Here is a 54633-nt window from a genome sequence, read left to right as displayed (position 1 = left end):
CTTGCCGGCGACGCTCTGCTCGCCGGCATCGACAAGCGCGTGGAGAGCCGCATCATGCCGATCGGCAACTATATCGTCGCAACCGAGCCGCTGGCCGATGCCGCCGAGATCATCCCCAGCAACGCTGCCGTCTCGGACTCGCGCTTCGTCGTCAACTACTACAGGCTCTCGGCCGACGGGCGCCTGCTGTTCGGCGGCGGCGAGCGCTACACGCCGCGTCCACCCGCCGACATCCAGGCCTTCGTGCGCCCCCACATGGAGCAGACCTTCCCGCAGCTCAAGGGCCGCCGGATCGACTATGCCTGGGGCGGGCTGGTGTCGGTGACCACGTCGCGCTTTCCGCATGTCGGCCGCGACGGCGAGGTCTATTTCGCGCATGGCTATTCCGGCATGGGCGTCATCCTGTCGACGCTCGCCGGAAAGCTGCTGGTCGAGGCAATGTCCGGCGAGACCAGCCGCTTCGCGCTGTTCGAGGGGCTGAACCCGATGCCGTTCCCGGGCGGGTCCGCGCTGCGCGGACCGCTCTATGTGCTCGGCATGCTCTGGTACGCCATGCGCGACCGGCTGAAGCATTGATGACGGTGCGCCTGGGCATTTTTCGCCGAGGCGCACCCCCTCCGCCTATCGGACGGGAGACGGTCCAAATTCTTCCTTTCCCCAAGGGTATGGATTCTCATGCTCGCAGGAACGGTATTCCTGGACGTTTTTTCTATCATGCTGCGATCATACCCGGCGGATTGACTTCCTCGTCGGATACAGCTGCGCTACCCTGTCTGCTCCAACGAGGACTTGCTCAATGTCGCGGGTGCAGCTGAAAGCAGCGGACGGCACCGTCGTCGAACTGGATCCGGCCAAGGTCATCGAAATCCGTCAGCTCGACGGCAGGGCGCAGGTCGAGCACGTCGCGGGTTCCATCCGCACGCGCATCACCCTGGCGGAGAAGCCATGGCGTGTCGCCATGCTTCTCAACGCCGCGATGGGCGCAACATCCTCCACCTTCAGCAACTAGGGCAGATGCGCCGCCACGTATAGCGGTTGCGTCCGTGCGGAACAAAGAGCCGGAAGGCTTGCCTTTTTTGCCCGAACGCTCCGGTCACGGAAGGTGATCGCGAAGCGCGTCGGCGATCATGGCATCGATGCTCTGCGCCTTCACGCCGAGCATCGCCTCGGTATCCGCGGAATCGACGAGCAGCGGGCTTTCGAAAAGGTAGCTCATCTCAACCAGTTCATGCATGCCGAGCGCTTCCATTTCGGCATGCGAGTAGGTGCCGATCTCGGGAACGGGCTTGCCGAGCATCGCCGCCGCCTTCCGCATGAGTTCCCGTGGCGAAATATGCTGCGCGGGCACATGGAATGCACGGCCCCATTCACCAGGCCACGCGGCGGCGGCCACCAGGGTTCTCGCAACGTCCCTGGGAAAGGTCCAGGCGTGGCTGGCGTCGAGATCGCGCAGGAACGAAATCGGCCTGGACTCCAGCAGTGCCGGCAGCGCGAGAATCGAAAAATAGGTGACGGCGCCGTGCCCCAGATAATCGCTGGCACGCACCTCAAGAGCCGGCACCGCGGCACGCAGGGCCCGCTGCCACATGATGGTTCGCACCGCGCCCTTGCGCGAGGTCGGATCCAGGGGCTGGTCGGCGCGAAGCGGACCGCTGGCATTCGCGCCATAGCCGTAGACATTGCCGAGGACAACGAGTTTGGCGCCGACGATTTCGGCTGCGCGTGTCACGCCATCCATGATCGGGAAGAAATCGGTCGGCCACCGATCATAAGGCGCCATCGCGCACATGAAGATCGCATCCGCGCCCTGGCTGATCCTGGCCAGCGCCGCCGCGTCGGTCGCATCGGCCTGGACCGTGCGCACATGTTCCAGATCGAGCCGGCTCACGCTGCGGCTCGTCAGCACCACCTCATGCCCATCCAGCGCCGCCAGCCGCGCCGTCTCCCTGCCCACCGGTCCTGCGCCGACAACCACATAGCCGCTCATGTCTGTTCTTTCGATCGTTGCGATGCCTGCGCAGGTAATGGGCATTGCATTGAAAATCGCGCGGCAATCGCCAAATCTTCAGCACGTTCCGCCAAAGGTGAGACAGTTGATGCATCCCTCGTCTGCCCCGGCCGCGGCCGTCACGATCTCCGCCTTGCAGGTCGAGGCCGGCGGTTTTCACTTACGCCGGGCGGATCGGCACCGCGTCCTCATCCATGCAAGTGCCGCGACGCGTTCTTATTGCGGACAGGTCGGACGCTATTTCGTGCGGCGTGCCGGCGATATCGACCTGGTGCCGGCGGGCGAAGAGGGTGGGTTCGAGGCGGAGACCGGGTTCGACACGGTGGAGCTCAGCCTCTCTTCCGCGCTGCTCGACAGGGTTTCGGCAGAGCTTGAGCCTGGACGCTTCAGGCGTCTTGAAACGCGTCATCTTCTGCGCGACGCTCGCATCGAGCATCTGGCGCGCGCGCTGGAGAGCGATTTCCGGGCGGGTTCACCAGGCGGCTCGCTGTTTGCGGACTCGATCGGTGTTGCGATGGCGGTTCGCCTGCTGGGACTTGAGACGTCGGAACCCGATCGGCCCGGCCGGTTGTCTGAAGCCCAGTTGCAGCGTGTCTTCGACTTCATCGAAGCCGGGATCGAAACGCCGCTTTCCCTGGAGACCCTGAGCAGGGTGGCAGGGGTCAGCAATTCGCATCTGAGGACCTGGTTCAAGGCCGCGACAGGCCTGACGGTCCACCACTACGTGCTCAGCCGCCGGGTCGAACGGGCGCGACGGCTGCTGCTGGAAAGCGACTTCAGCATCAGCGAAGTCGCACACCGGACCGGCTTTGCCCATCAGTCGCACCTTGCCCATTGGATGCGCCGGCAAACCGGTGAGACACCGCGCGGCTTGAAGCGCAGGCGGTCCTGAGCATGCGATGCCGTTGACCTGGCACCCGGTCAGAGATGCCGGTGCGGCCCGACGGGTTAGCCAGATCCGTTTAGGGAAGCTGTGACAGCTGGCGCTTACCGGCCGCCGCGCTTGTGGTGCGCACTCTCCTGGTTTTCGCCGCGGATCATGCTGCGGTCGTCCTTGTCGGTCAGGTCGCGCTGCCGTGGAAGGCTCGCTCCGTCCTGCCGTGCCTGCCGCTCCTGTTTCGAGCGGCGCAGTTCTTCGGTGGCGTCGAAATCGTCGCCGGCATTGCTCGTGTCCACGCGCTTTTCGATGATGCGCAACTGTTGCTCATGCGTGTTCTTGCCAGCCATGGTCTCGCTCCTATCGGTTGGTGCGTCCGGTCTGACGCGGGTCTACGCCGCCCTGGCGCGTCACATCGTTTTCGACATCGCCCTCGAACGTGTTGTCGCCATCCAGCGCCTCGTCCCCGGCCTTGCTGGTGCCCTTCGAGGTTCCGATGCCCGGATTTTCACTCAGATCCTTGTCTGTGGGCCGGGAAGTCTTGCGGTGAAGATTGCTCATGGCCGCCTCCTGTCGTTGCGGTGCCTTCTTTCGCCAACCCGTCGCGCTGGCAAAAGTTCCGGAACATTTCCCAGTCGGGAATCAGTCCGAGAGAAGACACCGCAGCCGGCCACGGCTTCGATGACAGAACCCACGACAGCGCATTGGGCGCTTGTTGGGAGCGGCTAACTCCGGATCCCGGCCGGATTGTCGGCCCCGACCGCGTAGGTGCCGTCGCCGCGCACGACCTTGCCGTTTTCGAAGCGCAGCACCTCGCTCACGCTGGCGCCCTTCTGGTTGCGGTACTGGATGACCAGCGTGTCGATGCCGCCGAAGATGCGCTCGATGGTGAAATGAAGGTCGGGGATGCGGCGCAGGCCTTCTTCCCAATAGACGCGCAGCGCCGCCTTGCCGGCCAGCCTGCCGCCGGTTTCGGGCAGCAGGCTTGCCGCTATCGGTGAGGTGAAGACGACGTCGTCGGCGAAATGCTCCAGAACGCGATCGAGATCGTGCGAATTCCAGTCGGCGCACCAGCGTTCGGCAAACGCATTCCAGTCCATGTCCGCGCATCTCCATCGGTTCCGCGCGGGAAGTATCGCGATGGGAAAAAAGCGTTCAATGGCCTCATCCGTCTCACCCTTGGACCAGGCCGGTGCGTTGCGCGAAATGTTCGTAGGTGACCTGCCAGGGGTCACTGTCGGACGCGCGTTCCTCGCCGATCCAGTGGAAGCTGTCCGGCGTGATCTCGGTGAAGCGCCACCGCGTTTTCAGGCCGCGCGAATCTTCGCCGATCTGCACGATGTCATTGCCCTCGGCCCGTCCGATCTGGCGCGAATAATCCTGGTTCACAGGGTCGCTCCAGATGATGTGCCAGCCATCGATCGCGGTATCGAAGATGCGCAAGGTGGTGCCATACATGGTCGACGGGGCAGGGCGCCTGGGCCGGATCCAGAGATCCTGGATGGCGCGACCTTCGAGCACCCAGGCGAAATGGATTTCTCCGGTCGATCTCTCGGTCGTCCCGTCGTTGAGATGGCGGAGCGTGTCCATCTCCCAGCTTCCGATCAGCCATCCGTAGAGTGCCATGTCTTTTGCCCGATCGGCCGGCGGGCTTTCGCAGGTGAGGGCGGTGAGAAATGGGGTCATGGCCATGCCTTTCGTTTCCTCCGAGGGAACGAACGCAATTCCAGTGTGCAGCGGTCGCTTCGAATTGCGTGAGAATAAGGGGTTGGAGCGTTCCAAGTTTCCGGAACGCTCTAATGTCGCACAGCCTTGCTGACAGCGGTCTGTCGGGAGATTTGCACCATGGTCGGCGCGTTGCTCGACCGGCGGCTTTTTTCGCTTGATGCCCGCCCCGCCTAGGCGAGGGCATGGATGACGATATCGATCATGTCGCGACGAACCATGCCCCATGCCTCGAAGCTTTTCGTATCGATCGGCCGCGTGTCGATCTCGGTCACGGTGTGGTGGCGCCGATCGCTCTGGATCGATCTGAACAGCCGCTCGACATGGTCTTTTGGTCCTTCGAGGATCTGACAGACGCGGTCTTTGTCGATCGCGAGAACGCCGGTTATGCCCTGGGCCTGGTTGAAGCTCGCAGCCTTGGCGACGAGGTCGTCGATATTGGTGTCGGTGATGTCGGGTTGAAAGGTCGAGACGTAGGTCAGTCGTATGAGATTTTCGGTCAAACCGGTGTCCTCGTTGCACTTCCGATATAGGCCTGCTCCACTGCCGTGCAACCTTTTCAACCGTATCCAGGGAAAGCGAACCGGCCCGACATGATTGCCGGCACATCGGACCGGCCCGGATCGCCGATGGAGAGGTCCATCAGCACCACCTTAACAACGGCACCCGTCAAGGGTTCCCGGAATATGCAGAAACGGGAAACGTTCCAACGCTTTAGCGGAGGCAATCCCAGGAAAACGTTACACGCTTCTCCTGGGATTGCTCCATGGAGCGGCCGGCGCGCGCCAGAGGGACGGGGGATGCGCCGGCCTAAGCGCCGGAAAGTGGGGGCACTCCGGCACCTGAAACAGGATATCACCCCGGGGGCGGCCAAACATCATTGGTTTGGTGGAAGCAGGCGGCCGGCGCTTCGAGGATTGAATGCCATTGCGCCGGCCTAAGCGGCACCCGGCGCCGGGATGATGATGCACCTCGTCAATGCGCTGGAAAAACGGCAGATGAAGTGACGCGCTGCCACGCTTTACCGTGGCGCGGGGTTCGTGAGATAGGCCATGATCAGCCTTCGGCAGTGGCTGGCCATGCTTGCGCTGTCGGGCGTGACGGGATGGTGCTCGATGGCGCGGTGACTGACCGTCTCGAGGACGGTTTCGATCAGCGCCGCCGCATCGGCAAGGTTGAGGTCGGCTGCTATCTCGTGCCGATGCTGTTCCAGCACCATTGTGACGATGCCGGCAATCCTGGCGCTGATCCCCTTGTTTTTCTCCGCGCGGCCGACGCGCGGGGCAAGTTCGTTCAACGCCCTGTGCAGTTCGGGCCCATGCGGGTGTGAGACGAGTGCCGCACCGACCATGGCGTCCACCGCCCCGGCCAGCGTTTCGTGGCCCCGCCATCGTTGGCGGAAGGCGGCGGCCAGCGCTTCGCCGTAATGATCGATCAGCGCGGCCGCCAGCGCCTGCTTGTTCGGGAAGTACTGGTAGAGCGAACCGATGCTCACGCCGGCGCGCTCGGCCACCCGCGCCGTGGTCAGGCTTTCAAATCCGTGCTCGGCCAAAAGCTGAGCGCCGGCTCCGAGAATAGCCTCCACGGTGGCGCGGGCGCGAGCCTGGCGTGGAATTTTCCGTGGATTTACATCCATTTGGCCTGACGCAGCTTCGAGGACTGGAATGCGAATACAAAATGTGAGGGATTCGTCACATATTCATGCGGCCAACTCAAGCACCTGCACCGAAGACGAGAGGAAAGATGCTCTACGGAAGTACCCTCACGGTCCATGCTTTCGCGATGAGCGCATCGATTGCGCTGTTCGTGGCCAGTGAATTCCTGCTGATACCGGCCAGCCGGGCGCCGGTGCGGGCGGCGCTTTTCGCCAGCCGTTTGGCGGATATCCTCATCAAGCTCGGCCTGCTTGCCGGTCTTGTCCTCGTCTATGTCGGCGGCTGGCCGCTGCTGACGCCGTGGCTGGTGCTGTCGTTCCTTCTCATCGCCGCCGTGATCGGCATCGGCCGCAGCTTTGTCGAACCCTGGCAGGCCCGGGCCCGCTCCGCGCTGGCCGGCTCGCCCACCGAGCTCAGGCAATTTGCCCGCGACAGGCGCGCCCGCATCGGCCGCATCGCTATGATCGCGGTGTTTGCGCTGATTGCCGCGGTGATGGTGGTGAAGCCGGAATTGTAGGCTGCTTCAGATCCGGCCCTCGAGGTTCCCTCGGCACGGATGGTAAACGCTCGGAATAGTCGCGCAATGTCCCATTTGGGAGCGGAGATTTTCCCGCCGATGTGGAAAGGCTGGCGCTAACGCCTACTTGTTCGGATCCGGCAGACCGCGCCGGATCTCTTCGGAAAAGCCCGGCCCGACCCCGAAGACCTTCGCGCGCTCGCTGATGCGGGAGCGCTCGATCAGTTCCTCGAGCGGCAGCCGGGTGTCGACGCGTTTCTGGTCGTAGAGGTAGCCTGCCAGGTAGCCGTTGACGAGCAGGCGCCAGTCGGTGGGCACGCTCGCCCCGACCAGCCGCAGGATGCGCAGGATCGCCGTCGTGCAATTGGTGGTGATCGAATTGTAGAACTGCGGCTCGGCGGCCAGCGCATTGGCGTCGGCGACGTAGCCGGCCAGGAAGGCCCGCGCGTGGTTGGCCGGTACGTTCAGCCGGTAGAGGTGCACGTCCTCGCCGCGCACATTGGTGCGCAGGCCGATCAGGTCGCGCTCGTCGGCCGCGATGATGATCAGTGTGTCGGTCTTGAAGGCGTCGGCGACCGGCGAATATTCGCCGCCCAGCCGATAGCGCGCCTCGATCGACCAGGCGATCTGTTCGCCGCCCTCGAAACCGAAGCTGACGATGGTGTGCGCCATTTCGGGGCCGGCCCAGTAGGACATGAACAGGTCGACGGTCTTTAGCTTCGACAGGTCGTAGCTGCGCTTCTCCCAGCTTTCGTCGAATTCGGTTTTGCTGCGCCAGGTGAAGTTGCGCATATTGCTCAGCGTCAGCCGATCGCCTTCGATGACGCCGGTCACCTGCCGGGCGTCTTCGGGCACGAAGTCGCCGTCGCGCGGCGGCGCGATGCTCGCCCACCAGACCAGCACACCGGCAAATACAACGGCAAAGACGCCCGTGGCGCGCCACCGCAGGCGCGTGAACAGGGCGATCAGCATCGCCAGGCCGAACAGGGCAAAAAGTGCCGCAACCGCGATGCGTCCGGTCTCCGGCAGCGGCAGCCGGTAAAAGAAAGCGAGAGCGGTCCAGAGGCTCGCCAGGGCGATGGCCAGCAACAGGACGGCGATCAGGATAAAAAAGCCGGCACGACGCATCGGAACTCCGGGAATCATCTCCGACTGGGTAGCCGGACGGTCGCAGGTTGACGAGCAGGGCCGAGAAATCAAGTTATCGAGCGAACCTTCGAGCCAAGGGTTCCTTTGCAGGCGCTTGTCGAGGACTTATCTGGACAGCCGTTTGGCATGGTGGGACAGTGCTGGCTCCAACGGCGGGGCACAAAAAAATGGGCTTTTTCTCGACGTTTTTTCGAGCTCTGAAGGTCGTAACCACAGGGACGATCGTCCGACAGCTCGACACGCCGATCATAAATGGGCGCTGTGTACTATCTTGCGGCTGAAGCGCGATGGCCAGGGTAAACACCACGTCGTGCTCGCAGGCATCGCGTCGGGAAACTACCACTACTTCCCGATGGAGCTGACGGAATTTTCAGATTTCGCGAGCGCTGTTGCTGGTCTGGAGGCTTCGATCGCTGAGGCTTGCCCGCCAGCCGCCGGTGAACTGCGGACGTGAAGCGCTTTTCGCTGACTCGGTATGATTGTCGAACAATCAACGATTTTCGAAAATCTCATTGACAAGCTCATCGCCTTCAGGAAATTTAACTCCCAAGTAAAGAAATCGCGGAAAACCGCGAAACATCAAATGGGAGGTAGCGATGCCGCTAGAGGTATCGAAGGCCGGAGGCTTGCCCGGCGTGCTTTCAGGGCGAGGCAGCTCGCCGTCGATCCATCTCCCTAGACCCACCCAGAACCCCGCCTAGGCGGGCAGGCACAGCTGCCCGATGCAGCATCTTCATGGGAGGGGCGAGTGATTGGCAGGGATCAAAGCGAGGCAGCGTGCATGAGCACGTCGTCCATCGCCTCCGTGGCGGCCTCTTCACGTCTGACCGTCATCGCGCTCGTGGCCTTTGCCGCAATCACGCCGATGGCGCTGCTGGTGGCGCCGGCGCTGGCCGCGCAACTTGGCGCGGAACTGGGCGTCGGCCCGTCGCAGATCGGCACCTATTTCTTCGTCGAGAACGGCGCCTTCAGCGCTGCATCCCTGCTGGGCCTGTTCTGGCTCGGCCGCGTCAACGTCCATGTCGTCGGCATCATCGCCTTGGCCGTGTTCGTCATCGGCAACCTGGCGACCGCGCTGCTGCTCTCTGACTATGCGACGCTTCTGCTCCTGCGCGCCTTCACCGGCTTCGGCGGCGGGACCCTGATGGTCCTGTCGATGGTCAGCGCGCAGGACGCCGACAATCCCGAGCGGGTATTCGGCTACTGGGTCGTCGGGCAACTCGTCGCCGGCGCGATAGGCCTCGCTGTGCTGCCGCATCTGTTTGCCGGCTTCGGGCTGAAATCCTTCTACTTCGTGCTGGCCATCCTCACGCTGTTGCTCGCCCCGCTCTACAAGGGCTTCCGCGCGCCGGCAGCGTCGAAACCAGCGGGCCCGCGGTCCGCACCCAGCAGCCGGTTTGTCCTGCTCGCCATCTTGGCTGTAACCGCCATCCTTGCCTTCTACATCGCCATCGGCGGCGTCTGGACCTTCGCCAGCATGGCGGCGGAACAGGCGGATCTGCAGCCTGCCGGCATCGGCAACATCCTGGCAACCGCCACGCTGTTCGGCATCGCCGGGGCTTTGATCGCCTCGTTCCTGGGCGGTCGTGTCGCTCGCCGGCTTATGCTGCTGCTCGGCTACGCCATCCTCGTCCTGTCGGTCGTCGCGCTGGCGCTGCTCAAGGACGGCCTCGGCTACATCGCGGCCATCTGCGCCTTCAAATTCGCCTGGACCTTCGTGTTGCCCTTCATCATCGCCGAGGTGGCCAGCCGCGATCCGTCCGGTCGGCTCGTCGCATCGACCACGATGATCATCGGCACGGGGCTGTCGCTGGGGCCGCTGTTTGCCGGAACCATGCTCGATGCGGCCTGGAGCCTGCAATCCGTATTCGTCGCGGCCGCCGCCTGCGGGCTCTTGTCCTTCGCCTGCCTGCTTTTGTCTCCGCGAGCAAATCCATGACCAAGCCGAGGAACGAGCAATGAAGAAGACGGGTTTCTTCACCGACGAACGAACCTTCTGGCACACGGGCGGCATCCAGTCGCTCGTGCTGCCGGTGGGCGGCTGGGTGCAGCCGCCGTCTGCGGCTGGTTTCGCGGAATCGCCTGATTCTAAGCGGCGCTTCCTGTCCCTGCTCCAAGTCTCCGGCCTTGCCGCCAAACTGGATGTGCGCTCCGCCGAACCGGTCGGCCGCGAGGATCTGCTGCGCATCCATCCCGCCAGCTATCTGGATGAATTCAAGCGGGTCAGCGATACCTCCGGCGGCGACCTTGGCGTGAGCGCGCCCTTCGGCGTCGGCAGCTATGAAATCGCGGCGCTGTCTGCGGGCCTGGCAAGCGCGGCAATCGATGCCGTGTTGTCCGGCACGCTGCAGAACGCCTATGCGCTGTCGCGTCCGCCAGGACATCACTGCCTGCCCGAAACGCCGATGGGCTTCTGCCTGCTGGCCAACATCCCGATCGCCGTCGAAGCGGCGCGGCAAAAACACAAGGTCGAGCGCGTCGCGGTCGTGGACTGGGACGTCCATCACGGCAACGGCACGCAGACCATCTATTATGAAGATGCCAATACGCTGACCATTTCGCTGCATCAGGAAGGCTGCTTCCCGCCGGGATACAGCGGCGGAGAGGATCGCGGCGCCGGCAAGGGAGCGGGCGCCAACATCAACATCCCGCTGCTGCCGGGCGGTGGCCACGCGGTCTATATGCGCGCCTTCGAGCGCATCGTCATTCCGGCGCTGGAAGCCTTTCAGCCCGAGCTGATCGTGGTCGCGAGCGGCCTCGACGCCTCTGCCGTCGACCCGCTGGCGCGCATGAACCTGCACAGCAACAGTTACCGCGCCATGACGCAGAGCATCCGCGACGCCGCCGATCGTCTCTGCCGGGGCCGATTGGTCGTGGTCCATGAGGGCGGCTATTCGGAGACCTATGTTCCGTTCTGCGGCCACGCTTTGGTGGAGGCCTTGTCAGGCGAAACCAGCGACGTCGTCGATCCGCTGCTGGAGATGGCCGAGCTGTGGCAACCCAGCGAACGCTTCGATGCGTTGCAGTTCCAGCTGCTCGACGAACTGGCGCAGGCATTCCGGCTGTAGGCCGGCTCGCCTTCGGGCTGTGTGGTCTGCCTGCGGTAGCCTTGCTCCTGGGCGGTCTGACCCGGATCGTGTCGCGGCGAAAAATCGCTTCCGCGACGCCACTCCCGGGGAACGTGTGGCCTGCTCAGCCGTTCGAACGCGAAATGGGAGATCGCGCGATGGCAAAGGTCCGGCGTCTGGAGAAGGAAACCGCGATCGACGAGACGGACGCGGCCGGGACGCCGGCACTGCGGAAAAAGGCGGCGCCTCGCGCCGAGACCGCAACGACGGGTGCCTGCCTGTGCGGCGCGGTGAGATTCACGCTCCAGGGCGAGCCGACCCGCATCGGGCTCTGCCATTGCCACGACTGCCGCCGGGCCAGCGGCAGCGCCTTTGCCATGTTCCTGGTATGGGAGCGCTCGGCCTTTGCATGCACGGGCCCGACCAAGACCTACGAAGGCAGGAGCTTCTGCCAGACCTGCGGGTCGCGCGTGTTTTCGCTGCGCGCCGAAGAGGCGGAGATCATGGGCGGTGCGCTCGACCAGGCACCCACCGGCTTCGCCCCGGCCTACGAGATCTGGACGAAGCGCCGGGAGCCCTGGCTTCGGCCTCTGCGTTCGGCCGAGCAGTTCGACGAGGATCGCGAATGACCGTCCGCAGGTTGGTTCCCATCCACCGGCTATGCGATCTAACTCATTGACGCCATTGCCTAATACGGTAAAAGCCATGCCGTAAGGAACATGCACGGGTCACACGGATGGCAAAGGAACCACTGATCAAGAAACCGCAATATCGGCCCAACGAGGTCGCTTATGACGCTGACTGCCAGCAAGCCCTGGCCGATCACGTCGACAGGTTGCTCGACGATTCCGAGGCAGCGGGCTGGGACCGCGCCAAGGCAGCCTCGGCGCTCATGTATCTGAGCGCGAAGCGGCTCAAGGCCGGCTCCCCTTCATAACTTCGCACGCCCCGATGGTTTGATGACGGGCATCATCTTGACGCCCGCAATCGCCATTCACATATCGATCGCAGGTCGCCGCCGCTGTCGGTCCGTGACCTGCCCCGAAACCTTTTTGTCGTTCGATTTGGAGGATCTGATGAACGATCGGATGTTCGACAGCCCTGTATTCGTCAAGGACGGAAACAGCCTCATCCAGGAGATAGCGTGCCTCGAAGACGCTCTCGAATTTCTCTATGAATGGCCCAAAACCCGCCGCACCCCGATCTACCAGACCGCGGTCCGCGCCTGCCAGCAGGCCTTCCAGAGCGATTATCCGCTCTCCTATGCGAAATCGGCTTTCGAAGGTTTCGCGCGCTCCGCGAGAATCCTCGAAGTCGTGGAAACGCCCTTGCCTTGGATGACCAGCGCAAAGTCCGGCCAAGGCGGCGGAATGGTTGCCTGAGCTGCCCTCGCTGGAACGTCGCGTTTCCAGAAAGGGCGGCAGCGTCAAGCGGGTTGGTGATGGCGGTTCGCATGGTCTTGACGTCCAGAACCCGCTTTCACATATTTTTGCGCAAGCCGCTGCCCTTGCTGGGGCGGCCGACACTCAAACAGTTGAAATCGTTCGGAACATTGGAGATTTCGATGAGCGAGAGACCGTTGCAAAGCTTGGCCGGATTTCGTCGGATCGGCAAACCGGCATAGTGGAAAACAGTGGGAGGTTTCGATGCTTTCGCAGCCTTTCAAAGAGCCGGTCCGGGTATGGGTAGGCCTTGGATTTCCCCGGCAACTGAATTCCGTCGTCGACGCCTATCAGTTCGCGATGGAATATTGCGGAAACAGTCCCGAACAGCGCGCGGCAATCCGTGCCTGCAAAGCAGCGCTGACCGGCGACGTCGATCCGGAGACGGCCCGTGGTGTCTTCGTGGCCTTCGCCACCAAGAAAGGCCTTATCGCCGAAGACTGGTTGCCGCCGCCGATCAGGGGCGGCAGGAGCAGCCACGTCTGATCTCGAAGGGCGGTCGTATCATGCGGCCGCCCTCGCCAGCCGTCGGTGTTGTCCCTTGCTGGGGGAAAATTTTCGCATCTGTCAGTCGCGATAAAGCTCGTCGGTCTTGCGGTCGGCTTCCTTCTGCTCGGCAGGCGAACGGCGACGCTGCCGCATGAGCGCATAGATGAGCACCGCCGCCAGGATTATCGGGCCGCCAGCCACGGCAAAAAGCCATAATCCATCTGTGAACATCGTTTTTCTCCTTTGAAGCCCAATTCGTCAGGAGAAGAACCGTTCCGATTGCTTTCCGAACGCTGGACCGCTTGTCCGCGACCGCTTATCCATGCCGATGAGCGATCAGGAGGCACCTGTGAGAAAATCCACCCGCATCTTCATTCTGACGGCGGTCTTCGAAGCCCTGCTGCTGGCTGGCGCGGTCTACATGATCACGCAGACCAGCTCCGGCGCCTGGAGAGCCACCAACCCGGCCGAAGCGCTGAACAGGATCTACACCGTGATGGGTGCCGCGATGGGTGGCGTCGGCGCGGCGCTGCTGTTCCTGGGGATCGTGCTGCGCATGAAGGGCCAGTAAACGCTGCGCTCGACCCGGCAGTCCGGGAACACAGAAAGACGGGCCTGACGGCCATCGTTATCCAGTCGGTCACCTAGATCCACCGCAGGATGGAATCTCGGATGGGCTGACCTCTTCCACCCGCACAATGAAGATTGGTGGCAGGATTCGGTGTGAGGTAACAAATACCTCTTTCGCGCGAACCTTGAGGATGGGGAGGACATTCCCCGTCATTGGAGGAGAATGAGAATGCGCAAATCCATCATGATCGCCGCCGGTCTCGCGTTTGCCCAATCCACATTTGCTGCAAATGCGATGTCCATGAAATGCGATGACGCTTCCATGATGAAGGTTCAGGCCGAGATGGACGCCATGAAAGGCGAGTCCATGAAGATGCAGAAGGACGAGGCCATGAAGCACATGGAAATGGCCAAGGATGCTATGAAAGCCAAAAAGAACGACGAGTGCGCCATGCATCTCGAAGAGGCTGGGAAGGCCATGATGAAGAAGAACTAGAGCAATTCCGGCAAAACTGCGTATCGGTTTTGCATCCGAGAGTTGGAGGCACTCGCGCGCTTCGGAGAAGCCTAGCGATCGATCGAGCGAAGCTGGAATAGGGATGAGCCAGCCGGCAGTCGAGCCCGCTTAATAAGTTTCGCCAGACGGGAGTCGAACCCGCAAGGATTTCTCCATCACGCTGGTGCGTGGCGTTACTATTCTGCAACCGACGTAGAGCCAGAATGCCATCCCTACGCCAGCAGGACAAGCCGTGCGTGGGGTGCTTGCAGCTTGCCCGATTTGCGTGGGAAGTTGGCCACGTTCTGCCGAAGCATCACTCGACCGATAATTCAGCGGCGGCCTGCACCGCTCGTTTCCGTCGCTTACGCATCCTGATGACCGATCAAGAGACAGGCGCCTGTGAGAAATCCGCCAGCATCTTCATACTGGGAGGCCCTACTCCTGGCCGGCGCGGCCTATCCGTTTTGTCGGCCCCGATGCAATGTCACTTCTTGTTCTCGAATACGGCCTTGAATTCGTCAGGCTGCTGAACGTTCGGCGGGGCATCCTGGAACATTGGCGCGATCTGCTCCGGCGTATAGCCGGCGAGCCCGCATCCGATCGGCGTCAATTGGAATGTCAGTTCGGGATTCGCGCGCGCGAACGCCTTGAAGCGCGCAGCCGCCTGCTCGATATCTGCCAGTGGCAGCGTCTTGATGCGCGCATCCTTGGTGGGAATGGCGTAGCTGTTTCCTTGCTGGCCCTCACCCTGGCCGTAGATGGCGCCACGGTGTTGTTTTGCCCACAACGCCGCTCCCTTGCCATGTCGGCCGGCAAGATTGCTCCCGAACACAAACACCGGCGTGACCTTGTCTTCGCTCATTCCTGCCCTCGTCGCACGATTGGATTGAACCCTATCCGAAATGAGACGCACCTTGAATTGGCCCTCAGGACTTCAATAGAAACTTTGCCCTGCGTGCCTGCGCGGGGCTCACGAAGATCTGTGAGGGCAGGAGCTTTCCACCTGTTTTTGTTGAGGCCTTGGGGGCTGTAATTATGGCCTGGCGCTCGACCGGGAGCCGACGAACATCATCTCCACTATGAGAACTGGACGAAGTGTCGGGAGCACTGGCTCCATCCCTTTTCAGTCGGAAGAGCAGTTCGGAGACGCGGGCTGACGCCTCCGAGAGACAGTCGTGCCAGCGTATTGTCGGCACTGACGTGCGAGAGATGTTCTATTCGCTTCTCACATCGATACGCTCGGCCCCTATCAATTGGCCATCCGCCACTGGACAGGCCAGTATGCGTAACTCCGCTGGCAATTGCCCGACAAACAGAGGCTTCGATGGAACCGCCACCAGCTCGTAGGTGCCCTTCGAGCGTGCCGCCGAGGCGTGTATGTCGGTCCAGTCGTAGACATGGAAACCGCGCCGGCAGAGCGCGAGATAGCTGTCTGCTTTCGGAATTTCGACACGCAGGCTGGCCTCGGAGGCCGCCGGGAGCAGGTCCTGCAACAGGCCTTCGATATCGGCCACATCAGTTGCGTGCGCCAGGACCGAACCGGGGATCGGCCCTGATCCAGCCGTGATGAACCCGGCCAGCATTCCGCGATCGTCCACCGCCAGCCAGACACAGTCGACACCTTCGGGGTATCGTTGCATTTCAACTCCGCGAGGCCCGCTCAAATAGTTCTGGAGCCAGCTTACCCAGAACAACCCGACCTGAACCTATCAGACCCGGCCGCCTGCGCTGCCTGTTTCTTGCGCTTGCCTTTCACAGGGTAGGGGACAAGCGTTGGATCTTACGGCGTGTTGGTCTATGGCGGTATTGTAGGCCTGAGATGACCATCGATACCGAGTCGCCCTCCCGATTAGCCGTCCTTGCCAAGCCAGCGCAGTGGCTGGCTTTGGTTCCGTTGACGCTGGTGCTGATCGTGCTGCTCGAGCTGGTCCACCTGCCGGCGGCGCTGCTGATCGGTTCGCTGGTCGCGGGGATCGTGGCCGGCGTCAATGGAGCCACCGTGCGCGTGCCGCGCTTGGCATTCGCGTCGGCGCAGGCGATCATCGGCTGCCTGATCGCAGGGTCGATCTCGCTCGGCATCTTTTCGACGCTGGCCGAGGGATGGGTGCTGGTGCTGGTTGTCGTGCTGGCAACGCTGGCGGCGTCCAGCCTGCTCGGCTGGCTGATCAGCCGCCTCGACATCCTGCCGGGGACCACCGGCGTCTGGGGCGCTGCACCCGGTGCGTCCACCGCGATGGTGCTGATGGCAGGCGCATTCGGGGCCGACCAGCGCCTCGTCGCCTTCATGCAATATCTGCGCGTGGTGATCGTCACCATTGCGGCAGCCGTCGTGGCGCGGCTGTGGGTGGACAGATCGGGTGTCGCCGAACCGGCAATCGTCTGGTTCCCGCCGCTCGACTGGCCGGCTTTCGGTCTGACGCTGGTCGTTGCCGCGGTTGGCGGTTTCGCAGGCAGGATGGCGCGTTTGCCGTCGCCGTTCTTCCTCGGCGCTTTCATTCTCGGCGGCATTGTCCATCTGGCTTTCGGTCAGACGATGCAGATACCCGAATGGCTGCTGGCAGTCAGCTACGTCGCCATCGGCTGGACCATCGGCCTGAATTTCACCATCCATACCGTGCGTCATGCCACACGGGCTCTGCCGCCGATCATTGCCTCCATTCTTGCGCTGATGGCTTTCTGCGGCCTGATGGCATGGCTTATCGTCTTGATGTTCGACGTCGATCCGCTCACCGCCTATCTGGCGACCAGCCCAGGCGGCATGGATTCGGTGGCCATCATCGCAGCCGCATCGGATCGGGTCGATCTTTCCTTCGTGATGGCGCTGCAGGCCGCCCGCTTCCTCGTGGTCCTGCTGGCTGGACCAAGCATCTCGCGGCTTGTTGCCCGGACGCTGAGGTGACGGCGTCGGCTGCCAGCTGATCCAAATGATTAGCCGGCTTGCCTATGGTGTTTCGATCGATGTGTCGGCGCTTGCCGTCGTCGGACGGAAGTTCCCAGCGCTCGCTCTTTAGCTCGGGAACGGACTGGACCGTTCGCCTTCTGCAGACATCGTCAACCTTACGCTAACGGTAAATACCGACGGCCGATTGAATAAGTTTATGTGCCCGTGGATAGTATTTGCATTTATCAGATGAATGGATAACGCATGCGACACGTAATTTTTGCTGCAACAGTACTTTCATTAACCTGCTGCGCTGCATTTGCAGGCTCCGACCCGGCTGCTGATTTCAAGAAGGCTGATGCAATCCTGAACGCGACGTTCAAGCAGATCGAGCGACGTCTGTCGGATGACACGGAGGGCAAGACCCGGTTCGTTAAAGCGCAGCGAGCCTGGATTGCATTTCGCGATGCTGAGTGCACTTTCCAATCCAGCGGCGATGACGGCGGATCGGCTGCGCCGATGGTTGCCACCGCATGCAAGGCAACACTAACGACCCAACGCACCAAGCAGTTGAAGGCTTATCTCAACTGCCAGGAAGGCGACCTCGCCTGTCCGGTTCCAACAGAATAACCAGGAAAAACGACGATGCCAGCATTCAAGGCGAGATATCTTCTGGCCGTGCTTCTGCCATTGGCCGCAGCGGGTTGTGTCAGCGCCGAAGATCAACGCACAGCCGATCAGAACAAATGCGCTTCCTTTGGCTTCCAGCCGGGGACTGATGCCTTTGCAAACTGTATGATGAAACAAAGCGCTCAGCGCGACGAAGACGACCAGAGATATCTCGACCGTCTGCACGACAGGGAACAACGCGACAAAGACCGCAAGGCCGCCCGCCGCAACAATGACGACGCCATCGACCCTCGTCCAAGCTATGACAAGGACGGCAATCCGAACTTTGATACCGAAGGCAACTACCAGGGGTGCAACGGCGTAGGTTGCGCAGTCGACAATCCAGACGCCGACTAACCTCGTCCGTCCGCCCGTTTCTGGTTGGGGATGAGAGGCCGGCGCGGGAGGAAACTATAACTCCTGGCAGACAAAACCCGATCTGGCTCAGGCTGCTGGTCGTCGCGCTGTTTTTCTTGTCTGCGCCGCCTAGGTCTCTGGTGCCGTGACTGGAGAACTAAAGGGTCTGGCGCAGTTGCTGCCCTCACCTTGCCATACGTGACATTCAGCACCATGCGAGCATGGGGCGGAAAAGCTCGCGCGATAGACTTTAGCCATGCCTTGGTGACGTTTCCCCAATCGCGCGCGTTCGCTTCGTAGCGGTCCCGGCTTTGCGCCCAGCCCCTATTCTCTTGCCACCGCGAGCCACGTTTGATTACCTTTGATTGTTTTCAAACCTTGGGGAGTGGGGCATGGGTTGCGATCCTGATAGATCACAAAAAGTTCTGCTATGGTGTCTTTACACTGGGGTTCCAGGAGACAGCGACCAACGAACGGAGTTTTTTGCCTACAGGGAGGCGGCAAAGAATGCTGCCCGGGAAAACAACGAGCAACGCATCTTGGACCACTGTTACGAGTTGCTGAAGGACCATGATAAGCAGTCGGCATGGTTGCTGGCGGAGTGCCATAGAGAAAATCCCGGCACCGTTCTGGGCCTAGCCAAAAATCTCATTGCCTCTCGAGAGGGAACCTAAATTTCTTGCGAGCTTCGCCGGCTCGCAGCTCCCAATAGCTTGTTGAGATCCTCCATCTTGCCCTCCGCCATCGCTTGGGCGAAGCTCTCATGACGGGCATTGGGAGAATGGGCATGACTATCCGCGTTCGCCGGATCAACGTTCAGAATACTTCATACGAGCGAAAGTTAACGCCCGAGACCAACCGAGATTACCTGTCATTTACATGGTGGACTGGCGGCGGCGAGCGGTCTTCTCTCTGGAGTTGGAGTTGCGACGTTGAGAGTTTCACCACTTTGATACAGGCAATGATGCTGATCGATCGCGGCGCAACCATCGACGCCATTGCCGAAGCGTTGAAGAGTGAGCTTGTTACCGAACTCAAGCCGGAAAGCTAAGCCGCCTGCTTCCGGCGCTTCCTGGCGAGCTTCGCCTCTTCCTCCGCCCGTTTCAGCGCGGCCTTCCGCTGCCGCTCCGCTTCCTCGCGTCGCTGGTTCACTTCTCGATGTGCTTGGCGATGTCCGCTTCAGAGGCCGGGTGTATAGGTCGGGGTAGCATCATCCGCGCGGTGGTAGAGCTTCGGCTTCACCAGTGCGTGGCTATCCGAGGCTACCTCGAATGACGCGTGTTGTGCCCTGACAAGGCGCCAAACGGCATTGTCATCGCGGCGCGCTCGAAAATCCGCTGTGGCCACCCGGCGCATTCATTGCTGCAACCTTCTCCCGACCAGCCGGTTAGGCTGAAAAGGAGACCTGCTATGTCGAACACCAACACACCGCCCGTCCGCTCGCCTGATGACGGCGGAACGCGAACCGAAAAGCGTGATCTCGCTGGCAATGATAAGCGCCAGGCTCCGGCAGCACCGGAGACCAGCGGTGCTTCTTCGGAGGCGCGCGACACGTCCAAGAGCCATGTTGCCAACCGTGATATCGAAGGACCGCGGAAGGCGGGCCTCACGCCTCGTCCGACCGACAAGCCAATTGTCGGTGGCGACAAAGGGTGACGTTTCCCTGCCGTGGCCTCCAGGCGTGTTTATCCGGTTGCCGCAGGTCGGCCATTCCTTTGCGTAAGTGCATTCATACCCTTCCTCCGAAGGGATGACTTATTTGCAACGAAGTGTCGGATCGCTCGTTCTTGGCGGGCCGGATAATCTCGGTATTGCTCAGAAACGAGGTAGCCCCATGACACTGTTCGCGCGGCCTGTTCCCATTTTCGTCGGCCTGGGTTTCCCTATGGATGTGGAATCCGTGGAGGCGGCTTTTGAGGTTCTGAACGAATGGTCGGGGTCCAGAGGCTTTGCTCACGCCGCGGCCCTGGCTGCAGTTCGCGCGGCTCTCCTCGGCGGCAGCGTTTCGGCCGCACACAGCGCGTTCGAGGCCTTCGCCAGCAAGGTCGGCATACTGGCCCCCGAAGCACTGGAAATCGCCGCGATGCGGGCTGCCGAGGAATGGCTGTCCGCTTGATCAGACAGTCGCGGCTGCGTTCTCGCGAGGCTTCGCGTCAGAAGAGAATCCCGTTGAGGTGCATCCCCCAGACCGCGGCGGCGCAGTGCGCTATGCCGATCGGCAAGGCAAGTATCGGCCTGGAGCGAATTGCCCAGAGGTAGACCACGAACTGGACGCAGGCGGCGAGCAACAGGATCAGGGTCTCGGCGCGGGCCAGCAACAGCAGCATCATCCATGGCACCACGACGAAGCCTGGAATGTTCGTGCCATGTCCGGCGCCCGCTGCGAAGACCGCGACGAGGAACCCCACCAAGCCCAAGCCGACCCCGGCTGCGATCATTTTCACGATGACGCGGTCCTCACGAGCGAGATCCCTTCATATCGGCGAAGCCAGACAGACGTAAGCACATCGAGGAGCAGAAAGCCGCGTTCCATCACCTTGCTGCCCAATCCTCGTGGCTCCGGCTTCACTGCCCCCACTGCGCCTGCAATCCGGCATAAATGGTTGCGCCGGCGACCAGGATCACAATCATCCTGCCCGCCCATATCAGAAGCGGGGGAAATGGCATTCTGCCCATGATCGCGATGCCGACGGCGCAGATCGCGGCCGTGAACACCGCAAGAAAGAGCGTGAAGCTCATGTCGCTTTCCTCCGCCTTGCCGTGCGCCGCTCATTCCGCTTCGCCCATGAGAATGCAGCCCGAGGCTCACCGCTCTCAAGCGGACAAACACGCATCATGTCCCTCAACCCGGCAAACTCATCGCCAGGTCCCAGAACGCCTTGACCAGCTTGCCGCTGGCGCGTTCGCGCAGGCAGATCAGGGCTTCGTCCATCAGCACTTCCGGCGCATCGATCTGGATCGGCTTCAGGCGGCCGTCATAGCCGAATTCGGCGCGGGTGACGAAGCCGACGCCGGCGCCGGAGGCCACGATCTCGCGCACGGCCTCGCGGCCCTCGGCCTCGATCGCCGGCTTCAGGTCGACGCGCATCTCGGCGGCTAGGGCTTCCAGCTTGAAGCGGGTCTTCGAGCCGCGCTCGCGCAGCACCAGCGGGTGCGAGACGATGTCGGCCAGCGCCAGCCGCTTGGCGCTGGCCAGCGGGTGGTTGTGGGCGACGAAGGCGATGATCGGCGAAGAGTTGAGCTTCAGGATCTGGAAGTCGGAGCTTTCCGGGATCTCGCCCAGCACGCCCATATCCGCCTCATAGGCATAAAGCCCGGCGATCACCGTCTCGGTATTGCCGGCCCGCACCGACACCTGCACGCCGGGATATTTGGCGCGGAAGGCAGCCAGCACATGCAGCAGATGGTGCGCCGCGTCGGCAATGATGCGCAGCGTGCCGGCGCGCAGCGCACGCGATTCCGACAAAAGGTCGTTGGCCTGCTGCTCGTTGTCGAACATGCGGTGGGTGATCTCGAGCAGTCTTTCCCCTTGCGCGGTCAGCGTCACCTGCTTCTTGTGGCGGTTGAAGAGCAGCACGTCATACTCTTCCTCCAGCTTGCGCACCTGATCGGAAATCGCCGGCTGGGTCAGGAACAGCGTCTCGGCCGCGCGCGAGAAACCACCGCAGACGGCGACATAGTGGAAGGCCCGCAACTGCACGTATCGCATGGCTTCTTTCCATAAATGCAGACGATGCAATCATAGAAACTAACGAATTGACTTATGTAAAGGCCCGGCCGATCTTTCTTCGCTCACGGGAAGCCGGCCATGCATTTTTCACTTCTGCTGCTTCATCTCGCCGGCGCCACCCTGCTTCTGCTCTATGCCGTGCACATGGTGCGCACCGGCATGGAGCGCGCCTATGCCGGCCTGCTGCGCCGGCTGTTCGGCGAAGCGAAAGGCGGCACCGTCCGCGCCGTAACGGGCGGTGCCGCGATGGCGGTGATGCTGCAGAGCTCGACCGCGGTGGCGATGATCGCCTGCGGCTTCGTCGCCAGCGGCCTGCTCGCCGTGCCGGTCGGGCTGGCGCTGCTGCTCGGCGCCGATTTCGGCTCGGCGCTGGTGGTACGCATCCTGTCCTTCGATCTCGGCTGGCTGGTTCCGGTCTGCCTAGCCGTCGGCGGCATCATGCACCTGAAACTCTCCGGCCAGAGGCTGCGCGAAACCGGGCGCATGGTGCTCGGCATCGGCTTCATCCTGTTGTCGCTGCGCTTCATCGGCGAAGCGACCGGCCCGCTGCGCCACGCCGAGCTGCTGCCGGTGATCTCGGGTTATCTTGCCGGCGACGCCATGATGGCGGTGCTGCTCGGCGCGCTGTTCACCTGGCTGATCCACTCCAGCGTCGCCGCCATCCTGATGATCTCGGCCTTCGCCGCCCAGGGCGTTATCCCGCTGGAGGCCGGCCTGCCGCTGATCCTCGGCGCCAATACAGGCAGCGGGCTGATCGCCTTCTGGCTGTCGCGCTCCATGGACAGGAAGGCGCAGCGGCTGCCGCTCGGCAACCTGCTGTTTCGCGCGGCTGCTGCCGCCATCGCGCTGGTGGCGGTCGAGGGCCTCGGCGTACCTGCCGTCCTGCGCGGGCTCGATCCGGCAACGGCGCTGGTCGATTTCCACCTCGCCTTCAATGCCGCACTGGCTCTGTTTTGCCTGCCCTTTGTCGGGGTTGTCGCCCGGCTGACGACCAGCATGACGCAAGGGTCGCAGGGCGAACGGGAGGCGGAGATCGCCCGCCAACGGCTCAGCGCGCTCGACCGCTCGGTCATCGCCACGCCGACGCTGGCGCTGGCCAGTGCGACGCGCGAACTGCTGCGCATGGGCGAACTGGTCGAGCAGATGTTCAGGCCGGTCATGGACATGTTCCGCGCCGGCAGCCCAGAGCAGATCGCCGGGCTGCGCGGCATCGACGATGAGATCAACGACACCCACACCGGCATCAAGCTCTACATCGCCGAGGTCAATCGCGGTCAGCTGACGGCGGACGAAGCGCGGCGCGGCATCGAGCTCACCGACGTCGCCATCAATTTCGAACATGCCGGCGACATCGTCGCCAAGAACCTGCTGATGCTGGCGGCCGAGCGGGCCGAGAAGGCGCTGCAGTTCTCCGCCGAGGGCTGGCGCGAGCTCGACGAGATGCACGCCCGCGTGGTCGAGAACATGCAGCTTGCGCTGAACGTGCTGATCTCCAACGACGTCGCTTCCGCGCGCCAGCTGGTCGCCGAGAAGGAACACATCCGCGCCATGCAGCGCGAAAGCCACGAGCGCCATCTCAGCCGACTGCAGTCGGGCAAGATCGAAAGCATCGAAACCAGCGACATCCATCTGGAAGCCGTGCGCGCCTTCAAGGAGATCAACTCGCTGCTGGTCGCCACCGCCTACCCGCTGCTGACCCGCACCGGCGACCTCGCCAGCAGCCGGCTGCTGCGGGTGGGTTGAGGGGTGTGGCAATAGTGTAGCGAAGAGAACCCCCACCCCTAACCCCTCCCCTCAAGGGGGAGGGGGAGCTGCCGCATGCCAAGTTCCCCTCCCCCTTGAGGGGAGGGGTTAGGGGTGGGGGTCTCGTCAAGCGCATTGGCCAATTCCATAAACTCACCTTATGCTCGGATACAAAATAACGATTTTTCAGATAGCTCTTTCTCTGCAACAATCCTCACGTCGAAGCGCAATACCTTGAGCGCCGTGGAGGACAGTCGATGCGAGCCGAGACCGAATTTTCGCCCGTGGAAGGCTTCGACCCGCCGGCTCTGGGCGAACCCTATCTGCTGACGCCGGGGCCGCTGACGACATCCTACGCCGTCAAGCAGGCGATGTTGAAGGACTGGGGGTCGTGGGACGGCGATTTCCGGGCGATGACGGCGGATCTGCGCCGCCGCCTGCTGGCGCTGATCGGCGACACGAAATCCGAATATGACTGCGTACCGATCCAGGGCTCCGGCTCCTTCTGCGTCGAGGCGATGCTCGGCTCCTTCGTGCCGAAGGACGGCAAGGTGCTGGTGCTGGCCAATGGCGCCTACGGCCTGCGCGCCGCCCAGACCATGCAATATCTCGGCCGCGCCTTCACCCTGATCGACAAGGGCGACTACCTGCCGCCGCGCGGCGACGAGGTCGGCGCGGCGCTCGACGCCGATCCCGCCATTACCCATGTTCTCGCCATCCATTGCGAGACGAGTTCCGGCATCCTCAACCCGGTCGCCGAGATTTCCGAGGCGACCTACGCCAGGGGCCGCAAGCTGCTGATCGATTCCATGAGCGCTTTCGGCGCCATCCCGCTGGAAGTCGGCAAGATCCGCTACGAGGCGATGGTCTCCTCGGCCAACAAATGCATCGAAGGCGTGCCGGGCTTCGGTTTCGTCATCGCCAGGAAGAGCGAACTGGAAAAGGCCAAGGGCAACAGCCACTCGCTGTCGCTCGACATCCATGCGCAATGGGCCGCGATGGAAAAGACCGGCCAGTGGCGCTTCACGCCACCGACGCATGTCGTCGCAGCCTTTCTCGAGGCCCTGCGCATGCACGAGGCGGAAGGCGGTGTCGCCGCCCGCGGTGCCCGCTACATGCGGAACCGCAACGTCATGGTCGAGGGCATGCGCCAGCTCGGTTTCGAGACCCTGTTGTCCGACCGCTGGCTGTCGCCGATCATCGTTACCTTCTTCTGCCCGGCCGACAAGAATTTCGTGTTCGAGCGCTTCTACGAGCTGATGAAGGACAAGGGCTTCATCATCTATCCCGGCAAGCTCACCGTGGTCGATTCCTTCCGGGTCGGCTGCATCGGGCGGATGGATGAAAACGTCATGCGCCGCGTCGTCGAGGCAGCCCGCCAGTCGCTGGCCGAAATGGGCGTCGCGAGTGCCGCACCACCCCAGGCAGCCTTGGCCGAACGGGCCAAGCTCGCCGCCTGATCGGAAACGCTCCAACTTTCTGTCTTTACGCAATCCCGGACGCAACCACCACGCACTTTGCTGGATTTGCTCCAACCAACAAGGAACCACCCCGATGAACCAGATGTCTCCGGTGACAGTGTCCGCCAATGGGCGCGACTATGCCTGGCCGCGGGTGCCGGCGATTGCGATCTGCCTGGACGGCTGCGAGCCTGCCTATCTCGACGAAGCCATCAAGGCCGGGCTGATGCCGGCGCTGGAGCGGATCAAGCAGAGGGGCACCGTGCGCACCGCTCATTCGGTGATCCCGAGCTTCACCAACCCCAACAACCTCTCCATCGCCACCGGCCGCCCGCCTGCGGTGCACGGCATCTGCGGCAACTACCTCTACAACCCCGAAACGGGCGAGGAGGTGATGATGAACGATCCGAAGTTCCTGCGTGCGCCCACCGTCTTCAAGGCCTTCTACGATGCCGGCGCCAAGGTGGCGGTGGTGACGGCCAAGGACAAGCTGCGCGCGCTGCTGGGCCATGGCCTCGCCTATGACGACAACCGCGCGATCTGCTTCTCTTCCGAGAAGTCGGACACCACCACCAAGGCCGCCAACGGCATCGACAATGCGTCGGCCTGGCTTGGCCGTCCGGTGCCGGAAGTCTATTCCGCCGAGCTGTCGGAATTCGTCTTCGCGGCCGGCGTCAAGCTGCTCAAGGAATTCCGGCCGGACGTCATGTATCTGACCACCACCGACTACGTGCAGCACAAATATGCGCCGGGCGTGAAGCAGGCCAACGACTTCTACACCATGTTCGACCGCTATCTCGCCGAACTCGATGCGCTGGGTGCCGCCATCGTCGTCACCGCCGACCACGGCATGAAGCCGAAGCACCATGCCGACGGCACGCCTGATGTGGTCTATGTCCAGGACCTGCTTGACGAGTGGCTCGGCAAGGATGCTGCCCGTGTCATCCTGCCGATCACCGATCCTTATGTCGTGCATCATGGCGCGCTCGGTTCCTTCGCCACCGCCTATCTGCCGAAGGGCACTGATCGCGCCGACATCATGGCCAGGCTCGCCAAGGTCGAGGGCATCACCGTCGTGCTCGGCCGCGAGGAAGGCTGCGCCCGCTTCGAATTGCCTCAAGATCGCATGGGCGACATCATCCTCGTCTCCGGCGAGAACAAGACGATCGGCACTTCGGAACACCGCCATGACCTTGCGGCGCTCGACGAGCCCCTGCGCTCGCATGGCGGCCTCACCGAGCAGGCCGTGCCCTTCATCACCAACCGCGTGCTGAAGAACCAGCCCGAGGCGCCGGCGTTGCGCAATTTCGATGCCTTTTACTACGCGGTGATGGCAGCCGCGCAGCCGGCGCAGTGAGGATAAGGGCCATGACCAAGGCAGAAACGTCGATCAAGGTCCGCCACGAGCCGATGCGCATCGCAGGCCGAAAGGTCGATGCCGACGATGTCGTCGAGGTGCGTTATCCCTGGGACGACACGGTGGCCGGAACGGTGCCGGCCGGCGGCGCGGCGCATGCGAAGGAGGCCTTCGAGATCGCTGCCGGCTACACCTCGAAGCTGACGCGATACGAGCGCCAGAAGATCCTGCTGAAGACCGCCGAACTGCTCAACGCCCGCAAGGAGGAGATCTCCGATCTCGTCACGCTGGAGCTCGGCATCTCCAAGCAGGATTCGCTCTACGAGGTCGGCCGCGCCTACGACGTGTTCACGCTGGCCGGCCAGATGGCGATCCAGGATGACGGCCAGATCTTCTCCTGCGACCTCACCCCGCACGGCAAGCAGCGCAAGATCTTCACGCTGCGAGAGCCGCTGAAGGCGATCTCGGCGATCACGCCGTTCAACCACCCGCTCAACATGGTGGCGCATAAGGTCGCGCCGGCGATCGCCACCAACAACTGCGTCGTCGTCAAGCCGACCGAGCTGACGCCGATGACCGCGCTGGTGCTGGCCGACATCCTTTACGAGGCCGGCCTGCCGCCGCAGATGCTGTCGGTCGTCACCGGCTGGCCGAAGGACATCGGCGACGAGATGATCACCAATCCCAACATCGACCTGATCACCTTCACCGGCGGCGTGCCGGTCGGCAAGATGATCGCCCAGAAAGCCGGCTACCGGCGCCAGGTGCTGGAGCTCGGCGGCAACGATCCGCTGATCATCCTCAACGATCTCTCCGACGACGATCTCGCCAAGGCCGCCGATCTGGCGGTGGCCGGCGCCACCAAGAATTCCGGCCAGCGCTGCACGGCGGTGAAGCGCATCCTGGTGCAGGAGAAGGTGGCCGACCGTTTCGTGCCCATGGTGCTGGAACGCGCCAGGAAGATCGTGTTCGGCGACCCCATGGACCTGGCCACGCAGCTCGGCACCGTCGTGCACGAGAAGGCCGCAGCGCTGTTCGAGAAGCGGGTTCAGAGGGCGGCCGAGCAGGGTGCCGAGGTGCTCTACGATCCCGGTCGCAGGGGTGCGCTGCTGCCGCCGATCGTCGTCGACCGCGTGCCGCATGCTTCCGAACTGGTGATGGAAGAGACCTTCGGGCCGATCGTGCCGATCATCCGTGCGCCGGACGACGACGATGCCCTGATCGCCCTGTCCAACTCCACCGCCTTCGGCCTGTCGTCGGGCGTGTGCACCAACGATTTCCGCCGCATGCACAAATACATTGCCGGGCTGCAGGTCGGCACCGTCAACATCTGGGAAGTGCCCGGCTACCGCATCGAGATGAGCCCGTTCGGAGGCATCAAGGACAGCGGCAATGGCTACAAGGAAGGCGTCATCGAGGCGATGAAGTCCTACACCAACGTCAAGACCTTCTCGCTGCCCTGGTAAGGCGATCGAGGGGTAGCAGCGCGCCTGCCTGCCCTCGAACTTGCAATGGAAGAAGCTGCCATGGCGATCGTGCACACCGAAGGGGAGTCCAACAAGGCGCCCGCCCGCAGGGAGTGGGATGCGCGCCAGGACCATGCCCCGTCGCGCGACCTGCTGCAGCGCGACGCGGACGCCTTTCTGCACCAGTCTCTGTCCAGTCCCTGCGTGTCGACCATTCGTAAAGCCGAGGGCATCTGGATCGAGGACCTGGCCGGCCGGCGCTACATGGATTTCCATGGCAACAGCGTCCATCATATCGGCTATGCGCATCCGCGTCTGATCGAAGCGATCAAGCGGCAGCTCGACGATCTCTCCTTCGCGCCGCGCCGCTTTGCCAACGAGCCGGCTGTCGAGCTCGCCGAAAAACTCGGCCAGCTGGCGCCGGCGGACTTGTCCAAGGTGCTGTTCACCACGGGCGGGTCCGACGCCATCGAGGTGGCGCTGAAGATCGCGCGCGCCGCCACCGGCCGCTTCAAGACGCTGTCCTTCTGGGATGCTTTTCACGGCGCCGGTTTCGGCGCGGCATCCGTCGGCGGCGAGGCGACGTTCCGTTCGCAGATCGCCGGGCCGCTGATGACGGGTGCCGAACACGTCGCGCCCTGGGCAAGCCGCAACTGCGCCTACGGTCATGACAGCCTCGAGGCCTCGGCCAAGGCCTGCGCGAACATGATCTCCTATGTGCTCGGCCGCGAAGGCGACTTCGCCGCCGTCATCGCCGAGCCGATGCGGGCGACGCCGCTGGTGCCGGCACCCGGTTTCTGGAAGACGGTGCGCGAAGCCTGCAACCGCCATGGCACGCTGCTGATCTTCGACGAGATTCCGACGGGGCTGGCCAAGACCGGCAAGTTCTTCTCGCATCAACATGACGATGTCACGCCCGACATCGTGGTGCTGGGCAAGGCGCTGGGCGGCGGCGTGCTGCCGATCGCCTCGGTCATTGCCCGGCGCGCGCTCGACGTGGCGGGCGATTTCGCCATCGGCCACTACACCCATGAGAAGAACCCGGTGACGGCACGCGCCGCGCTCACCACCATCGCCATCATCGAGGAAGAAGGGCTGGCCGAGCGTGCCGCGGAACTCGGCGCCTACGCGTTGGGACGGCTCGCCGAACTGATCGGCCGTTCGCCGCATGTCGGCGAGGTGCGCGGCCGTGGCCTGATGATGGGCGTCGAACTGGTCGAGGATCGCGACAGCTACAGGCCGGCGCGCGAGCTCGCCGAGCGTGTCTATTACCGCTGCCTGGAAGAGGGGCTGAGCTTCAAGATCAGCGCCGGCAATGTCCTGACGCTCTCGCCACCTTTGGTGATCGATCGCCCCGATCTCGAACGCGCGCTTGCCATTGTCGAGCGTGCCGTGCTGGCGGGATAGGCGGCAACAACAAGCGGGAAACGGGAGACGACAGTGGCGCAGTATGATTTGGCGGTGGTCGGGGCCGGCATAGTGGGGCTCGCCCATGCGCTCGCCGCAGCGCGGAGGGGCCTGCGTGTGGTGGTTATCGACCGTGATGCCCAGGCGAACGGCGCTTCGATCCGCAATTTCGGGCTGGTCGTGGTCAGCGGGCAGGAGCCCGGCATCTCGCGCAGCCGTGCCGAACGCAGCCGCGCCATCTGGCTCGATCTTGCCGCGGAGGCCGGGCTCGACGTCCTGCATCGCGGCAAGCTTGTCGTCGCCCGCCGGCCCGAAGCGCTTTCCGTGCTGCAGGCTTTCGCGGCAACGCCGGACGGCGACGATTGCGCGTTGCTGTCGCCGGCCGATGTCACGGCACGCCTGCCGGCCTTGCATGGCGCCGAGATTGCCGGTGGTCTCTACAGTCCGCATGAGCTGCGCGTGGAATCCTGCGAGGTGCTGCCGAAGCTGACCGCGTTCCTGGCCGAACAGATGGGAGTCGAATTCCGTTTCGGTGTCGCCGTCACCGCCATTGAACCCGGCAGGGTCGTGACCAGCGCTGGTCCGGTCCATGCCGTCAAAGTGGCTGTATGTCCTGGCGACGACCTGACCAGCCTCTTTCCCGAACGTATAGGCCAATATGGGGTGCGCCGCTGCAAGCTGCAGATGCTGCGCCTCGCCGATCCCGGTTTTCAGCTTGGCGCCGCGCTGGTCTCCGACCTCAGCCTGCTGCGGTACGAAGGTTATGCCTTGCTGCCCGAGGCGGCAGCACTGCGTCGCCGGCTCGAAAGCGAGCAGGCCGACGAACTCGCCAACGGCGTCCACCTGATCGTCACCCAGAGTGCCGACGGTTCGCTGGTCATCGGCGATTCCCACCACTACGGCACCACGCCCGATCCTTTCGGCTCGGAAGAAGTCGACCGGCTCATCCTGCGTGAATTCGCCCGGCTGTTTCCAGCTGCCCAGCGGACTGTGACGGCGCGCTGGACCGGCACCTATTCCTCCGCCCGCCATGCTGCCTTCCGCGACGCCCCGCATGAAGACATAAGGCTGGTCATGGTCACCTCCGGCACCGGCGCCAGCACCGGCTTCGCCCTTGGCGAGGAGACGGTGGCGGAGCTGTTCGGCTAGAATCCCCTGCGCCTTATCCCCTTTTTGTGGGGGCCGGCATGCTGCTCAGGCGAATTGCGCGAGGCCGTGGCCGACGGACCAGTTCTCCTTCGCGGATTCGATGATGTTGATGAACACATCCTCTGGCCGGATGCCGGGGCTTTCCCCCAGCAATTCCGTGGCCCGCCGGAAGAACGCCTTTTTCTGTTCCACGGTGCGCGTGTTGAACACGGTCATCTGGATGAAAACCAGATCGCCGCTCCGGGCCACGCCAAAGGCCGCGCCGTAACGGAAATTCGCTTCGTCATGCTCCGTGATGGTCATGAACTGGTCGTCCGCGGGAACGGCGAGCGCATCGCGCATAGCGCGGTAGAGGCTGTCGAAGATCGCCTGCCGGTGGGCTTCCGGCTTTCCGGCGCGCAAGGAGATGTGGAGAAGCGGCATCGCGGGTTCCTTTCCATCCTGTGGACGAACGCTAACCGCCATGGATCTATTTTCATATGTATGGATTTGAATATCAGTGATAATGATCTGAAATGGCTAACCCCACCCTCGACATCGAGGCCGTCCGGGCCTTTCTCCGCATCGCCGAACTTGGCAGCTTCACCCGCGCGGCCGAGGCCATGCGCACGACGCAAGGGGCGGTCAGCTTGAGGCTGAAACGGCTCGAAGACGGGCTGGGCTGTCGGCTCGTCGAACGGACGCCCCGCTCCGTTCAGCTTTCGGCGCGTGGTGCCGGCTTCCTCGAACAGGCACGCAAACTCGTCGAGACACATGATCGGGCGCTGGCCGCATTCACGGGTGCCCGGCAGCGGCTCACCCTAGGGATCAGCGACCATGTTGCGGGGCCGGAACTTCCCGCGCTGATTGCGCGCATGAACGCGCAGGATCCGCATCTGCTGATTGAAATCCGCATCGGGTCGTCGGGCGACCTGCTTCAAAGCTTCGACCGACGCGAGCTCGATACCGTGCTCGTTCGCCTGCATGCGGGGCGCAGCGACGGGGAAGTGATAGCCGAGGAGAAGTTCGGCTGGTTCGCATCGCCGAGCTGGCAGCACCATGCGGGTGAGCCCTTGCCGATTGCCACGATGCCCGAGCCCTGTGGCGTGCGTATCATGGCGTGCCAGCTTCTCGATGAGGCGGGCGTGCCGTGGACGGAAATATTCGTCGGCGGTGGCGTTTCGGCTGTTTCGGCAGCTGTCGTGGCCGGGTTGGGCGTCGCGGCATTGTCTCCCCGCATGCTGCCATTCGGTGCGGTCGACGTCGGCCCCAGGCTCGGCCTCCCCAACCTGCCGCGCCTGCCGGTTCTGCTTCACTCAAGGGTCACGGACGACCGGTCCCGCGAAGCGCTTGCCGCACTCTCGGCCGCCTTCCGGAGCGCGGTGCGAGGATAGGTTGTTCGGTTGAGCGCCTCCTTTAGCAGCGACTCGTAACGTCTTCCTGCTTCAGACCCGAAGAGAGGGGTGCCGCATGGAAATCCGCACTCCGGAACACATGGCAAGATCAGCCCAAAACCCCTTCGTGACACCCTCACGACAAACATCAATCAAATCTATTCCTCCATAGGATAAATAGATTTCCCTTATCGTATTGGCCTCCTCTACAGTGACTCATGGACGACGCGTGCCGGCATTCTCTGGGTCGGCACATTTTGCAATCGGCGTCCCAATGCATCGAAGAATGTGCCACCAGATGGGGAATCCAAGCCATGAAATTTCGTCCAGCATCCGTGCTAGCCGCACTTGCCGTGACCTTTGTTGCCTCGACCGCGATCGCCGAAACCAACCTGACGGTCTACACCGCCATCGAGGCCGTCGACCTCGACCGCTACAAGGCGACTTTCGAGAAGGCCTATCCCGACATCAAGATCAACTGGGTTCGTGACTCCACCGGGGTGATGACGGCCAAGCTGCTCGCCGAGAAGGACAATCCGCAGGCCGATGTCGTCTGGGGCCTGGCGGCGACTTCGCTGCTGTTGCTGAAGAGCGAAGGCATGCTGGAGCCTTATGCACCGGCCGGCGTTGACAAACTCGACAAGCGGTTCGTCGACAGCGCCAATCCGCCGTCCTGGACCGGCATGGACGCTTATGTCGCCGCCATCTGCTTCAACACGGTGGAAGCCAAGAAGCTCGGCATCGCCGCCCCCAAGAGCTGGAAGGACCTGACCAAGCCCGAATACAAGGGCCATGTCGTGATGCCGAACCCGAATTCCTCGGGCACCGGCTTCCTCGATGTCTCGGCCTGGCTGCAGATGTTCGGCGAGAAGGATGCCTGGGCTTTCATGGATGGCCTGCACCAGAACATCTCCGCCTACACCCATTCGGGTTCCAAGCCCTGCAAGATGGCCGGCGCAGGCGAGACGGTGATCGGCATCTCGTTCGAGTTCCCCGGCGCCAAGGCCAAGGCGGCCGGCGCGCCGATCGACATCATCTTCCCCGAGGAAGGCTCCGGCTGGGAAGCCGAGGCCACCGCCATCGTTGCAGGCACCGCCAATCTCGAAGCCGCCAAGAAGCTGGTCGACTTCTCGGTCTCGAAAGAGGCAAACGAGATGTACAACCAGGGTTACGCCGTACTGGCCTATCCCGGCATCGCCAAGCCGGTGGAACATCTGCCCGCCAATGTCGCCGACCGTATGATCAAGAACGATTTCGAGTGGGCTGCCAACAACCGCAAGGCGGTGCTGGCCGAATGGGCAAAGCGCTACGACGCCAAGTCCGAGCCGAAGAGCTGAGCATTCCAGCCGGGCGCCGCCAACAGCGGCGCCTGTTCTGCTTGAACACGAGACATGGGCCGCGAGATGAAACATGAGACCGTCACCGGAGCGGCCGCCGCTCCGATGCACTTCGAGCCGCAAGCTGCCCCCAAGCCGGGCTATCTGGTCATCGATCAGCTGTGGAAGGTGTTCGGCGACTTCGTGGCGCTTAAGGGCGTCTCGCTGGATATCCGCGAAGGCGAGTTCGTCTGCTTCCTCGGCCCCTCCGGCTGCGGCAAGACCACCTTGCTGCGCGCCATTGCCGGCCTCGATTTGCAGTCGCGCGGTTCGATCCGCCAGGCGGGCAGGGACATTTCCAGCCTGCCGCCGTCGAAACGCGACTACGGCATCGTCTTCCAGTCCTATGCGTTGTTCCCCAACCTGACGATCGAGAAGAACATCGCCTTCGGGCTGGAGAATGCCCGGCGACCGAAACAGGAGATACAGGCGCGCGTCGCGGAGCTGCTCGCTCTGGTCGGCCTTTCGGAACAGGCGAAGAAATATCCGGCCCAGCTTTCCGGCGGTCAGCAGCAGCGCATCGCGCTCGCCCGCGCCATGGCGGTTTCGCCGGGCCTGCTTCTGCTTGACGAGCCGCTGTCGGCGCTCGACGCCAAGGTGCGCGTTCATCTGCGCCACGAGATCAAGGAGTTGCAGCGCAAGCTCGGCGTCACCACCATCATGGTCACGCATGACCAGGAGGAAGCGCTCTCGATGGCCGACCGCATCGTGGTGATGAACCACGGCGTTATCGAGCAGATCGGCACGCCGACCGAGATCTATCGCCATCCAAGCACGCTGTTCGTGGCCGACTTCATCGGCGAGACCAACCAATTCCCGGCAAGGATGATCCGGAACGACACGGTCGGGCTCGCCGGCACGGAACTGGCCTGCGCATCCTGCGAGGTGGCGGCCGGCAGCGACGTGAACGCCGTGATCCGTCCCGTCGACATCATCCCCCATGCGCTGGACGGGCGCGAAGACATCAAGACGCCGCAGAACCTGATCGACGTCACCGTGACGGAGATGGAATTCCTCGGCGGCTTCTGGCGTTGCCGGCTGTCGTCGCCGCGTCTCGGCGAACGCGTGCTGATTGCCGATTTCTCCATCAACGCCGTCCGCCGCCTGGGGATAGAAAAGGGTGGAGCCATGCGCGCCGAGCTGCCGCAGAACCGCGTGCTCGTCTTCCCGAAGGCGGCTTGAGATGAGCGCGGTCGTCTCAGCCCTTCCCGCCGGCCGCGCGCCGCGCCTGCAGCTGTCGTCGGACGATGTCGTCAGGCGCGGGCTGATGCTGGTCATCGCGCTCTATCTCGTGCTGGCGCTTGCCGCCCCGCTCTATGTGCTTCTGTCGAAGTCGATGTCGACCTATCGCTTCGACCTCAACGCCTTCGAGATCCAGCGCAGCGACGACAGCGGCACCGCTTTCGGCCCGGCGCGCACGGTGGCCGCGCTCAATGCCGACGCCAAGGCGATCACCGACGCAGAGCTCGACACCGGCTCCGATGGGCGGCTGTCGCTGACCAAGCTCTATGAGGATTTCAGTTTCCGCAGCCCGGTCAAATACCGCATCCGCGGCACGACAAATGATGCAGCCTTCCTGGTCGGGTCGGATCTGAAGCGCGGCACCGACTGGGTGGAGGTCGATTCCAACACCTTCCGCCGCGTCGTGCTGCGTCCCGGCCGCAGCGTCGGCTTCGACAATTTCGTCGCTTATTTCTCGACGCCCTCGCTGGCGCAGGCGATCTGGAACTCGGTGCTGATGGGAGCGATCAGCACCGTGCTGGTCATCGCCATCGCCTTCGGCCTGGCCTATGCGCTGAACCGTAGCCGCATGCGCTTCAAGGGTCTGTTCCGGCTGGTCATGACGGTGCCGATCCTGGTGCCGTCGCTGCTGCCCGGCATCGCGCTCGTCTATCTGTTCGGCAACCAGGGCCTCTTGAAAGGCTGGATGATGGGCCATTCGATCTACGGGCCGATCGGCATCGTCATCGGCTCCGTCTTCTTCACGCTGCCGCATGCGCTGCTCATCATCTCGACCTCGCTCAGCGTCGCCGACGCCCGCCATTACGAGGCCGCCGCCGCCTTGCGCGCCTCGAAATGGCGTACCTTCTGGACGGTGACGGTGCCCGGCGCGCGTTACGGCGTCATCTCGGCCGCCTTTGTCGTCTTCACCATGGTCATCACCGATTTCGGCCTGCCCAAGGTCATCGGCGGCCAGTACAACATGCTGGCCGTCGACATCTACAAGCAGGTCATCGGCCAGCAGAACTTCGAGATGGGGGCGGTGGTGTCGGTGCTGCTCATCATCCCGGCGATTGCCGCCTTCTTCGTCGACCGGATCATCCAGAAGAAACAGGTGGCGCTCCTGTCGGCGCGCTCCGTGCCCTACGAGCCGAAGCCGAACCCGGGATTCGACTGGGGCTGCTTTGCCTATTGTACGCTGATCGCGGCTTTCATCCTGACCATGATCGGCGTGTGCCAGCTGGCAGCGATGGTGAAATTCTGGCCCTATGACCTGACGCCGAGCCTGAAGAATTTCCGCTTCGACCTGATGGATGGCGGCGGCTGGGCCTCCTATTACAATTCCATCGAGATGGCGCTGCTGACCGCCGTCTTCGGCACCATCATCGTCTTCACCGGCGCCTATATGGTGGAGAAGAGCGACGGCTTCCGCGCCGGCCGCTCACTGTTCCAGTTCCTCGCCATGCTGCCCATGGCGGTGCCGGGCATGGTGCTCGGCCTTGCCTACATCTTCTTCTTCAACAATCCCGCCAACCCGCTGCACGCGCTCTATGGCTCGATGGCCATTCTGGTGATCTGCACGATCACCCATTTCTACACCGTATCGCACCTCACCGCGCTGACGGCGCTGAAGCAGATGGACCGCGAGTTCGAGCCGGTGGCGGCTTCGCTGAAGCAGCCCTTCCACAAGCTGTTCTTCCGCGTCACGCTGCCGGTCTGCCTGCCGGCGATCCTCGACATCTCGATCTACCTGTTCGTCAATGCCATGACGACGGTTTCGGCCGTGGTGTTCCTCTATTCGACGCAGACGCAGCTGGCCTCGGTGGCCGTGCTCAACATGGACGATGCCGGCGACGTCGCGCCGGCGGCCGCCATGGGCATGATGATCTTCTACACTAACATCGCCGCCCGCTTGATCCACGCCGCCGTCTCGCGCGTCCTGCTCTCGCGCACGCAGGTCTGGCGGGGGAGGTAGGGGCCAGAGCAACTTCGCACTTTGATCGCGCGCTGTTCGTCGGGGCTGGTTAAGTGAGAAACGATAAATATTTTTTGCGCCGAGGTGTTGCAACCGTCGGGATGATTTACGATTATTAGACCACCCTCCAAGTTGAGGGAGACGGGTGTCATGATTAATCGTTTTGCAGTTCCAGTCGTCAAAAGTGACCCAGTACAGTTTCCCCCACGTCCCCCCAAGGGGCCGGTGGACATGAACGCATTGCGCGCGGAAATCATGAGTAAGTTCCCCAAGATCCGGGCGGAACTTGCAAAGTGAGCCTGTGTGGCTTCCCGCAGAGGAAGTTATAAAGATAAATCGGGATGAGGTGACAGCAACTGGAGAGCCTTATCAGCTCCTCAGTCGGGATTTGCTTGAAAGCGCGGTTGCCAGTCCAATCAACCATTACCTCTACAATGGCGAGATCGATGTTTTGCGGCTCGCCGTCATTCTCATTGTCGCGATCGCGCGCAACCATCCGTTTGAGCAAGGTAACAAGCGCACTGGGTGGACGGCCGGAATGATGTTTATGGCCTTGAATGGCTACGAAATTACTTGGGATTCGGAAGAGATTGCCCAAGAACTGGTAAAATTGATCAGCGGTGACATCACGATGCAAAGGTTCGAAGAGCAAGTCTTCTACTTTGTCGCCAGCAGATGACTGCTTATTCGGGGCACCCGCCGCGTCCGATCAAAAACCGGGAACCCCGAACCATCCCTCAGCCTGCGCCCTGTTTGCCCACCTCGCGATAGACGATCTCCTGTTGCGGGTACGGAATCGAGATGCCCTTCTCGTCGAAGGCGAGCTTGGCGGCCTTGGTCATGTCGAACCGTGTCGCGAGATAGTCGGACGCCGATGTCCAATAGCGCAGCGTCACGTTGACCGAGCTCGCGCCGAGTTCCGAAACCGATGCGCTGGGCGCCGGGTCGCGCAAGATGCGTTTGTCCTTTGCGGCAAGGTCCAGCATGGTTTTCTGGGCAAGGTCGATGTCGTCGTCATAACCGATGCCGATGATCAGGTCGTTGCGGCGCACCTTGTTGCGGTTGAAGTTGTAGACCGGCTCGCTCCACAGCGTGGAGTTCGGGGCGAGCACATAGACGCCTTCGATGGTGCGCAGCCGCGTGGCGAAAAGGCCGATATCCTCCACCGTGCCCTTGACGGTGCCGACCTCGACATATTCGCCGACACGCAGCGGCCGGAGTGCTAGCAGCATCAGGCCCGCGGCGATGTTTTGCAGCGTGCCTTGCAGCGCCAGGCCGACGGCCAGGCCGACCGCGCCGATGGCAGCGATGATCGAAGCTGTCTGCACCCCGAACTGGCCGAGCACCATGACGATGAACAGCGCCAGCACCACATAGCGGCCGATCTTCGCGAAGAACTGCGCCAGGGTCTGATCGAAGCCGGGGACCCGGCCGATGGCCCCCTTCAACGCGCGCTCGATCACTCCCGCCAGGAAATAGCCGATAAGGAGCAGGATGATCGCGCCCAGCACCGAAAAGGCATAGGTCACGGCCAGGCCGCTCAACTGCTGAAAGCCGTTTTGAAAGGCGTCGATCGCCTGTCGCGTCTGGGTTTCCATGGTCTCTCCCTCCTGCAAAATCGCGCGGCAATGACGCCGCGTGCTGAAATGAATCGCATCTGCGGACCGGAGCTAAGCGTTTGAATGGGGCCTCAGTCGGGCGGCAGGGGGAGGAGATGAGGTCTCAAGCCGGTTCGGAGGCTCCGACGCTTCGCGACGCAACTTCGGGCAACGAAGGCGCACTGGGTGAGGTTTTTGGAAACCTTTTCCGAAAATCGCGTTGGTTTGGCACGACTGTTACTTCCGGCAGTTGCCAGATAGGAGGACGTTCCCATGAAGGCGAAGATGAACGTGAAGATGCTTACCCTGGGCGCGATGGCGCTCGCATTGATGACGGGCTCGGCGCTGGCCGCCGGCGACAAGGGCACTTCTGCTCTCGATGATTCTGCGAAGATGGCGCCATTCTACACCGACAAGGATATGAAGACCTTGAAATCCGAGGCTGACTTCAAGGCCGCTTGGATGGCTTTGACCGATGATGACCGCGCCAGCATGAAGAAGGACTGCGGCGACGAGGTCATCGCCAAGGAACACGACAATTTCTGCAAGATGACGAAGCAGCTCGGCGGCTCGAACTAGGAGCTTAAATTCGTTGCGTTGTCATAACTGACTGCAAACCGAGAAAGGAAAGCTCTCGCATTTCCTGGAGGCCCGCCTTGGCAACAGGGCGGGCATTTTCACACCTGCCTATCGATCTCGTTGCGGACGCGCTCCGGCTGCTCTGTTCGCTTGGCCCGTGCCGCCGCCTTCGCAAGCAGGAACCGGGTGGCGGCCGATGCGCTCGGCTGCATTGATCACACGCCCAGGCCAATGAATGGAGCAAACAATGAATTGCGACTGCACGAATGCCATGCCTCTGCTGGAGCGCATGTTCGAAGTCGAGCTGGACTTCCTCGGATCGGATGGGAGGGATGTACAAAGCCTTGCCAGGGCCTTTCATGCCGATGTGGTCGTGCATGAGCCCGCATCCTTGCCTTATGCCGGCGACTGGAAAGGGCTCGAGGGCATCGCTGCCTTGCTTGGCAGGATGCGCGATGCCTGGAGCGACATGGCGGTCGAAGACATGACGGCGGCGCGCGTTGAAGACACCGTCTTCATGTCGTGCTGCCTGACGCTCACATCACGCGCCACCGGCGCCGTCATCCGGCAGCCCTTTGCCGAAGTGCTGCACTTCAAGGACGGACTGCTGCTCGACGGCACGCCGTTCTACTACGACACCGCCGAGATCATTATGCAGTCTTCAGTCAGGTCTTGAATAAACCGCAATCGTCTTCCATACAGCTACGGTGCGTCCCCGTCAGAGGTTGATGCGCTTTCCCTTCTGCCTTCGTCCGACCACGGATGTACTGGCGAGTTGATCGTAGAAGGGCACTCTCGAAAGAGACAGCAGAGCCGTTGGGAGATATCCCCAGCGGCTTTTTTGTTTTGTGCGCTTTAGAGCATTTTGTAGCCAAGTGGAATCACCACAAAAATGCGACGAAAACAAAAACTTAGAGCGTTTCCGCGTTTCCGTGAAAAACGGAAACGCTCTAGTACAAGGCAACCGAGGGATCGATCCTCATGCCTGCCGTCTTGATGGCAACCAGGAACGCCGATCGCGCGCCTTCCACGCTCGCTTTTCCGACGCATGCCCAGGCGCATCTGTTCAACGCCTCGTTCCACTGCGGGCTGTCGTTGTCTGCCCAATTGTCAAAAAGAAAATCTGACGCGTCGGATACATTCGACACGAGGTGAAACTTCGTTGGAACGCCGGCGTAAATTACAACGGGCGTTCGAAAGGAAAGATTTTCCATAAAATACTATACGCCTGACCGGCAGGGACGCAAAGCCATGATCGATATATTTTCTATCGATCGCGAGGGGTTCAAAAATAATTCTCGCTACTTTGTCCGCAACATCTTAAGAGCGGGAATGGAAAATCTCAAATTTGAGAACGTCATCACCGTCCGCACCGACCCAGCGGGCGGCATTAGGACGCTTGCCGATATCTCGTCTTGCACCGGCTTTCTGCTTCGCGAATGGCCCGGCAGGCGGGGAGACAAGCATCGCGCTGCACTTCAAGCCTGTTCGGATGCGAGCTCCGGCAAGAAATCGCCGGACAACGCAAGGCGGGCTTTCGTCCTTGCTGCGCGAGAAGCCGGAATCATGATCAACCAATGACCGTCGCTACCGAACGGCGGTCTGCTCGGGACACCTGCCTATTGCATGAGCTTTACGGTGTCATAGAGGGCCGGGATATCGCCCCAGCGGTAGATATTTCCTGATTGGGTTGTGATCCTGCAGTTGGGGCGATGGCTGCTGTGCATTGTTCTGACAGCAAAGATCAGCGCGGTGGAAAGATGCTCGAAGCGGATGATATCGGTGAGGCTGAGAGCGGCATTCCCTTTCTCGCTGAATGAGAGTTCCGCCGGTTGGTCCATATTCAAAGGCTTGACGCTATCGCCCATCGGACGCCCCGCTTTCCACGTTAAAATCGAACTCGACCAGAGCACCGATCGCACTCCCCCACAAGGCGCGGCCAAGCCACGCGGGAAGAGTGCGGGTCACTTCGAAGGCTCGCTTGTCTTGATAAGTGATCGTTTGGAGCCGGCCTGCACTAAGGCCCCTCCACCGCCCGGTCGGGCGAAGCCGGACGCAACGGCTCACTGTATCCGGCTCAGTGCCTTGAGGTGGCGATGCCTGGGAATGCCCCGCTCCTCCAGTTGACGGGCTCGGAGTGTAGCTAGGACTAAGGCAATCGCCGCGAAGGAATGGTCCGCGACCACGGGCACAAGGCGGAATGGATCGTTTTCGACGACATAGGCCCGCCGACAGTTTCCAAAGGGGTGATTTCCCCACTGCCATCCTGGAAGCACCTGTGCCGCCAGCGTAACGGCCGCATCAAGCGAGGCAGTGTAGGGCGGCGGCGCGCGGTGTTGGCCGTGGACGATCTCTCCGGTCTTCTTGTGCCGGATGTAACTGGCCCACAGCTGTTCCCAATCCGAAAAATACGTTTCGATTGCGGAGTCCATCTCAGGGCTGGGACCTTTCAGTCGCTGGCACATCGAGATCAGGCCTGCCAGATCGAGCACGCGGGGCCCCCTTTGCGGCGGGACATCCTCCGCAGCGTTTAGTACCGGCGCTGCGATTGTCCGGCCTACCAATGTATGCTGCCAAAGAAGATGTAGCCCAGATATCCACCTACGCCAAACACCATGACGATCGCGATGCCGGCAAGCATCTGGTCGCCCATTCGCGCCGTTTTTGCCATGGCTGGGTACCCTTCGTCCGGTCAGCAGGTGAACTGAATTCCAAATTGTCGGCGTGATCGTCAGGCATGCCGGTTATCGCCTCGCTGTCGCTATCGAGGCGTGGCCCTGCGATTTGCCGACGGGATGCTGGCTCAGGGTCCCCGATCTCGGGTGATTGTCTAATCGTCGGCCCCGGTGTTGCGCGGAGCGCGAAAATTCCTGCTCTCGATGTCGACGATGGAGCCGCAGTTCCTGCACTCCATCTGCGTATGCGTTTTCACCCAGCCGACTTTTTTCTTCGTCTCATAGCAACAGCCCGGGCAGAGAACGCCGATCTCGTTGTCATTCAACGAATGGTCGATCATGGATTGTGTCTCGTGCGTGTCAGCCGGGCTCGATTTTTCCGTAGTGTAGACGTCCAGACCATGGCGCGCAGCTGAAAGGCTGCGCTCTGCCTTGTCAGGTAGGTGAACAACATCGGCCTCCTCCCCTCATGGGGGGAGGCCAGTTGCTTCACCGGCGCCCCTTTGTGAGTGAAATCATCATGCGCCCGTTTAAGAAACGAGTCCATGGAGAAAATATTATGCGTTGGATTTTTAAATCATTCTGCGGCTTCCATAATTTTCTGAGCCTTTGGAGAATTTCCTTCGAGAAAACAACGCAAGTAATTTTGATTACAAACGAGCGGTAATAAGAATATCCACGATATGGTGTTATCGACCAGGAAAATCTGACGCGGTTAGAACATAGAAGGGATGGCGACCGCGAGAATAAATAACGCGTGCAATATCCTGAATCGAGGCGCGTCCTGCGTCGAAAGCTGCGAGGCATGCTGCTTCCGATGCCGTCGTCGCGCTGTCCCATCCGTTTGATTTGGCCAGCGCAGCAGCCTCGATGAAAAACCGGATCTGCTGCATGCCGTCATAGCCAGAAAATCGCACTGCGCGCCGGGCCTCGTCGAAGCTACGGCTGTGGTTAGGAAAGTCGAGCGCCATGGTGAGGCTCCTTTGGTCCGGCACGGACTATCAGGCGGTTCGGGTCAGTCCGCATCCTTTCATGTCCCTTCGTTGTTGAGAAATGTCATCACCTCGGTGGCGCCCAGCTGGCTGAGGCCCACCATGGAATGTCCGCAGATGCTGGCAGGCGTGCCCGTGAAGACATGGTAGATCGTCCAGGATCCGTCAGCCTCGACGCGCCGCCCATATTGATGGCTCGTGGGGCACGGATCGGGCAGTTCGCTTTCATTGACAGCAGGCGCGCCGCCGAGTTCGTCCTGCCCCCGGGGCGGGTTGCGCTCCCGTCTACCGCCGCCTCCGGCATCGAAGCCGGCTGCCGAGGCTTCGCTTGCTATGGCGTTGACGAGCCTGATGTCGGAGATGTCGAGCGCGGGGTACATGCGCCTGATCGCACCCAGCACTTCGGTTACGGCAAACGGCCGGGCCTCTTTTTGGCATTCGTCCAGGAACGCTCCGATCGCTGCGCGCACGTCGTCTGAAATATGATTGGCATTGTTCACAAAAATTCCAGCCTCGAATGGGTAATGAACCTGCGCCTGTTGATACGAGGCGGGATCAGCGCTCGTACAATCAGCGGAAGGCCTTGGATGGCGAAATGGTGGGAAGACGTGATGTCTTCCTTCGTTCAGGGCCAGGGCCCAGTGTGCGCCCTCGGCTGGCAGCGCCTCATCTAAAAATGCTGCCAATCACCCTTTGTACCGCTCTTAGCCGACGCCTGTCCAATCACGTTGCCGTACCGTCGGCACGCAGGCCTCGCCGGACGAGCCGCTCGGTGGTGCGGCCAACCGACCGCCATTGGAAGGGGTGAGGGGTGATGACCGGCTGACCGCCGCGCTGGCAAGGGCCAAGCGCCAATCAGGCTAGCATGCCACCTTGCACATAGATAGCCGGGGTGGTTTCGGATTCGTTCGCAGGGGGCCATGTCGTTCACACGCCCAGCAACGCACCGATCCTGGCGCGCGTGCGCGCCACGCCTTCCTCGATCCGGTCCTTGTCGATCGAGGAATAGCCCATGCGGAAGAAGCGGCAGGGGCCGGCGGCATCAGGAAAGAAGGGCGAGCCGGATTCGATCAGCACGCCGTCCTGCCGGAGTTCCGCCATCAAGAGATCTGCGTCGAGCCCTTCCGGACCTTCCACCCAGAACGACGTGCCGCCGAAGGCCGAGGAGCCGGCTATGGTGAAGCCGTGCCGCTTCAGCGCGTCGGCCATGACGATGTGGCGCTTGTGGTATTCGCCGCGCATGCGGTGCAGCACCGCGTCATGGTGGCCGAGCGCCAGGAAATAGGCGGCGGTGCGCTGCAGATGGCCGGGCGGATGGCGCAGCATCAGTGCGCGCAGCGCGCGCGCTTCACGGATCACGGGTGCCGGCGCCACCAGATAGCCAAGCCGCAGGCCTGGAAAGAGCGACTTCGAAAAAGAGCCGATGTAGAGAACCCGCCCGCTGCGGTCGAAAGCCTTCAGCGCCGGCGAGGGCGGCGCCAGGAAGCTCATCTCGAATTCATAGTCGTCCTCGACGATGACGAAATCCTGCTCCGCGGCCGCTTCGAGCAGCAGCGCCCGGCGCTCGATCGGCATCGTTGCCCCGGTCGGCGAGTGGTGACTGGGCGTGACGAACACGGCGTCCACGCCGGCCGGTATCGCTTCCGGCGGCAGGCCTTGCCTGTCGACGTCGATCGTGGTCACCCGCGCGCCGCTCAAGATCAGCGAGGCGCTCATGTCGGGATGGCAGGGGTTCTCGCAGGCGGCGTGCGCGTCCCGGTTGAGCAGCAGTCGCGTGACGATCCACAGCGCGTTCTGGGCTCCCACCGTCACGAGGATCTCGTCGGGGTTGGCCCGGATACCGCGGCTGGGCAAGGTGCGCGAGCAGATATAGTTGACCAACTGCACATCGTCCGCGGCGGCGAAATCACCCGCCATCAGTTCAAAATCCTCGCGCGACAGCGCCCGCCTTGCGCAGTCGCGCCAGGCATTGAGATCGAACAGCGAAGGGTCCATCTGGCCATACAGGAACGGGTAGGGGAAGCGCCGCCAGTCCAGCGGCTTCTGCATCTGCTTGGCGACGATGAAACTGGACCGCAGCTTCGCCGACCAGTCGATGGCGTCGTCGGCGGCCTCCGGCGCTTCGGCCGCGATCAGCCGGACCGGCGGGTTGTCTGATATGCGGTAGGCGCTGCGGCTCGCCACTTCGACATAGCCCTGCGACGCAAGCTCCTGATAGGCCAGCGTCACGGTGATGCGCGAGATGTTTAGATAGTCGGCCAGCTTGCGTGTCGACGGCAATTGCGCGCCCGGCTGGATGCGGCCGGCCAGCACCGCCGAAACCACCGTCTCGCGGATTTGCGCCTGCAGGCCCACGCGGCTCGTGCGGTCGAGGAAGAACACCGTTTCGGCAACCGTCGAATGCGCCATCGCTGTCGGATCCCAGGATTCTGCCCGTGCATCCTAGTCGGCGAAAAGTGTTCCGCCTTCCGATGCGTTGAACTGGAATCATTCAACTTCCAAACTGGATATAAGGCAATCGGGGTTGCTCCATTACCCCTATAGGCAGAACCAAGACCGGCGCCAAAGCCGGCGTGTTCCCGGACCAACCGGAAGCCATCAAAACAAGAGGGTAACGATAATGGGATTCACGCGTTTCAAGCACCTGGCTGGCGTCGTATCGCTGGCGGCCGGCCTTCTCCAGGCGGGCTTCGCCTATGCCGAGGACACGGTTGTCGTCGGCTACCAGCAGATTGTCGGGCCGTTCGTCACGGCGATTGCGGACGGCCGCTTCGACAAAGCCGCCAAGGAGGCAGGCTATACGATCGACTGGCGTCAATTCTCGTCGGGCGGCGACATTTCCACCGCACTCGCCTCCGGCAACGTGCCGGTCGGCGTCCTCGGTTCGACCGGCACCGCCGCTGCCGCAACCCGCGGTGTCGAGCTCGAACTGTTCTGGATCCTCGACAACATCGGCAAGTCGGAAGCGCTCGTCGTGCGCAACGGCTCGGGCATCGAGAAACCGGAAGACCTCAAGGGGAAGAATGTCGGCGTGCCGTTCGTCTCGACCTCGCACTTCCATCTGCTGGTCGGCCTCGAACAGGTTTGGAAGGTCGACCCACGCGAGGTCAACATCCTCAACATGAAGCCGCCGCAGATCATCGCCGCCTGGCAGCGCGGTGACATCGATGCCGCCTATGTCTGGCCGCCGGCGCTGACGGAACTCACCAAGACCGGCAAGACCATCGCCGATTCCGAAACCATCGGCGCGGCCTCGGTGCCGACTTTCGACGGCCTTGTCGCCGACAAAAAATGGGCGGCCGACAATCCGAAATTCATGGCTGCCTTCACCAAGGTTCTGGCTGAGGCCTATGCCGATTACAACAAGAACAAGGCCAGCTGGACGGCGGATTCCGAGCAGGTCAAGGGCATCGTCAAGATGATCGGCGGCGATGGCGCCGGCACCGTCGAGGCGCTGGGCCTTCTGTCCTTCCCCGATGCCGCGGAACAGGCTTCCGAAACCTGGCTCGGCGGCGGCGCGCTGAAGGCGCTGAGCGAGAGCGCGAAGTTCCTTGTCGCCCAGAAGCAGATCGACAAGGCGCTGGACGACTACGCGCCCTTCGTCAATGCGAGCTATGCCAAGGAGGCGTCGAAGTAGGGTTTGATCCAAATCCAGGCGCCGTCGGCGCGTGCCGGCGGCCACCGTTCTTTCCACCGAAATCCGCGAAAGGCATCGGCGCGATGGAAACCCTCAATGTCAGCAATGTCAGCCTGACCTATCCAGGCCTTTACTCAGATCAGGCGGTGATCGCCCTCGAGGGCGTCAGCCTCGAGATCAAGAGCGGCGATTTCGTTGTCGCGCTCGGTGCGTCCGGCTGCGGCAAGACCACGCTGCTCAACCTCATGGCCGGCTTCATGGCGCCGAGCGATGGCGATATCACGCTGGGCGGCCATCAGGTCGTCGGCCCCGGCGCCGAACGCGGCGTCGTCTTCCAGAAACATGCGCTGCTGCCCTGGCTCAACGTCATCGACAACACCGAGTTCGGCCTCAAGCTGCGCGGCGTCGACAAGCAGACCCGCCGTGAGATCGCCACGAAGAACCTTGCGCTGGTTGGCCTGCAGGACTTCCACAAGCACATGATCTACCATCTGTCGGGCGGCATGCAGCAGCGCGTCGGCATCGCCAGGGCTTTAACCTGCGATCCCGCCATGCTTCTGATGGACGAGCCGATGGCGGCGCTCGACGCGCTCACTCGCGAGACCATCCAGGAGCTTCTGCTCAAGGTCTGGCAACTCACCAACAAGATGTTCTTCTTCATCACCCACAGTGTCGAAGAGGCGCTGTTCCTCGGCTCCCGGCTGATCGTCATGTCGCCACGGCCCGGCCGTATCACCCACACCTACGAGCTCGACTTCAATCGACGCTTCCTCGAGGAGGGCAATGCCCGTGCAATCAAGTCCAGCCGCGATTTCATCGAGATGCGCGAACAGATCCTCGGCATCATCTACGGCGACGAACGCCAGTCCGGCAGCCCGGAACACCTCCATGCTTGAGCGCGCCTCCAGGGCCAGGCCGGTCACCCCCGGCAAAATCTACGGCGCCCCCGGCGATGGCGCCAGCGGCCACATCAGCCTCATCACCGCGCTGGTGCTGTTCGGGCTGTGGCTGCTCGTCACCGAGATGGGTTGGGTCAGGCCGCTGTTCCTGCCGTCGCCGCTCGCGGTGTGGGACAAGTTCGTTCTGGCCATGACCGAGGGCGTGTCCAACTCGACGCTGGCCCAGCACACGCTGGCAAGCCTCGGCCGGGTGCTCGGCGCCTTCGTTCTGGCGCTTGTCACTGCCGTGCCGGTCGGCATCCTGATGGGCGTCAACCGCACCATACGCGGCCTGTTCGACCCGATCATCGAATTCTACCGTCCGCTGCCGCCGCTGGCCTACCTTCCGCTGATCATCATCTGGCTGGGCATCGGCGAGTTCCCCAAGGTCTTCCTCATCTATCTGGCGATCTTCGCGCCGATGGCGATCGCCGCGCGTGCCGGCGTGCGCTCGGTCTCGACCGAGCAGATCCACGCCGCCTATGCGATGGGCGCCACCCGTGCACAGGTCATCAGCCAGGTGATCCTCAAGGCCGCGCTGCCGGAGATCTTCACCGGCATGCGCATCGGCATCGGCGTTGGCTGGACCACGCTGGTGGCTGCCGAAATGGTGGCCGCTCATCGCGGTCTCGGCTTCATGGTGCTGAACGCAGCCGAATATCTGGCCAGCGACACCGTCATCATGGGCATCATCGTGATCGGCGTCTTCGCCTTCGCCTTCGATCTCCTGCTGCGCTACCTCGAGAAGATCCTGATCCCCTGGAAAGGCAAGATCTGATGACGATGCCTGATCATCCCGCCACCGCACCGCCCATCTAGGGCGGGCCCCAATCACACCGACGACTGTTTCGATCGGCCGGCTCTTCCGGCCACGGCGGAGCCGTGCCAGGCGTCCGCCCTCAAGGACCACCGTGACAAGATACGAGGACCACACCATGGCGCTGACCGCCGACGACCTTGCCAAGCTGTTCGATGCCTTCAACCGGCACGATATCGATGGGGTGATGCGTTTCTTTTCCAACGATTGCGTCTTCAACGCGGTCGGCGGCGCCGAGGCATATGGCACCCGCTTCGAGGGCACGCAGGCCATCGCCGACGCCTTCAGCGGTGTGTGGAAATCGATGCCCGATGCGCACTGGGCCCATCACGGTCACTTCGTTCATGGCGACCGCGCCGTATCGGAATGGACGTTCACCGGCACCAATGCCGACGGCAGCCGCATCGAGGCCGAGGGCTGCGACCTGTTCACGATGAGCGGTGACCGGATCGTGCGCAAGCAAGCCTTCCGCAAGAACCGGCCGCTGATCGCGGCAGCCGCCTGAGCGGTTTAGGGGAGGAATGGCCGTCATGGAACAAGAGCTCGTCAGACCGGCGGCGCGGCGCAAGCCGTTCGACCCTGCCTATGATCCGGTGCATGCGCCGAACCCAGGCGACGGCAAGGATTATGCCCCGACCTACTGGATCGCCACGGCTGGTCCCGAGCCGGAAGATGACGGTCCGGTCACCGGCGACATGGACGTCGATGTCGCCATTGTCGGCTCCGGCTATACCGGCCTCTCCTGCGCCATCCATCTCGCCAGGGAGCACGGCATCAAGGCCGCGGTGCTCGAAGCCAATGGCGTCGCCTGGGGCTGCTCGACCCGCAATGGCGGCCAGGCGCAGATTTCGGCAGGCCGCCTCAAGCGATCGCAATGGATCGAGCGCTGGGGCGTCGACGTCGCCAGGAAACTCCATGCCGAGATCGCCGAAGGTTTCGAACTGTTCCGCGGCCTGATCCGCGAGCCGGAGATTGGCTGCGATCCGCAGGACGGCGGCCACCTTTATATCGCCCACCGCGACAAGGTGCTGCCGGCGCTGGAGAAGGAGACCCGCCTGCTCAACGAGGTGTTCGGCTACAAGGCCCGCATGGTCGGCCGCGACGAGGTGCACAGCGATTTCGTGCGCGATGCCGAGGCCAGGGGCGCGATGTACGAACCCGACGGCATCGGCATCCATGCCGCGAAACTGGCCTTCGGCTATCTGAAGCTCGCCCGCAAGCTGGGCGCGAAAGTGCACACGGCAAGCCCGGTGCTGGGCAGTGCGGTCAAGGGCGGGGTGCATCATCTCAGGACGCCCGGTGGCACCGTGCGGGCGCGCACGGTCTGCATCGCCACCGCCGGCTACACCTCACCCGGCCTGCACAGGCTAACCCGGCATCGGCTGATGCCGATCCTGTCCAATTCGGTGGTCACGCGACCGCTGACGGAGGATGAATGCGAGGCGCTTAATTTCAAGGCGCGGATCCCGCTCACCGACACGCGCACCTTGCGCCACTATTACCGTATGCTGCCCGACCGGCGCGTGCAGATCGGCAGCCGCAGCGCCATCACCGGCCGCGATGCGGTCAACCCGAAACATCTGGCCCTGCTGCTGGAAGGTCTCTATCGCAAGTTCCCGGTCCTGCGCGGCATCCAGATCGATTATTCCTGGTGGGGCTGGGTCGATGTCAGCCACGACATGATGCCGCGCATCTTCCAGCCGGACCCTGGCCAGCGCCTTTTCTACGCCATGGGCTATGGCGGCAATGGCGTCATGTATTCGGCGCAGGCCGGCCGCCGCATGGCCCAGATGGTCGCCGGCAGGGGCGGCGGGCTGGACCTGCCGATCTTCACCTCGCCGCTGCCCAGCCATGGCCTGCTGACTCCGTTTCGGCGCCTTGGCCAGTGGGGCATGTACCGATGGTACTATCTCAACGACGAGATCCTCTAGTGCGGCCGCAATTCCAGCAAAAGTGTGCAGCGGTTTTGCGTCCGGAATTGCGGGAAGAAAAAGCCCAATTCCAGCAAAAGTGTGCAGCGGTTTTGCGTCCGGAATTGCGCAGAAACGAGTCAGAAGGTCTTGGCGAGCTTGCGCGCCGCTGCCTGCAGCACCGGCACATAGCGCCGGGCCTTGTCCAGCGACAGGCGCGCTTTCGGGGCGTGGCAGGCGAGCGTCGCCACCACGCGGCCGTTTGCGTCCAGCACCGGCACGGCGATGGCGATCAGGCCGACCATGAATTCCTCGCGGTCGGTGCTGTAGCCATTGCGCAGGATCTCGGCGAACTCGGCTTCGAGCGCGTCGGGCGACAGCAGCGTCGCGGGCGTGAGCCGCTCGAAGGTCATCAGACTGAGCAGCTTCTGTCGTTGCGGCTCGTCCATATGGGCAAGCAGCAGCTTGCCGCTCGCCGTGCAGTGCAGCGGCACCCGCGCACCCGGCTCGAGGTGGACGCGCAGCGGCCAGTTGGATTCGACACGCGCCAGATAGATGGCGTCGGTGCCGGACCGCGCCACGAAGTTGCAGGTCTCGCCCGTCACGTCGACGACCTGCCGCAGGATCGCATGACGCTGCGTGCCGACGCCGGAGCCGACGATGGTGAGGCCCATCTTGAACAGGCGCGGGCCGACCGAATAGTGCCGCCGGTCCGGTTCGCGAAACAGGAAGCCTTCCTCCACCAGCCGCTGGCAAAGCCGGTGCAGTGTGGCCTTCGGCATGTCGATCCTGTCGGCGAGCTCGGCCAGCGTCACCGGCCGCTCAGAAAGACCGATGATTTCGATCAGGTTGAGGCTGCGGGTGATGGCCGAGTTTTCCATGTGTTGTCCTATATCTCACTCAGTGAGATTTCTTTCTGTTCGATTAGCCATCAAAGCACAAAATTTCAACCTGTATCTCATTCAGTGAGATATTTCATCTCGTCCAGTTTGACTCAGGACGCCTTTGCCTCTCGTCTGGCCGTGGGAGGAATTGCAGTGAGTGAATTGAGTTACGACTATATCGTCGTCGGCGCCGGCTCTTCGGGTTGTGCGGTCGCTGCGCGTCTTTCCGAGAACGGCAGGTTCCGTGTCGCCCTCGTCGAGGCCGGGCCGAAGGACACCAGCCCATGGATTCACCTGCCGCTCGGCTACGGCAAGACCATGTGGGACGAGCGGGTCAACTGGAAGCTCTACACCCGGCCCGATCCGAACATGAACGGCCGCAGCATCTACTGGCCGCGCGGCAAGGTCCTGGGCGGCAGTTCCGCGATCAACGGTCTGATCGCCATTCGCGGGCAGGCAGAGGATTACGACGAATGGGCGCGCTATGGCGGCGGCCAGTGGAGCTACCGCAACGTGCTCCCTTATTTCCGCCGGCTCGAGACCTTCAACAGCGAGCTCAATCCCGACTATCACGGCACCAGCGGCCCGATCAGTGTCGATCCGATCCGCCGGCGGCATCCGGTGATCGACGCCGTCATCGCCTCGGCCAATCGTCTCGGCATTCCCGGCAATGACGATTTCAACGGGCCGCGCCAGGAAGGGGTGGGCTATTACAGCCTGACCACCCGCAAGGGCCTGCGCAGCAGCGCCGCGGTCGGCTATCTGCGCGCCGCGCGCGGCCGTGCCAATCTCGACATCCTGACCGATGCGCAGGTCACACGGATCCGCTTTTCAGGACGCCGTGCTGCCGGCATCGACTATAGAAGCGGCGGCCGCACCGTTCGCCTCGACGCCCGGCGCGGCGTGATCCTGTCGGCCGGCGCGGTGCACACGCCGCATCTGATGATGCTGTCGGGCATCGGTCCCGCCGCGCATTTGAAGGAGCATGGCATCGAGGTGCTGGCGGACAGTCCGGGTGTCGGCGCCAACCTGCAGGATCACTTGCAGCTTCGCCTCATCTACCGCTGCAACAAGCCCATCACGACCAATGACGAGCTCAACAGCCTGGCGGGCAAGGTCAAGATCGGCCTGCAATGGCTGCTCGCCCGCAGCGGGCCGCTCGCGGTCGGTATCAACCAGGGCGCACTGTTCACGTCTGTCACCCCGGGAGAGACGCGCCCGGACGTGCAGTTCCATGTCGCGACCCTGTCGGCCGACATGGCGGGCGGCAAAGTGCATCCGTTCTCCGGCTTCACCATGTCGGTCTGCCAGCTGCGCCCCGAAAGCATGGGCTCGATCCGTCTGGCATCCGCCGATGCGTCGGTCGCCCCCGCCATCCATCCCAACTATCTCGCCACCGAGCTCGATCGCCAGGTCGCGGTCGGCGGCATCCGGCTCGCCCGCCGTATTGCCCGCACCGAGCCGCTCAGCCAGCTCGTAGCCAAGGAGGAACTGCCCGGTGGGACCGCCGACAGCGACGAGGCCCTGCTCGATTTCGCGCGCCAGAACGGCGCCACCATCTTCCATCCGACCAGCAGCTGCCGGATGGGTCAGGACGACGACAAGGGAGCGGTCGTCGATCCGAACCTGAAGGTGCGCGGTTTCGACGGCCTGTGGGTGGCCGACTGCTCGGTGATGCCCCGCATCGTTTCGGGAAACACCAACCTGCCCGCGATCATGATTGGAGAAAAACTGTCCGATCTACTTTTGCAATGAATCCAGCGCTGGGAATTCCAGCACTGAGGATTCCAACATCGGGAGGAGAACCATGTTGAAGAAAGCTGCAGGCGAAAAAGAACGCGAAGTAAGACGCGTCGTATTCGCCTCTCTGATAGGTGCGACGATCGAATGGTACGACTTCTTCCTTTATGGGGTCGTTGCCGGCATCGTCTTCAACCAGCTGTATTTTCCGACGCACGATCCGCTGGTTTCGATGGTGCTCGCCTATGCGACATTCGCGGTGGGCTTCGTCGCCCGTCCGCTCGGCGGCATCGTGTTCGGCCATTTCGGCGACAGGCTCGGCCGCAAGCAGATGCTGGTGCTGACCATCCTGATCATGGGTGTCGCCACGGTGCTGATCGGCCTGTTGCCGACCTATCAGCAGATCGGCGTCGCAGCCCCAATCCTGCTGCTCATCCTGCGCATCGCGCAAGGCATCGGCATTGGCGGCGAATGGGGCGGCGCTGTGCTCATGGCCTATGAATTCGCGCCCGAGAACAAGCGCGGCTACTACGCCTCGATCCCGCAGATCGGCCTCGCCATCGGCCTGTGCCTGTCTTCAGGCGTCGTCGCCTTGCTCAGCCTGATGCCCGAGGAGGCCTTCCTGGCCTGGGGCTGGCGCGCCGCCTTCGTCGGCTCGGTCGTGCTGATCATCGTCGGTCTCTACATCCGGCTGAAGGTCGCCGAGACGCCCGACTTCGCCGCGGTCAAGGAAGAGCAGCAGGAAGTCAAGATCCCGTTCGTCGAACTGATCCGCACCTATCCGAAGAACATCCTGCTCGGCATGGGTGCGCGCTACATCGACGGCGTCTTCTTCAACGTCTTTGCGGTCTTCTCGATCGTCTATCTGTCGAAGCACGTGAAGGTCGATCGCGCCACGGCGCTCTGGCTGGTATGTCTCTCGGCGCTGGTGATGGTGGCGGCCATTCCGCTGTTCGGCAAACTGTCCGACCGCTGGGGCCGGCCAAAGACCTACGCCATCGGCAGCCTGCTCCTGGCGCTCGTCACCTTCCCGGCCTTCATGATGATGGGCAGCGGCAATCTGCTCTGGATCGGCCTGGCGCTCGTCGTGCCCTTCGGCATCGTCTATGCCATGTGCTACGGTCCAGAGGCCGCGCTGTTCTCGGACCTGTTCGACGTCAAGGTGCGCTACACCGGCATCTCCTTCGTCTACCAGTTCTCCGGCATCTTCGCGAGCGGCATCACCCCGATCATCGCGACCTATCTCATCGATTTCGGCGATGGCGAGCCGTGGCTGCTGGCCGGCTATGTCGTGTTCGCAGCGCTCGTCTCGATGGTCTGCGCCGCCTTGATCCGTCCCGCACCCGAAGCCCGGCCTGCCAGCCAGCCGCTTCGCGCATCAACCCGTCAACACCAGCTGAAAGAGAATTTGTCATGAAGATGACCACGGAAGAAGCCTTCGTCAAAGTCCTGCAGATGCATGGCATCGAGCACGCCTTCGGGATCATCGGCTCGGCCATGATGCCGGTGTCAGACCTGTTCCCCAAGGCCGGCATCAAGTTCTGGGACTGCGCCCATGAAACCAATGCCGGCATGATGGCCGACGGTTTCAGCCGCGCCACCGGCACCATGTCGATGGCGATCGGCCAGAACGGCCCCGGCGTCACCGGCTTCATCACCGCCATGAAGACCGCCTACTGGAACCACACGCCGCTGCTGATGGTCACGCCGCAGGCGGCCAACAAGACCATCGGCCAGGGCGGCTTCCAGGAAGTCGACCAGATGGCGATGTTCGAGGAGATGGTCTGCTACCAGGAAGAGGTGCGCGATCCCTCGCGCATTCCCGATGTGCTGAACCGCGTCATCGAGAAAGCCTGGCGCGGCTGCGCCCCGGCGCAGATCAACATCCCGCGCGATTTCTGGACCCAGGTCATCGATGTCGACCTGCCGGCGATCGTGCGCTTCGAGCGTCCGGCCGGCGGACCGCAGGCGATCAGCGAGGCGGCGAAGCTGCTTTCGGAAGCCAGGTTCCCGGTTATCCTCAACGGCGCCGGCGTCGTCATCGGCAACGCCATTCCCGAATCCATGGCGCTGGCCGAGAGGCTCGATGCCCCGGTGTGCTGCGGCTACCAGCACAACGACGCCTTCCCGGGCAGCCATCGCCTCGCCGTCGGTCCGCTCGGCTATAACGGCTCGAAGGCCGCGATGGAGCTGATCGCCAAGGCCGACGTGGTGCTGGCGCTGGGCACGCGCCTCAACCCGTTTTCGACGCTGCCGGGCTACGGTATCGACTACTGGCCTAAGAACGCTGCCGTCATCCAGGTCGACATCAATGCCGACCGCATCGGGCTGACCAAGAAGGTCTCGGTCGGCATCTGCGGCGACGCCAAACAGGTGGCCCGCCAGATCCTCGAACAGCTGAGCCCATCGGCCGGCAATGAAGGCCGCGACCAGCGCAAGGCTGCAATCCACCAGACCCGCTCGGCCTGGCTGCAGCAGCTGTCGTCGATGGACCACGAAGAGGACGATCCGGGGACGGAATGGAATGCCACTGCGCGCAAGCGCGAAGCCGACCGCATGTCGCGGCGGCCGGCCGGGGGGGCGCGGCCCGCGGGCGGGGCCCGGCGCCAGTTGATCGTGCGCGCGGCGCGGAACGCTACGCTGTTGGTCTGGAACATGGAGACGACCGCGGTTTCCACCGGATCGGCCGCGCCGGCGTCC

Annotated in this window: 65 protein-coding genes (1 of these 65 only partly in view); 41 read left to right on the top strand and 24 right to left on the bottom strand. The window is 62.7% G+C overall.

Features of this window, described 5'->3' with window-relative positions; all coding sequences use genetic code 11:
* Both L4923_RS23540 and L4923_RS23535 read left to right on the top strand, forming a co-directional pair.
* Positions 1-576: the 3' portion of an NAD(P)/FAD-dependent oxidoreductase gene (locus tag L4923_RS23540; RefSeq protein WP_239369535.1), read on the top strand. The gene continues 711 nt to the left of window position 1, outside the view; only the last 576 of its 1287 coding nucleotides appear in the window; its start codon lies off the left edge, out of view; the stop codon is at positions 574-576.
* Between the two features lie 220 nt (positions 577-796).
* Positions 797-1009, top strand: a complete 213-nt coding sequence (locus L4923_RS23535; RefSeq protein ID WP_239369534.1) for a hypothetical protein — start codon at positions 797-799, stop codon at positions 1007-1009.
* An 84-nt stretch (positions 1010-1093) separates the two neighbouring features.
* Here L4923_RS23535 and L4923_RS23530 read toward each other — a convergent pair whose 3' ends face one another.
* Positions 1094-1987, bottom strand: coding sequence for an NAD(P)H-binding protein (locus L4923_RS23530; protein ID WP_239369533.1), 894 nt, complete (start codon positions 1985-1987; stop codon positions 1094-1096).
* Between the two features lie 109 nt (positions 1988-2096).
* On the opposite strand from L4923_RS23530, the gene L4923_RS23525 reads away from it, so the two are divergent.
* Positions 2097-2900: an AraC family transcriptional regulator gene (locus tag L4923_RS23525; RefSeq protein WP_239369532.1), complete on the top strand. Its 804-nt coding sequence runs from the start codon at positions 2097-2099 to the stop codon at positions 2898-2900.
* A 95-nt stretch (positions 2901-2995) separates the two neighbouring features.
* Here L4923_RS23525 and L4923_RS23520 read toward each other — a convergent pair whose 3' ends face one another.
* The 6 genes from L4923_RS23520 to L4923_RS23495 form a co-directional block, all read right to left on the bottom strand.
* Positions 2996-3235, bottom strand: a complete 240-nt coding sequence (locus L4923_RS23520) for a hypothetical protein (protein WP_239369531.1) — start codon at positions 3233-3235, stop codon at positions 2996-2998.
* A 10-nt stretch (positions 3236-3245) separates the two neighbouring features.
* A complete protein-coding gene (locus L4923_RS23515; RefSeq protein WP_239369530.1) occupies positions 3246-3446 on the bottom strand; it encodes a hypothetical protein in 201 nt (66 codons plus the stop codon).
* Between the two features lie 164 nt (positions 3447-3610).
* Positions 3611-3985 (bottom strand): nuclear transport factor 2 family protein, encoded by a 375-nt coding sequence (locus L4923_RS23510; protein WP_239369529.1) that lies wholly within the window; start codon positions 3983-3985, stop codon positions 3611-3613.
* A 73-nt stretch (positions 3986-4058) separates the two neighbouring features.
* Positions 4059-4577, bottom strand: a complete 519-nt coding sequence (locus L4923_RS23505) for a hypothetical protein (protein ID WP_239369528.1) — start codon at positions 4575-4577, stop codon at positions 4059-4061.
* A 206-nt stretch (positions 4578-4783) separates the two neighbouring features.
* Complete coding sequence (locus L4923_RS23500; RefSeq protein ID WP_239369527.1) at positions 4784-5113, bottom strand: BLUF domain-containing protein; 330 nt, start codon at positions 5111-5113, stop codon at positions 4784-4786.
* 518 nt (positions 5114-5631) lie between these two features.
* Positions 5632-6246, bottom strand: coding sequence for a TetR/AcrR family transcriptional regulator (locus L4923_RS23495; protein ID WP_239369526.1), 615 nt, complete (start codon positions 6244-6246; stop codon positions 5632-5634).
* Positions 6247-6353: 107 nt separating this feature from the next.
* Here L4923_RS23495 and L4923_RS23490 point away from each other — a divergent pair, with 107 nt between their 5' ends.
* Positions 6354-6782 (top strand): hypothetical protein, encoded by a 429-nt coding sequence (locus tag L4923_RS23490; RefSeq protein ID WP_239369525.1) that lies wholly within the window; start codon positions 6354-6356, stop codon positions 6780-6782.
* A gap of 123 nt (positions 6783-6905) precedes the next feature.
* On the opposite strand, the gene L4923_RS23485 is transcribed toward L4923_RS23490, so the two are convergent.
* The gene (locus L4923_RS23485; protein ID WP_239369524.1) at positions 6906-7910 is read right to left on the bottom strand and encodes an Lnb N-terminal periplasmic domain-containing protein; all 1005 of its coding nucleotides are present in this window, start codon (positions 7908-7910) and stop codon (positions 6906-6908) included.
* On the opposite strand from L4923_RS23485, the gene L4923_RS23480 reads away from it, so the two are divergent.
* The 7 genes from L4923_RS23480 (at position 7861) to L4923_RS23450 (ending at position 12927) form a co-directional block, all read left to right on the top strand.
* A complete protein-coding gene (locus tag L4923_RS23480; RefSeq protein WP_239369548.1) occupies positions 7861-8385 on the top strand; it encodes a hypothetical protein in 525 nt (174 codons plus the stop codon). The two genes, L4923_RS23485 and L4923_RS23480, sit on opposite strands and share 50 nt — an antisense overlap.
* A gap of 327 nt (positions 8386-8712) precedes the next feature.
* On the top strand, positions 8713-9870 hold the full coding sequence (locus L4923_RS23475; RefSeq protein WP_239369523.1) for an MFS transporter: 1158 nt from the start codon (positions 8713-8715) through the stop codon (positions 9868-9870).
* A 19-nt stretch (positions 9871-9889) separates the two neighbouring features.
* Positions 9890-10999, top strand: coding sequence for a class II histone deacetylase (locus L4923_RS23470; RefSeq protein WP_239369522.1), 1110 nt, complete (start codon positions 9890-9892; stop codon positions 10997-10999).
* 227 nt (positions 11000-11226) lie between these two features.
* Complete coding sequence (locus L4923_RS23465) at positions 11227-11628, top strand: GFA family protein (RefSeq protein WP_239369545.1); 402 nt, start codon at positions 11227-11229, stop codon at positions 11626-11628.
* Between the two features lie 107 nt (positions 11629-11735).
* Entirely contained in the window at positions 11736-11936 is a 201-nt protein-coding gene (locus L4923_RS23460; protein WP_239369521.1) for a hypothetical protein, read from the top strand.
* 139 nt (positions 11937-12075) lie between these two features.
* Positions 12076-12381, top strand: coding sequence for a DUF982 domain-containing protein (locus L4923_RS23455; protein ID WP_239369520.1), 306 nt, complete (start codon positions 12076-12078; stop codon positions 12379-12381).
* Between the two features lie 264 nt (positions 12382-12645).
* On the top strand, positions 12646-12927 hold the full coding sequence (locus L4923_RS23450) for a DUF982 domain-containing protein (protein WP_239369519.1): 282 nt from the start codon (positions 12646-12648) through the stop codon (positions 12925-12927).
* A gap of 81 nt (positions 12928-13008) precedes the next feature.
* Here the strand turns inward: L4923_RS23450 and L4923_RS23445 are convergent, their stop codons facing one another.
* On the bottom strand, positions 13009-13161 hold the full coding sequence (locus tag L4923_RS23445; RefSeq protein ID WP_239369518.1) for a hypothetical protein: 153 nt from the start codon (positions 13159-13161) through the stop codon (positions 13009-13011).
* A 118-nt stretch (positions 13162-13279) separates the two neighbouring features.
* Between L4923_RS23445 and L4923_RS23440 the strand changes: the two genes are divergently transcribed.
* Together L4923_RS23440 and L4923_RS23435 are read left to right on the top strand one after the other, a co-directional pair.
* Positions 13280-13501, top strand: a complete 222-nt coding sequence (locus L4923_RS23440; RefSeq protein ID WP_239369517.1) for a hypothetical protein — start codon at positions 13280-13282, stop codon at positions 13499-13501.
* A gap of 228 nt (positions 13502-13729) precedes the next feature.
* Positions 13730-13996, top strand: a complete 267-nt coding sequence (locus L4923_RS23435; protein ID WP_239369516.1) for a hypothetical protein — start codon at positions 13730-13732, stop codon at positions 13994-13996.
* 487 nt (positions 13997-14483) lie between these two features.
* On the opposite strand, the gene L4923_RS23430 is transcribed toward L4923_RS23435, so the two are convergent.
* Positions 14484-14861 (bottom strand): A1S_2505 family phage non-structural protein, encoded by a 378-nt coding sequence (locus L4923_RS23430; RefSeq protein ID WP_239369515.1) that lies wholly within the window; start codon positions 14859-14861, stop codon positions 14484-14486.
* A 352-nt stretch (positions 14862-15213) separates the two neighbouring features.
* Positions 15214-15639, bottom strand: a complete 426-nt coding sequence (locus tag L4923_RS23425; RefSeq protein ID WP_239369514.1) for a hypothetical protein — start codon at positions 15637-15639, stop codon at positions 15214-15216.
* Positions 15640-15818: 179 nt separating this feature from the next.
* Between L4923_RS23425 and L4923_RS23420 the strand changes: the two genes are divergently transcribed.
* From L4923_RS23420 to L4923_RS23395, 6 genes are all read left to right on the top strand, one after another.
* Positions 15819-16898, top strand: a complete 1080-nt coding sequence (locus tag L4923_RS23420; RefSeq protein ID WP_239369513.1) for an AbrB family transcriptional regulator — start codon at positions 15819-15821, stop codon at positions 16896-16898.
* Between the two features lie 246 nt (positions 16899-17144).
* The gene (locus tag L4923_RS23415) at positions 17145-17510 is read left to right on the top strand and encodes a lysozyme inhibitor LprI family protein (RefSeq protein ID WP_239369512.1); all 366 of its coding nucleotides are present in this window, start codon (positions 17145-17147) and stop codon (positions 17508-17510) included.
* A gap of 15 nt (positions 17511-17525) precedes the next feature.
* Complete coding sequence (locus L4923_RS23410; RefSeq protein ID WP_239369511.1) at positions 17526-17906, top strand: hypothetical protein; 381 nt, start codon at positions 17526-17528, stop codon at positions 17904-17906.
* 787 nt (positions 17907-18693) lie between these two features.
* On the top strand, positions 18694-18957 hold the full coding sequence (locus L4923_RS23405) for a hypothetical protein (protein WP_239369510.1): 264 nt from the start codon (positions 18694-18696) through the stop codon (positions 18955-18957).
* Positions 18958-19316: 359 nt separating this feature from the next.
* Complete coding sequence (locus L4923_RS23400; RefSeq protein WP_239369509.1) at positions 19317-19562, top strand: hypothetical protein; 246 nt, start codon at positions 19317-19319, stop codon at positions 19560-19562.
* Between the two features lie 178 nt (positions 19563-19740).
* The gene (locus L4923_RS23395) at positions 19741-20022 is read left to right on the top strand and encodes a DUF982 domain-containing protein (RefSeq protein ID WP_239369508.1); all 282 of its coding nucleotides are present in this window, start codon (positions 19741-19743) and stop codon (positions 20020-20022) included.
* A 37-nt stretch (positions 20023-20059) separates the two neighbouring features.
* On the opposite strand, the gene L4923_RS23390 is transcribed toward L4923_RS23395, so the two are convergent.
* The 3 genes from L4923_RS23390 to L4923_RS23380 form a co-directional block, all read right to left on the bottom strand.
* Complete coding sequence (locus L4923_RS23390; RefSeq protein WP_239369507.1) at positions 20060-20350, bottom strand: hypothetical protein; 291 nt, start codon at positions 20348-20350, stop codon at positions 20060-20062.
* Positions 20351-20471: 121 nt separating this feature from the next.
* Complete coding sequence (locus tag L4923_RS23385; RefSeq protein ID WP_239369506.1) at positions 20472-20645, bottom strand: hypothetical protein; 174 nt, start codon at positions 20643-20645, stop codon at positions 20472-20474.
* Between the two features lie 103 nt (positions 20646-20748).
* Complete coding sequence (locus L4923_RS23380) at positions 20749-21615, bottom strand: LysR substrate-binding domain-containing protein (protein ID WP_239369505.1); 867 nt, start codon at positions 21613-21615, stop codon at positions 20749-20751.
* A 99-nt stretch (positions 21616-21714) separates the two neighbouring features.
* On the opposite strand from L4923_RS23380, the gene L4923_RS23375 reads away from it, so the two are divergent.
* The 6 genes from L4923_RS23375 (at position 21715) to L4923_RS23350 (ending at position 30218) form a co-directional block, all read left to right on the top strand.
* Entirely contained in the window at positions 21715-23379 is a 1665-nt protein-coding gene (locus L4923_RS23375) for a Na/Pi cotransporter family protein (protein ID WP_239369504.1), read from the top strand.
* A gap of 257 nt (positions 23380-23636) precedes the next feature.
* Positions 23637-24839 (top strand): 2-aminoethylphosphonate--pyruvate transaminase, encoded by a 1203-nt coding sequence (locus L4923_RS23370; RefSeq protein WP_239369503.1) that lies wholly within the window; start codon positions 23637-23639, stop codon positions 24837-24839.
* Between the two features lie 94 nt (positions 24840-24933).
* A complete protein-coding gene (gene phnA / locus L4923_RS23365) occupies positions 24934-26196 on the top strand; it encodes a phosphonoacetate hydrolase (RefSeq protein WP_239369502.1) in 1263 nt (420 codons plus the stop codon).
* Positions 26197-26207: 11 nt separating this feature from the next.
* On the top strand, positions 26208-27662 hold the full coding sequence (gene phnY / locus L4923_RS23360; protein ID WP_239369501.1) for a phosphonoacetaldehyde dehydrogenase: 1455 nt from the start codon (positions 26208-26210) through the stop codon (positions 27660-27662).
* Positions 27663-27707: 45 nt separating this feature from the next.
* Positions 27708-29069: a (R)-1-hydroxy-2-aminoethylphosphonate ammonia-lyase gene (pbfA, locus tag L4923_RS23355; RefSeq protein WP_239369500.1), complete on the top strand. Its 1362-nt coding sequence runs from the start codon at positions 27708-27710 to the stop codon at positions 29067-29069.
* Positions 29070-29102: 33 nt separating this feature from the next.
* Positions 29103-30218, top strand: coding sequence for a TIGR03364 family FAD-dependent oxidoreductase (locus L4923_RS23350; protein ID WP_239369499.1), 1116 nt, complete (start codon positions 29103-29105; stop codon positions 30216-30218).
* Between the two features lie 45 nt (positions 30219-30263).
* Here L4923_RS23350 and L4923_RS23345 read toward each other — a convergent pair whose 3' ends face one another.
* Positions 30264-30641 carry a tautomerase family protein gene (locus L4923_RS23345; protein ID WP_239369498.1) on the bottom strand — a complete coding sequence of 126 codons (378 nt, stop codon included), beginning with the start codon at positions 30639-30641 and terminating at the stop codon, positions 30264-30266.
* Positions 30642-30733: 92 nt separating this feature from the next.
* Here L4923_RS23345 and L4923_RS23340 point away from each other — a divergent pair, with 92 nt between their 5' ends.
* The 5 genes from L4923_RS23340 (at position 30734) to L4923_RS23320 (ending at position 36842) form a co-directional block, all read left to right on the top strand.
* Positions 30734-31591, top strand: a complete 858-nt coding sequence (locus L4923_RS23340; protein ID WP_239369497.1) for a LysR family transcriptional regulator — start codon at positions 30734-30736, stop codon at positions 31589-31591.
* 314 nt (positions 31592-31905) lie between these two features.
* A complete protein-coding gene (locus L4923_RS23335; RefSeq protein WP_239369496.1) occupies positions 31906-32928 on the top strand; it encodes a putative 2-aminoethylphosphonate ABC transporter substrate-binding protein in 1023 nt (340 codons plus the stop codon).
* Between the two features lie 66 nt (positions 32929-32994).
* Positions 32995-34149, top strand: a complete 1155-nt coding sequence (locus tag L4923_RS23330) for a putative 2-aminoethylphosphonate ABC transporter ATP-binding protein (RefSeq protein ID WP_425530997.1) — start codon at positions 32995-32997, stop codon at positions 34147-34149.
* Between the two features lies 1 nt (position 34150).
* A complete protein-coding gene (locus L4923_RS23325; RefSeq protein ID WP_239369495.1) occupies positions 34151-36163 on the top strand; it encodes a putative 2-aminoethylphosphonate ABC transporter permease subunit in 2013 nt (670 codons plus the stop codon).
* Between the two features lie 301 nt (positions 36164-36464).
* The gene (locus tag L4923_RS23320) at positions 36465-36842 is read left to right on the top strand and encodes a type II toxin-antitoxin system death-on-curing family toxin (protein WP_343303992.1); all 378 of its coding nucleotides are present in this window, start codon (positions 36465-36467) and stop codon (positions 36840-36842) included.
* A gap of 58 nt (positions 36843-36900) precedes the next feature.
* Here L4923_RS23320 and L4923_RS23315 read toward each other — a convergent pair whose 3' ends face one another.
* Positions 36901-37761: a mechanosensitive ion channel family protein gene (locus tag L4923_RS23315; RefSeq protein WP_239369493.1), complete on the bottom strand. Its 861-nt coding sequence runs from the start codon at positions 37759-37761 to the stop codon at positions 36901-36903.
* A gap of 285 nt (positions 37762-38046) precedes the next feature.
* Here L4923_RS23315 and L4923_RS23310 point away from each other — a divergent pair, with 285 nt between their 5' ends.
* Positions 38047-38340, top strand: a complete 294-nt coding sequence (locus tag L4923_RS23310; RefSeq protein WP_239369543.1) for a hypothetical protein — start codon at positions 38047-38049, stop codon at positions 38338-38340.
* Positions 38341-38587: 247 nt separating this feature from the next.
* A complete protein-coding gene (locus L4923_RS23305; protein WP_239369492.1) occupies positions 38588-39016 on the top strand; it encodes a nuclear transport factor 2 family protein in 429 nt (142 codons plus the stop codon).
* Positions 39017-39290: 274 nt separating this feature from the next.
* Here L4923_RS23305 and L4923_RS23300 read toward each other — a convergent pair whose 3' ends face one another.
* Positions 39291-39554 carry a DUF982 domain-containing protein gene (locus tag L4923_RS23300; RefSeq protein ID WP_239369491.1) on the bottom strand — a complete coding sequence of 88 codons (264 nt, stop codon included), beginning with the start codon at positions 39552-39554 and terminating at the stop codon, positions 39291-39293.
* Positions 39555-39591: 37 nt separating this feature from the next.
* Here L4923_RS23300 and L4923_RS23295 point away from each other — a divergent pair, with 37 nt between their 5' ends.
* A complete protein-coding gene (locus tag L4923_RS23295) occupies positions 39592-39921 on the top strand; it encodes a DUF982 domain-containing protein (RefSeq protein ID WP_239369490.1) in 330 nt (109 codons plus the stop codon).
* Between the two features lie 38 nt (positions 39922-39959).
* Here L4923_RS23295 and L4923_RS23290 read toward each other — a convergent pair whose 3' ends face one another.
* The 6 genes from L4923_RS23290 to pdxR form a co-directional block, all read right to left on the bottom strand.
* Positions 39960-40208: a hypothetical protein gene (locus L4923_RS23290; protein WP_239369489.1), complete on the bottom strand. Its 249-nt coding sequence runs from the start codon at positions 40206-40208 to the stop codon at positions 39960-39962.
* A gap of 195 nt (positions 40209-40403) precedes the next feature.
* Positions 40404-40832: a hypothetical protein gene (locus L4923_RS23285; protein WP_239369488.1), complete on the bottom strand. Its 429-nt coding sequence runs from the start codon at positions 40830-40832 to the stop codon at positions 40404-40406.
* 338 nt (positions 40833-41170) lie between these two features.
* Positions 41171-41356, bottom strand: a complete 186-nt coding sequence (locus L4923_RS23280; RefSeq protein ID WP_239369487.1) for a hypothetical protein — start codon at positions 41354-41356, stop codon at positions 41171-41173.
* A 348-nt stretch (positions 41357-41704) separates the two neighbouring features.
* On the bottom strand, positions 41705-41986 hold the full coding sequence (locus L4923_RS23275) for a DUF1488 family protein (RefSeq protein WP_239369486.1): 282 nt from the start codon (positions 41984-41986) through the stop codon (positions 41705-41707).
* A 59-nt stretch (positions 41987-42045) separates the two neighbouring features.
* A complete protein-coding gene (locus L4923_RS23270; RefSeq protein WP_239369485.1) occupies positions 42046-42507 on the bottom strand; it encodes a hypothetical protein in 462 nt (153 codons plus the stop codon).
* A 427-nt stretch (positions 42508-42934) separates the two neighbouring features.
* The gene (gene pdxR / locus L4923_RS23265; protein WP_239369484.1) at positions 42935-44416 is read right to left on the bottom strand and encodes a MocR-like pyridoxine biosynthesis transcription factor PdxR; all 1482 of its coding nucleotides are present in this window, start codon (positions 44414-44416) and stop codon (positions 42935-42937) included.
* A 211-nt stretch (positions 44417-44627) separates the two neighbouring features.
* Between pdxR and tauA the strand changes: the two genes are divergently transcribed.
* The 5 genes from tauA (at position 44628) to L4923_RS23240 (ending at position 49330) form a co-directional block, all read left to right on the top strand.
* Complete coding sequence (gene tauA / locus L4923_RS23260; protein WP_275448545.1) at positions 44628-45644, top strand: taurine ABC transporter substrate-binding protein; 1017 nt, start codon at positions 44628-44630, stop codon at positions 45642-45644.
* Between the two features lie 83 nt (positions 45645-45727).
* Positions 45728-46540 carry a taurine ABC transporter ATP-binding protein gene (locus L4923_RS23255; protein ID WP_239369483.1) on the top strand — a complete coding sequence of 271 codons (813 nt, stop codon included), beginning with the start codon at positions 45728-45730 and terminating at the stop codon, positions 46538-46540.
* The gene (locus tag L4923_RS23250; protein WP_239369482.1) at positions 46533-47360 is read left to right on the top strand and encodes an ABC transporter permease subunit; all 828 of its coding nucleotides are present in this window, start codon (positions 46533-46535) and stop codon (positions 47358-47360) included. The genes L4923_RS23255 and L4923_RS23250 overlap by 8 nt, the downstream gene beginning before the upstream one ends.
* Positions 47361-47523: 163 nt before the next feature.
* On the top strand, positions 47524-47904 hold the full coding sequence (locus L4923_RS23245) for a nuclear transport factor 2 family protein (protein ID WP_239369541.1): 381 nt from the start codon (positions 47524-47526) through the stop codon (positions 47902-47904).
* A 25-nt stretch (positions 47905-47929) separates the two neighbouring features.
* Positions 47930-49330: an NAD(P)/FAD-dependent oxidoreductase gene (locus tag L4923_RS23240; RefSeq protein ID WP_239369481.1), complete on the top strand. Its 1401-nt coding sequence runs from the start codon at positions 47930-47932 to the stop codon at positions 49328-49330.
* 119 nt (positions 49331-49449) lie between these two features.
* On the opposite strand, the gene L4923_RS23235 is transcribed toward L4923_RS23240, so the two are convergent.
* Positions 49450-50190, bottom strand: a complete 741-nt coding sequence (locus L4923_RS23235; protein WP_239369480.1) for an IclR family transcriptional regulator — start codon at positions 50188-50190, stop codon at positions 49450-49452.
* A gap of 156 nt (positions 50191-50346) precedes the next feature.
* Between L4923_RS23235 and L4923_RS23230 the strand changes: the two genes are divergently transcribed.
* The 3 genes from L4923_RS23230 to xsc form a co-directional block, all read left to right on the top strand.
* Positions 50347-51948 (top strand): GMC family oxidoreductase, encoded by a 1602-nt coding sequence (locus L4923_RS23230; protein ID WP_239369540.1) that lies wholly within the window; start codon positions 50347-50349, stop codon positions 51946-51948.
* A 52-nt stretch (positions 51949-52000) separates the two neighbouring features.
* Positions 52001-53350: an MFS transporter gene (locus L4923_RS23225; protein ID WP_239369479.1), complete on the top strand. Its 1350-nt coding sequence runs from the start codon at positions 52001-52003 to the stop codon at positions 53348-53350.
* Positions 53347-54633 (top strand): sulfoacetaldehyde acetyltransferase (gene xsc / locus L4923_RS23220; RefSeq protein WP_239369478.1); only part of this gene is annotated, 1287 nt, incomplete at its 3' end. The genes L4923_RS23225 and xsc, both read left to right, overlap by 4 nt.

The sequence above is a fragment of the Terribium retamae genome (assembly GCF_022347545.1).
Taxonomy (GTDB): Bacteria; Pseudomonadota; Alphaproteobacteria; order Rhizobiales; family Rhizobiaceae; genus Mesorhizobium; species Mesorhizobium retamae.
This window is presented reverse-complemented; position numbering and strand designations above follow the sequence as displayed.

Bases quoted from the DNA above. Each gene is read 5' to 3' on its own strand.
- L4923_RS23535 (WP_239369534.1), top strand. From the start codon at position 797: ATGTCGCGGGTGCAGCTGAAAGCAGCGGACGGCACCGTCGTCGAACTG.
- L4923_RS23530 (WP_239369533.1), bottom strand. From the start codon at position 1,987: ATGAGCGGCTATGTGGTTGTCGGCGCAGGACCGGTGGGCAGGGAGACG.
- L4923_RS23525 (WP_239369532.1), top strand. From the start codon at position 2,097: ATGCATCCCTCGTCTGCCCCGGCCGCGGCCGTCACGATCTCCGCCTTG.
- L4923_RS23520 (WP_239369531.1), bottom strand. From the start codon at position 3,235: ATGGCTGGCAAGAACACGCATGAGCAACAGTTGCGCATCATCGAAAAG.
- L4923_RS23515 (WP_239369530.1), bottom strand. From the start codon at position 3,446: ATGAGCAATCTTCACCGCAAGACTTCCCGGCCCACAGACAAGGATCTG.
- L4923_RS23510 (WP_239369529.1), bottom strand. From the start codon at position 3,985: ATGGACTGGAATGCGTTTGCCGAACGCTGGTGCGCCGACTGGAATTCG.
- L4923_RS23505 (WP_239369528.1), bottom strand. From the start codon at position 4,577: ATGGCCATGACCCCATTTCTCACCGCCCTCACCTGCGAAAGCCCGCCG.
- L4923_RS23495 (WP_239369526.1), bottom strand. From the start codon at position 6,246: ATGGATGTAAATCCACGGAAAATTCCACGCCAGGCTCGCGCCCGCGCC.
- L4923_RS23490 (WP_239369525.1), top strand. From the start codon at position 6,354: ATGCTCTACGGAAGTACCCTCACGGTCCATGCTTTCGCGATGAGCGCA.
- L4923_RS23480 (WP_239369548.1), top strand. From the start codon at position 7,861: ATGGCCAGCAACAGGACGGCGATCAGGATAAAAAAGCCGGCACGACGC.
- L4923_RS23485 (WP_239369524.1), bottom strand. From the start codon at position 7,910: ATGCGTCGTGCCGGCTTTTTTATCCTGATCGCCGTCCTGTTGCTGGCC.
- L4923_RS23475 (WP_239369523.1), top strand. From the start codon at position 8,713: ATGAGCACGTCGTCCATCGCCTCCGTGGCGGCCTCTTCACGTCTGACC.
- L4923_RS23470 (WP_239369522.1), top strand. From the start codon at position 9,890: ATGAAGAAGACGGGTTTCTTCACCGACGAACGAACCTTCTGGCACACG.
- L4923_RS23460 (WP_239369521.1), top strand. From the start codon at position 11,736: ATGGCAAAGGAACCACTGATCAAGAAACCGCAATATCGGCCCAACGAG.
- L4923_RS23455 (WP_239369520.1), top strand. From the start codon at position 12,076: ATGAACGATCGGATGTTCGACAGCCCTGTATTCGTCAAGGACGGAAAC.
- L4923_RS23450 (WP_239369519.1), top strand. From the start codon at position 12,646: ATGCTTTCGCAGCCTTTCAAAGAGCCGGTCCGGGTATGGGTAGGCCTT.
- L4923_RS23445 (WP_239369518.1), bottom strand. From the start codon at position 13,161: ATGTTCACAGATGGATTATGGCTTTTTGCCGTGGCTGGCGGCCCGATA.
- L4923_RS23435 (WP_239369516.1), top strand. From the start codon at position 13,730: ATGCGCAAATCCATCATGATCGCCGCCGGTCTCGCGTTTGCCCAATCC.
- L4923_RS23430 (WP_239369515.1), bottom strand. From the start codon at position 14,861: ATGAGCGAAGACAAGGTCACGCCGGTGTTTGTGTTCGGGAGCAATCTT.
- L4923_RS23425 (WP_239369514.1), bottom strand. From the start codon at position 15,639: ATGCAACGATACCCCGAAGGTGTCGACTGTGTCTGGCTGGCGGTGGAC.
- L4923_RS23420 (WP_239369513.1), top strand. From the start codon at position 15,819: ATGACCATCGATACCGAGTCGCCCTCCCGATTAGCCGTCCTTGCCAAG.
- L4923_RS23415 (WP_239369512.1), top strand. From the start codon at position 17,145: ATGCGACACGTAATTTTTGCTGCAACAGTACTTTCATTAACCTGCTGC.
- L4923_RS23410 (WP_239369511.1), top strand. From the start codon at position 17,526: ATGCCAGCATTCAAGGCGAGATATCTTCTGGCCGTGCTTCTGCCATTG.
- L4923_RS23405 (WP_239369510.1), top strand. From the start codon at position 18,694: ATGACTATCCGCGTTCGCCGGATCAACGTTCAGAATACTTCATACGAG.
- L4923_RS23400 (WP_239369509.1), top strand. From the start codon at position 19,317: ATGTCGAACACCAACACACCGCCCGTCCGCTCGCCTGATGACGGCGGA.
- L4923_RS23395 (WP_239369508.1), top strand. From the start codon at position 19,741: ATGACACTGTTCGCGCGGCCTGTTCCCATTTTCGTCGGCCTGGGTTTC.
- L4923_RS23385 (WP_239369506.1), bottom strand. From the start codon at position 20,645: ATGAGCTTCACGCTCTTTCTTGCGGTGTTCACGGCCGCGATCTGCGCC.
- L4923_RS23380 (WP_239369505.1), bottom strand. From the start codon at position 21,615: ATGCGATACGTGCAGTTGCGGGCCTTCCACTATGTCGCCGTCTGCGGT.
- L4923_RS23375 (WP_239369504.1), top strand. From the start codon at position 21,715: ATGCATTTTTCACTTCTGCTGCTTCATCTCGCCGGCGCCACCCTGCTT.
- L4923_RS23370 (WP_239369503.1), top strand. From the start codon at position 23,637: ATGCGAGCCGAGACCGAATTTTCGCCCGTGGAAGGCTTCGACCCGCCG.
- phnA (WP_239369502.1), top strand. From the start codon at position 24,934: ATGAACCAGATGTCTCCGGTGACAGTGTCCGCCAATGGGCGCGACTAT.
- phnY (WP_239369501.1), top strand. From the start codon at position 26,208: ATGACCAAGGCAGAAACGTCGATCAAGGTCCGCCACGAGCCGATGCGC.
- pbfA (WP_239369500.1), top strand. From the start codon at position 27,708: ATGGAAGAAGCTGCCATGGCGATCGTGCACACCGAAGGGGAGTCCAAC.
- L4923_RS23345 (WP_239369498.1), bottom strand. From the start codon at position 30,641: ATGCCGCTTCTCCACATCTCCTTGCGCGCCGGAAAGCCGGAAGCCCAC.
- L4923_RS23340 (WP_239369497.1), top strand. From the start codon at position 30,734: ATGGCTAACCCCACCCTCGACATCGAGGCCGTCCGGGCCTTTCTCCGC.
- L4923_RS23335 (WP_239369496.1), top strand. From the start codon at position 31,906: ATGAAATTTCGTCCAGCATCCGTGCTAGCCGCACTTGCCGTGACCTTT.
- L4923_RS23330 (WP_425530997.1), top strand. From the start codon at position 32,995: ATGAAACATGAGACCGTCACCGGAGCGGCCGCCGCTCCGATGCACTTC.
- L4923_RS23325 (WP_239369495.1), top strand. From the start codon at position 34,151: ATGAGCGCGGTCGTCTCAGCCCTTCCCGCCGGCCGCGCGCCGCGCCTG.
- L4923_RS23315 (WP_239369493.1), bottom strand. From the start codon at position 37,761: ATGGAAACCCAGACGCGACAGGCGATCGACGCCTTTCAAAACGGCTTT.
- L4923_RS23310 (WP_239369543.1), top strand. From the start codon at position 38,047: ATGAACGTGAAGATGCTTACCCTGGGCGCGATGGCGCTCGCATTGATG.
- L4923_RS23305 (WP_239369492.1), top strand. From the start codon at position 38,588: ATGAATTGCGACTGCACGAATGCCATGCCTCTGCTGGAGCGCATGTTC.
- L4923_RS23300 (WP_239369491.1), bottom strand. From the start codon at position 39,554: ATGGAAAATCTTTCCTTTCGAACGCCCGTTGTAATTTACGCCGGCGTT.
- L4923_RS23295 (WP_239369490.1), top strand. From the start codon at position 39,592: ATGATCGATATATTTTCTATCGATCGCGAGGGGTTCAAAAATAATTCT.
- L4923_RS23290 (WP_239369489.1), bottom strand. From the start codon at position 40,208: ATGGGCGATAGCGTCAAGCCTTTGAATATGGACCAACCGGCGGAACTC.
- L4923_RS23280 (WP_239369487.1), bottom strand. From the start codon at position 41,356: ATGATCGACCATTCGTTGAATGACAACGAGATCGGCGTTCTCTGCCCG.
- L4923_RS23275 (WP_239369486.1), bottom strand. From the start codon at position 41,986: ATGGCGCTCGACTTTCCTAACCACAGCCGTAGCTTCGACGAGGCCCGG.
- pdxR (WP_239369484.1), bottom strand. From the start codon at position 44,416: ATGGCGCATTCGACGGTTGCCGAAACGGTGTTCTTCCTCGACCGCACG.
- tauA (WP_275448545.1), top strand. From the start codon at position 44,628: ATGGGATTCACGCGTTTCAAGCACCTGGCTGGCGTCGTATCGCTGGCG.
- L4923_RS23255 (WP_239369483.1), top strand. From the start codon at position 45,728: ATGGAAACCCTCAATGTCAGCAATGTCAGCCTGACCTATCCAGGCCTT.
- L4923_RS23250 (WP_239369482.1), top strand. From the start codon at position 46,533: ATGCTTGAGCGCGCCTCCAGGGCCAGGCCGGTCACCCCCGGCAAAATC.
- L4923_RS23240 (WP_239369481.1), top strand. From the start codon at position 47,930: ATGGAACAAGAGCTCGTCAGACCGGCGGCGCGGCGCAAGCCGTTCGAC.
- L4923_RS23235 (WP_239369480.1), bottom strand. From the start codon at position 50,190: ATGGAAAACTCGGCCATCACCCGCAGCCTCAACCTGATCGAAATCATC.
- L4923_RS23225 (WP_239369479.1), top strand. From the start codon at position 52,001: ATGTTGAAGAAAGCTGCAGGCGAAAAAGAACGCGAAGTAAGACGCGTC.